Here is a 57,671-nt window from a genome sequence, read left to right as displayed (position 1 = left end):
TGAGGTTCGGGAAACCTTGCAGGGCGACCAGGCGATTGGTCGCCGTTTGGATTTCCTTATGCAAGAGTTGAATCGTGAGGCCAACACGCTCAGCAGCAAGAGTTTTGATGCCGCCGTTACACGTGCTGCTGTTGATCTGAAGGTGTTGATCGAACAGATGCGCGAGCAGGTGCAAAACCTGGAGTGATTTTGACGGCGGGGAGGCTGGCCCCGCACGCCTTTTGGGCCGGCTATTCTGCCGGCTTAACCGCTACCAAGTCCGTTCGTAGATGTGTGAGTACTTTTTCGGCAGTGTTGCCGATGACTCGTGCGGCGAGCCCTGTTTTTCCTGTTGTGCCCATCACCACCATGTCTGCTTTGATTTTGTTGGCGACGCTGGGGATGACTTTCTGCGTCGGCCCGGACACGATGTGAACCTGCTCTGGCGTCAGGTGCCAGGTGTGACGCAAATGCTCGATTTTTGGTTTGAGCGCTTCTCGGCGTTTCCGCTCGTGGGCGGCAGTGTCGATGATTTCCAGATCAGCTAACAATACCGATGTGTGCAGAGCGTGCACCAAGTGCAGTTCGCTGCCCATTGCTTTGGCTAAGTGCCATGCCTGATCGATGATTCGGTTGTTTAACGCCTTTTTAACGGGTTTCTCTGTGCCGAGATCCACCGCAGCAAGAATCGGGTGGGCCTTGTTCCATTTGAGTTCGGCCAGCAGCATGACGGGTACCGGGCATGCCCGGATCAATTGCCAATCGGTCGGGGTGTATAAAAGCGTTTCTGATCGGTTTTCGGTTTTGATCACAGCGCTTACGCGTTCTTGCTGGCAATAATCAATAATCCACTGATGGATTTGCTTCTCCCACACGACACGCACATTAACCTTCAGGTCGGTGCAATCGGTAAGAGCCAGCATTTGCTCCAGCCATTTTTCCCGCATCTCAATTAAGGCCTTCTTGGCTCTTTCCTGAACCACCGGGTCGTTGGGCAGGGCATCAAGGTATTCATGCACAAACGCCACGATGTCTACGCTGGCACCCGTTGCCCGCGCGAGTTCCACGCCTCGAGAGAGTGCAATCTGGTGTTTGTGCTGAGGGTCCATGACGATCAGGAGTTTATCCATGCGCTTTATCCATCGTTTGTAAGAGAATTGAATCCATAATATCAGCTGCCAATGGGGTGGGGTGCGGAGGTAAGTCAAACCTCGTATAATTGCGCGCTTTCTGGCCGCTTCAAGGGCCACCATTTGTTGTGCAGGAGAGGTTGAACCATGAGTCAGGCCGGTGGGCAGGGAACCCTGTTTGTGATTTCGGCGCCCTCGGGTGCAGGTAAAACCAGTCTGGTGGCGGAAATGCTCCGGGCAGATTCACTGTTGGGTGTCTCTGTGTCGCACACCACTCGCCCGATGCGGGACGGCGAGCAAGATGGCGTGAACTATCACTTTGTCAGCCGTGAACAGTTCGAGGAAATGATCAATCGCGGTGATTTTCTCGAGCATGCCGATGTGTTCGGGAATTATTACGGCACATCCCAGGTGTGGGTGCGGGACACTCTGGCGAAAGGCCGGGATGTTATTCTGGAAATTGATCAGCAGGGTGCCGAGCAGATTCGCCGGTTAGTACCAGAATGCGTGAGCATTTTTATCGTACCACCTTCCCCAGAAGTCCTGCGTCAGCGTTTGGTTGGCCGGGGTACCGATGCGCCCGAAGTGATCGAGCGCCGGTTGGCTGAAGCCAAAGCTGAGTGCAGTCATGCGGTCGAATTCGATTATCTGGTGGTGAACGACGATTTCGATGTGGCCTTGGCGGATTTGCTGGCGATCACTCGCAGTTGCCGGTTGAAGATGTCGGTTCAGCAGGAACGCTTTGACGATTTACTGAAAGGGCTTACCGGAGCAAGCGAATAGCTGCTGAAAGTTGCAGAGATAACGGTTTGCCGCTGTATACAAATTGAACCGGCAGCAGTAAACTACGCGGTCTAGTTAAAGTACTTGTTATTTTCGGGGAACATAATGGCACGAGTTACCGTTGAAGATTGTCTGGAACATGTAGATAACCGCTTCCAGCTGGTTATGCTGGCTAGCAAGCGCGCCCGCCAGATCGCCACCAAGGGTTCTGAGCCAATGGTGCCGGAAGAAAACGACAAGCCAACGGTTATCGCCTTGCGCGAAATCGCCGAAGGAAAAGTTTCTCGCAGTCTGCTGACTGAAACAGAAGAAGACTAAGCTCCAACCCATCAGGTATACGAAGAATTACCTGCTGGAGCGCGAGAAGCATTGAAATCTGTCTCTGCGGTTTTATAGTGTAACTATAGAAGCCAGCGGGAAAGACAAGGAAGAGCCCGGATGTTCGCATTCGGGCTTTTTTGTCCCTGGCATAAAGAACCAAGTGGAGGCGCGGTGTCGGTAGAGGCAACGGTTGAAGAACTGGCTACAGAACTCAGTTCATATCTAGATACCAGTCGCATTAATCAGGTGCGAAGGGCCTACTATTACGCCGAACAAGCCCATGAAGGGCAGATGCGCAAAAGTGGCGATCGCTACATTACTCATCCGCTGGCGGTCGCCCATATCCTTGCCGAACTGCGGCTGGACCATCAGAGCCTGATGGCGGCGATGCTGCACGATGTTATTGAAGACACAGGGATTCCCAAAGATGCCCTGGCTGATCAGTTTGGCGAAGATGTCGCCGAGTTGGTCGATGGCGTTTCCAAACTGACCCAAATCGAATTTCGTTCCCGGGCAGAGGCACAAGCCGAAAACTTCCAGAAAATGACGCTGGCGATGGCCAAAGACATTCGTGTCATATTGGTGAAACTGGCTGACCGACTGCACAACATGCGCACGCTCGGCCCCATGCCCTTCGAAAAACGCCAGCGCATCGCCACTGAAACACTTGATATCTACGCGCCGATTGCCAACCGCCTGGGTATGCACTCGATCTCCACCGAACTGGAAGATTTGGGTTTTTCCTCGTTGTATCCCATGCGCTCCAAGTACATTTCCAAGGCCATCCAAAAGCTGCGCGGCAATCACCGGGAAATCATTGAGGATATTCGCGGCAAATTGCAGGAAAAATTGGAGGAGCGCGGTCTGCCCGGGCGTATTATGGGCCGGGAAAAACATTTGAACTCCATCTACAGCAAGATGAAGCTCAAACAGAAATCGTTCCATGAAATCATGGACGTATATGCCTTCCGCATCATCACCGACAACGAAGACGACTGTTATCGCATTCTCGGTGCCGTACACAGCCTCTACAAACCGCTTCCCGGCCGATTCAAAGATTACATCGCCATGCCCAAGGCCAACGGCTACCAGTCGTTGCACACCACGCTGTTTGGCATGCACGTGAACATCGAGATTCAGATCCGTACCGAAGAGATGGAACACATCGCCAACAATGGCATTGCGGCCCATTGGATGTACAAAACCGAAGAGCCGGGCGTAGGCAAGGTCAATCAAACCCGCGTTGATCGCTGGGTGAAAGGGCTGATGGAAATGCGGGAGCGGGCCGATGACTCCATGGAATTCATCGAAAACGTGAAGGTGGATCTGTTCCCGGATGAAATCTACGTGTTCACGCCGAAAGGGCGGATCATGGAGTTACCCCAAGGTGCCACCCCGGTCGACTTCGCGTACGCCATCCATACCGATATTGGCAATGCCACCGTTGCCTGCCGCGTAAACCGCAATTTGGCATCACTGAGCCAACCGCTACAAAGTGGCCAGACGCTGGAAATTATCACCGCGCCCGGCGCCCGGCCGAACCCTGCGTGGCTGAGTTTTGTCACCACGGGCAAAGCGCGCAGCAGCATTCGCCATGCTTTGAAAACCCGTAAGCGGGCAGAATCTATGGCGCTTGGCCGAGCGCTACTGAAAAAGTCGCTGAATGGTTTTGATACCAAGCTGTCCGACATCACCGACGCCCAGAAGCAGGCCGTTGTGAATCACAACCAGGTGAACAGTTTTGACGATCTGATCAGTGATATTGGTTTGGGTAACCGAATGGCGTATCTGGTGGCGCGTCAACTGGTTGCAGGCTATGAAACACCGGAAGAAGAACCGAGCGCCGAAACCAAACAGATTGAAGCATCCGGCCCGGTGATGATCCGCGGTGCAGAGGGCATTTTGCTGAAATTTGCGTCGTGTTGTAAGCCAATTCCGGGTGATCCCGTGGTGGGCATTATGGATTCCGGTAATGGCATGATTATTCATACCGACACCTGTTCAAAGTTGCCGGAGGACGATGAAGGTAGGGCCCGATTGACCCATCTGAAGTGGGCGAAAGACATTACCGACGAGTTCTCTGTTGAGCTGCGGGTTGAGCTGGAGCGCCAGCGCGGCGTGATTGCCGAGATTGCCAATGCTGTTGCGATGGCTGACGGCAATATCGAGCGCATTAACGTTGAAGACCAAAATGCCCGGTTTGGCATTGTCAGCCTGGTTGTTCATGTAAACGGCCGGCGCCATCTGGCCAGGGTGATGCGGCGGGTGCGAAATATTCGGGCGGTGACCCATATCAGTCGGGTACGCTATTAAACGCGACCTTTGGCGTAGTTGACAGGCGCTACGCAGAAGGGTGACGATGGTCGTTTTTCTTCAGAGGAAACAGCAGGTCATGACGAATAAATCTGTCATTCAGACCGAGAACGCTCCGCAGGCGATCGGTACCTATTCTCAGGCAGTGAAAGCGGGCGACACCGTGTATCTGTCGGGCCAGATCCCGCTCGATCCGAAAACTATGGAAGTGGTTGCGGGTGACTTCGCGACTCAGACCCGTCAGGTGTTTGAAAACCTCAAAGCCGTGTGCGAAGCCGCCGGTGGCGAGTTAAAAGACATCGTTAAGCTGAACATCTATATGACGGACCTTGCCAACTTCGCGACCGTCAACGAAGTAATGGCCACTTACTTCCAGCAGCCCTATCCGGCGCGCGCCGCCGTGGGTGTCGCAGCGCTGCCGAAAGGCGTACCTGTAGAAATGGAAGCCGTGATGGTACTCAGCTAAGGCTGTTGATCATCTCCCGGTACCCTGCCCGAAAATCGGGGTACCGGAATTCAAATCCACTGGCCAGCAGTCGCTGGTTGCTGCAACGCTTACTTCCTGCTCTGCCGCCTTTGCGTGCACCTTCCACAGGCGCTTTACACGGTATTTGCTGCTGAACCCATTCTACGACTTCGTCTAACCGGACCGGCTCGCAATCGGTGACGATATAAACGTCTTCCAGACTTTTGCCAGATAATGCCAGTTCGCTCATGTGGGTCACGGCCCGCACGGCATCTTGTTCATGAATTCGGTTACTGTAGGGGGCTGGCGGCTGAGGATTCATCCGGCCTTCCAGCACCTCTTCCAGAAAACGCTGGCGAGTGGGGCCGTAGATGCCGCTGAAACGGATAACGGTGGCGGGGTGAATGCTGCCCAAAGCCGTTTGTTCGCCCTGCAGAATGTGTTTGCCGGTATAGCGGCTGGGCTCTGTGGGACTGGTTTCATCAACCCAGCTATCGTCGTCCTGTGCATAAACGCTGGTGCTACTGACAAAAAACAGACGGGTCAGGGGCTGGTCGCCAAGAGCGTTCAGCAAATTCTTCAAGCCGGCCACATAGGCATCCTGGTAGCCCTGTTCGTCGTAGGATGACGGTGTCAGGCAGTAAATAACAATGTCCAGGCCATCAGGGATCTTGCCTTCCAGCGTCTCGGGTTTGGTCAGGTCGGCGCCGATGCCGGTGATGCCAGCCGGAACCTTCTCGGGGCTTCGGCGCAGGCCGAAAACCTGTGCATTCTTGTCGGCTAATGCCACGGCTATGTCTCCGCCGAGCTTGCCGCAGCCAGCCACCAGAACTCGTGATAATTGCTGATGATTCGCCATTGCCATAGACAATTTCAATCCTTATCCTTTAGTTGATAAAGTACGTGCAACTTCGACCTGAACAATCCGACCGGAGCCGACGATGACCCTCACCGAGTTACGATACGTTGTTACGCTTGCCCGGGAAAGGCATTTTGGCCGTGCCGCAGAGCGCTGCCACGTAAGCCAGCCCACCTTGAGCGTGGCCGTGAAGAAACTGGAAGAAGAGCTCGGTATTTCGTTATTTGAGCGCAGCAAAAGCAGCATTCGAGTGACGGAAGTCGGGCAGCGGATTATTGATCAGGCGCAAACGGTTTTGGACCAGGTGGGCGTGATCAAGGATCTGGCCCAAGACGGCAAGAATCAGCTGAACTCGCCTTTGAAAGTGGGCGCGATCTACACCATCGGCCCCTACCTGTTCCCCCATCTGTTGCCGGAGCTGCGCCGGGCGGCACCAGAGATGCCGCTGTTCATCGAAGAAAACTACACCGCAAATCTGCGCCAGAAGCTTCGGCACTCCGAACTGGATGCCATTATCATCGCGCTGCCGTTTGATGAACCGGAGGTAGTGACTCTGCCGCTATACGACGAGCCCTTTGTGGTATTGCTGCCAGCCGATCATCCGCTGACCGAGAAAGACGAGATCACCGCCGAAGAAATGGCCGAAGAGCAACTGCTGTTACTGGGGCCGGGCCACTGTTTCCGGGATCAGGTGCTGGAATCCTGTCCTCCGCTGGTGGATGCCGTTACCCGCCGGGCGGGTGAGAGTCAGCCGGGTCTGGTGACCGAAGGCAGCTCTCTGGAAACCATTCGCCATATGGTGGCCTCGGGTTTGGGTATTACGGTGTTGCCGTTGTCCGCCGCCACAGCCATCAAATATCAGGAAGATATTCTGGCCGTGCGCCCGTTCGCCGCACCGGTGCCTTTCAGAACAGTGGCCTTGGCCTGGCGAGTAACCTTCCCGCGCCCCAAAGCCATCGACATGCTTTCGCTGGCGGCCAGCCAGTGTCGTGTTATTGAGCGGGCCAAGGAGGCAACCCCTGCAGCCGCAGCCCAAAAATGAGGTAAGCCATGGCGTCACTGGATGACATCTCTGTTACCGAGCTCAAGGGTGTAGGAAGCGCCCTGGCTGAGAAATTGGCCAAGTTGGGCATCCAGTCCATGCAAGACCTTCTGTTTCACCTGCCGCATCGCTACGAAGACCGCACGCGGGTTATCCCGATGGGCAGTCTGCGGGTGGGCGATGTGGCGGTGGTGGAAGGGGAGGTGATGAAAGCCGACCTTGTGATGGGCCGGCGCCGCAGCCTGCAGGTAACCCTGAAAGACGACAGCGGCTTTCTAGTACTGCGGTTTTTTCACTTTAATGCGGCTCAGAAAAACCAACTCAGCGAAGGCACCCGAGTGCGCTGTTTTGGTGAAGTGCGCCCGGGCCGCGCGGGTTACGAGTTTTACCACCCCGAATATCAGACCAACCCGCCACCGATGCCCGCGGCTAATGAAGCTACGCTTACGCCAGTTTATCCGTTAACCGAAGGCATTCAGCAACCTCGGATTCGAAGCTTGTGCCAACAAGCGCTGAAATACCTTGAACGCCATCCGATTAAAGATTGGTTGCCCCCGGAGTTGCTGGCGGATTATCAGCTGCCGTGCATTACAGAGGCGGTAAAGTTGGTGCATTCACCTCCGGCAGGCGCACCGGTGCCGCTATTGTTGGAAGGTCGTCATCCGGCGCAGCAGCGATTGGTGATGGAAGAGTTACTGGCGCACCAACTGAGCCTGTTGCAGGTAAGGGAACAGATACAAGCACGAGAAGCGTTACCGTTGTTACCGGCAGGTGATCTGACCGAACGCTTTCTGGAAGAGCTGCCGTTCCAGCTCACCGGCGCCCAACGCCAAGTCATGAGCGAAATCCGCCAAGACCTAAGCCAGCCGGTTCCGATGCTTCGGTTGGTGCAAGGGGATGTTGGCTCTGGTAAAACCGTTGTGGCGGCTCTGGCCGCCTTGCAGACACTCGGCGCGGGGGCTCAGGTTGCCTTGATGGCCCCCACCGAAATTCTCGCCGAACAGCACTTCACGAATTTCAAAAATTGGTTGGAGCCGCTAGGCATTCCCATTGCGTGGTTTTCCGGCAAAGTAAAAGGCAAAGCCCGCCAGCAGGCCCTGGAAGCGGTTGCGAGTGGAGAAGCCCAGGTCGCGATTGGCACCCATGCACTGTTTCAGGATGACGTTTTCTTCCACCGGTTGGCGTTGGTGATTGTCGATGAACAGCATCGTTTTGGTGTTCATCAGCGCTTAGCGTTAAGAGAAAAAGGCGTGGGCGGATCACTAGCCCCGCACCAGTTGATTATGACCGCAACCCCGATTCCGCGCACACTGGCCATGAGCGCCTATGCCGACTTAGACACTTCCATCATTGACGAACTGCCGCCGGGCCGAAAGCCGATTGAAACTATTGTGGTGCCAGATAGCCGGCGTGACGATATTATTGAGCGTGTGCGCAGCGCTTGTCGCGAGGGGCGGCAGGCCTATTGGGTCTGCACGTTGATTGAAGAATCCGAAGCCTTGCAGTGCCAGGCAGCAGAGGTGACCTCCCAGGAACTGACAGAGCGTTTGCCTGATCTCAAGGTTGGTCTTGTTCACGGCCGTCTGAAGGTGCAAGAGAAGGCCGATGTGATGACCCGTTTCAAAGAAGGGGAGCTGGATCTTTTGGTGGCGACCACGGTGATTGAGGTTGGGGTGGATGTGCCCAACGCGTCGTTAATCATCATCGAAAACCCCGAGCGTCTGGGCTTGGCGCAGCTGCATCAGCTTCGTGGCCGTGTAGGGCGTGGTGAACAGGCCAGTTTTTGTGTATTGATGTATCACCCACCACTGTCGATGAATGGCAAAGCACGCCTACAGGCGCTCAGAGACAGCCAGGACGGCTTTGTCATCGCCGAGAAAGACCTTGAAATACGTGGCCCCGGTGAAGTGCTGGGCACTCGTCAAACGGGCTTGATGCAGTTTCGTTTGGCCAATTTCGAACGGGATAAGGGCTGGATCGAGCCCATCAAGGAAATGGCGCCCGCGCTTATGAAACAACCAAGAGTAGTGGACGCGTTGATTCGTCGATGGTTGGGCGAAAAAATTCGTTATGGCGATGTTTGATAAATTTTTCCAAATGAGCAGCGGTTCTTACTGTTCATAATAAAGGCCTGTTATTGGAAACGTGTTAGTTGCAGAATGAATGCATACGGATTTGATGGGATCATAAGGAGGCATTGATGGAGCTCCCCGGAGTGGTTCAGCAGGCGTTAGGAGAGAGTGGGTCGGATGTGTCGTTACGCAGTGTCGGGCAAATCAAATCCAAGCACTTGCTGCGCATGGTTCTTCTGACGGATAGCGAAGGTAACCTGCAGGCCATTCTGCGCCGTGATGACCTGCTGGATCTGGAAACCCTGAACAAAACTCTGGGCCGCGACCTGAAGTTGATGCAGCGCACAGAGCAAGTGCGGGTTCGGCAGCGAGCCGGCCTGCAGGAGTTACCCGCGCTGCCATCACTGACCGGCTGGCCTACGCTCATTGACCGCAGGGTTGATGAACTGGAATCCATTGCCCTCGAGTTGGTGGAGCAGAATTTGGCGGTCACCATGCCCCTTGAGGACTTTCAGAAACTCACGGCCAAGGCCGATCGCAACAGTTTCGCGATCGATGCGCAATCGGTCGCCGTTAACCTCAATAACGGACAGGATGATCGGGATGAGCTGCATAATGCGCTGAAGAAATTCACAGGCCGCAGGATTCAGCAGCGGCTTGAGGATACCCTGGAGCTTCCGCCTCTCCCGGAAACCGCTCAGCGCATTATTCATTTGCGGGTGAACCCTAACGCCGTGATGGGCGATTTGGTGGATATTGTGGAAAGCGATCCCAGCCTTGCCGCACAAGTGGTGAGCTGGGCTTCATCGTCGTTCTATGCGGCCGCAGGGCAGGTGCGCTCGGTTCATGATGCCGTCTCGCGCGTATTGGGTTTCGATCTGGTGATGAACCTTGCCATGGGCTTGTCGCTTGGGCGCGCGCTTAATGAGCCGCGAGATCACCCCGATGGCTACGTAGACTATTGGCAGCAGGCCATCTGGCAAGCCCAGTCGGCGGGCATTCTGGCCAGCATGATGCCTCGTGGCCAACGCCCGTTGTTCGGTTTGGCCTATCTCTCCGGCTTGTTGCACAACTTTGGCCACCTGGTGTTGGCTCAGGTATTTCCCCCTCATTTCAAACTGGTGTGCCGGTCGCTGGAAGTTAACCCGAACATCGATTCCAGCGTCATTGAGCACCACCTGCTGGGCATTACCCGCGAACAGATTGCCGCAACCTTGATGGAAAACTGGGGTATGCCGGAAGAAGTGGTAAAAGCACTTCGTTACCAGAAAAATCCGGATTACCAAGGCGATCATCATGTTTATGCTCGCTTGCTTTGGCTGGGGCGCCAGCTCTTAACGGCGAGGGGCGTTGCCCTTGGGGCTGGCGAGCCGTTAGCAGATGAGGTGTTTGAAGAGCTGGGATTAGACCGTGAAAAAGTTGAAAGCCGCTTCGATGAGCTGGTCGAGAATAAAGACAGCGTGATGGCCATGGCCGGAATGATGTCGCCTAACTGAATAAAAAAGCCGGCCCGCAGGGGCCGGCAATGATGTCCGCAAATTGCAGAGTCCGTCTCACTAATCAGGAGAAAACAAGGACAGGGCCCCGAGCGAAGTGACAAATTCCCTAGCCCTGCTTTAAATCTAGCTAATGCTCCTCAAAAGGAAAGGCGCCGCCGCAGAAAATAAAGTGTGACGCAGTTCTCATTTTCTCGATCTGCTCGAAGGCACTGAAAAACTTGATTAAAGCCTACGAGTTTCTGCTTTTTCGGTTACAAAATATTACAAGCGCGTCTTGGCCTACTCGAAACGCTCATGTCGAAGAGCGCTCGCTGCCTGACGAATACGTTCCGCATATTCTTTCTCTACGGCAAAGCGTTCCACATCCATCTGTTGCACCATTTCCGTATCCGCCGCCTTCCGCGCCCGGTGGGTGGGCATGTGTTCCAATTTCTCATGCACCAACTGAAACACGTTATACGGTTCTTGCGACAGGAGTTCCGGCGCGACGTAATCCAACAGCCCTTTGAGGCGCAAGCAAGCTTCGGAATACTCCACCTGCTCCTCGCCCACGGCAGCAGCGATAATCCGGATGCTCTCTATCATTTCTTCTTTGCGCTTTGCCTGAAACTCCGCCGCTTTTTTCTGGCGCAGCCGCTCTTCATTGAGCAAGCGTGACTGTCGCCAGATATAAACCAGCAACAGCACGATAACCACCAAACCGATTGCAATAAACGCCAATTGAAGCCCTCTGGGCATTTCACATCTCCCCTAATCATAGGATGTTGCCTGAACTGATCAGGCCTACTCGCAATAGAGCCTAGTTTGCCAGAGATTGGGGCAGGGCGCTTGTGAGGGTTTTTTCAGCAGAAATAAAAAGGCCAGCCCGAAGGGCTGGCCTGAGTTGTAAAAGAACCTGTTAACTTACTGGGGAGCGGATTGCTGCTCGTATTCCCGAGGTAGATCTTTTACAGGGTTGGATATGAAATTCAGGTAAAGCCCGCGCTCTGGAATGATTAGTGGAATCTCTTTTTTCACCAATCCGGAAAGAACTTCGGATTTAACCATTATTTCCGGAATATTCAGGTTGTACTGCTCGATTTGCATACGACCGTCATCGAAGAAAGTCACATCGCCAACCAGATCCAGCGTGAACTCGTAATTAAACAAGTTGTGCTCTGCGGTCAGAGCTGACTCTAATCTCAGGTCAGGCGCATCGAGAAATACGTCCACTTTGGTTTTGAATACAGGTTGCCCATTGTCACCCTCTAGAATGTAGCCTGGGATTAATTGATCTCGTGGGCATTCAGAGCCGCTTGCCACACACTCGGGGTCTTTCGCATAACGCATCCGAAGCACCTGAGCGCCGGTTTTCGATACGATGCTAAACAGCTCAAGGTGAACATCCAGGGAAGACGTTGCTATTGTAGTGGGATACAAAAGCACTTTTAAGGCATCTTTTCCTTTATCAGGACCTTCCTCGATAACCGTTGTTCCGATTACCTCGGTGTTCAACGCGTACGTTTGATAGATGAACTTATTGCGCTCGCATTTGTCTGTGTCTGGGTCATCAACTGCACACCCAACCCGGGCTTCTTGCTTTTCCTCTCCGTAGTTGGTGAGCAGCTTCGCCGCGTTGGCAGAAGGCAGATAGCCACCATTGCCATCTGGCTCGTGAGCAAAGGGTTCATGCTCATCTTCGATCTTAAAGTTCGCGTTTACATCACGAACAGGCAAGTTACGAAGCGCTGTAAACACTGTGTTTTGTGCTTCTGCACCCTTGAAGTAGATTTTTAAAGACTGGACAGGTTCACGGCCAGCACCACCTCCCGCATTCAAACCTTCCAGCAGATCAGTTTTAAGCGGGTAGTTATTGATGCCACAAATGGAAGTTGGATCAGGGTTGCAGTACTGGGAGTATGCAGCGTCAGCGACTGTGTCCGAACCTCTCTTGGAAACCAGTGTGTACTGATAGAAGGCATCTTTCTCCCAAGCCTCGTCAGGGTAGAAGCGAATGCGTTGGCTATTCTTTTCAAGGCGACCTGTTACTTCCCCCTCGGGCCCATCAATGTCGCTTCCATCAGGGTTAACCTTTTTCACGATAAAGGTTTTGCCAAGCTGAATGGAGTCGATATTCATCGGCTGAGAAAAAACGACCATGATAGGACGATCTGCGGGCATTTCGCTTACAGGAAGGAAATCCCCACCGGTAGTCGTATCTTTGTCCGCCTCAGTTGAGTCCGCACCCCTTGTATAACACTCCCCTAGAACATTGTTCTCTAAGTCGAGCTTGGAGTGATTGGTTTCACAAGGAAAGCCCGGGTAAGTCGTTAAGGCAATCGGCGGAGCATCTGAAGCAACATCACGCTGGCCATCAAGGCTGAAAGAGAGGTCATCAGCCGTGCTTACGTAAACGTTTCCAGCCAAGTCCGTTAATCCCGAGGCCGAAACTTTGTACTGAACGCCAGCCTTTAACCCGCCTTCTGGGTTCAATGTTAGCGTTGTTCCATCAACAGCTGTGTTGAGCTTTCCGTTGGCTACGGTTAGTGCTTGACCGTCGGCTAACAGCGAAACACCGCCAGCGATTGATGCAGGATCCAGCGGCTCATCAAAGAACAGGATTACTGGATCGCCGGGGCGTTGTATCGACTGGCGTGTATTAGGAATAGCATTTTCCTTATCGCCAGGCATCCAACTCATCAATTTGGGCGGAGTGTTATCGATTTCGCGTAAAACCTCAGCGTCGAGTACCGAATCAACATCAGTCGCTGCTTGAAGGTGGAACGCGATGGTGGAATCGGTAACTTCTTGGCCCAGCAGGTTGGGTTCAACCATACCAATGGCATCAATTGTGAGAACGCCGTCCTTGACCAGGGCAATACCACGTAGCTCTACGCCCATCAGATCCTGAGACAGCGCCGCGTTTGGCATCTCCTCTTCAGTATTCATGGACACATCCATGAATAGGGTAATGTGGCGCGGTGCGTTGAGGTCGTCCGTATAAGGGTTAGGAGCCATGTAACCGGATGCATCAGAGAGCATGGTTACTTTGATCGTGCCGGTTTCCTGATTGCTGCCGTCTTTGGCGTTCAGTGCCTGGATCTTGCCGCCAACTTTGATGTTCAAGCTGGTGCTTTCCAACACGCTACCCTTCGGAATACGCAAGGGCAGAGCTTCAGTCGCCTTGAATGAAGGTGCGTATGCCAGCTCAGCGAACAGTGAGCCGGTTTGCTGGGAAGAGTCGGTCACGCCCTGAAGTACGGAATTCAGGACAACACCGTTAACGGGTTGTCCGTTCAATACCGAGGTAATATTTCCGCCGTTAGAATTTACCGCTTGCTGTTCCAGCAAAACAGTGGGGCCAGTCGCACGCGGTGTGAAACTGAATGATTTGCTCAAACGCGCGCCATCCGGGCCATTGGTCAGGCTGGCGAGGTTGTTCAGCTTCAGCGTGTACTCTTGGCCGGCATTCAGTATGTCGTCTTTGCTACCGCAGGCTTTCGGGTCTTCGGTGACGCACGGGTCAACGGTGACGCGGTTGCCTTTTACCAAGACGGTGGCGGGTACGGCAGTGCCGTTTTTGTCCAGAAGCTCAATCGAGCCGCCGAGCTTTTGCCATTCCGGGTGAACCGGGTGGGTCAAAGCGAGGCGGAAGGTAGAGAAGTTCGCGGCTTCGAAGGCAGTGCCGTTTGCTGGCACCTGCCAGGCAACGCCAAACTCGTCAGAGGTTTCTGCCAGCTCAGCCACACCGCTGAATTCGCCGCGAGTATCGAACTGAATGCCCGGCTCGCCTACCGCATTGGGAGTGTTGATCTCACGACCGCCTTCAGTCAGCAGAGGCTCGTTGAAGGTAATTGAGTAGCTTTCGCGGCTGGCAAGCGTTTGGCCTTCGGCGATTTCGAGTTTTAGGCTTTTTCCGCCATCAATCTTGGTAACCTTAAAGGCCGGGCTGCCAGTGCTGGATTCGACCTGAATCTTTTGGGCAAGCGTCGCCTCATCGTCGCCAATAGCATGGGAGAAGCGAAGCACGATATCCGCTTTCGGGCTGACATCGGCCTGGCCGTCCATTGGGTAGGAGTATACCAGCGACACAGATTGATTGGCATCCTTGACGCTCTGCTTGATGTCCTGCTCATCACTGCCGCCGCATGCTGCAAGCAGCATGGCGGGGATCAGTGCTAATGTTTTAAATTGTTTCATGACCTGCTTCTCCTCAGAACTTCAGGGTGATGGAGCCGCTGATTACATGGATATCACCGTCGGCCGTAACGTTGGTTTCGTTACCGTCAAAGTCGACCAGGGTGAAGTCCCGCTCTTGTAGTTGTTGGTACTGGTAGCCAAGATCCAAACGAACCGGGAAGGCCAGCAGTCGTGTCCGGTTGTAGGTAGCGCTCACGCCCAGGCCAACGATGATCTTGTCGGTGTCCAGGTAGTTGAGTTCCGGGTTCTTGGTGGTTTTCAGGGGAGATTCTTCGTAAGCGATACCACCGCGAAGGGCAAAGTTTTCGTTCAGCTGGTACTCAGCACCTACGCGAGGAACGAGGATGTCATCGAAACCGATGCGGTTACCCGCTGAGACAGACTCTTGGTCTTTGATGCTGTCTCGTGAAAACTCGTCCTCGAGCTCAGACCAGTTCTGCTGCTCGATGCTGCCGCCCACACGCCAGCCGTCTGCGACATATTGTGTGCCGAGAACGATGGTTTCAGGCTGGAACGAGTCGATGGTAGATACGGTCAGACTCAGGCCGGGATCCGGGATAGTCTGGGTAACAACGATATTGGAGCCCACAGAGGTTTTAGCGGAAGACTTGGTGCGATAAGTCAGTGCCGCTTCCCATCCATCGAGGAAACAATCTTCTTTTCCGCAGAAGGTGCTGCCAAAGTCGATGTTGGTGCCCAAAATGGTTTTCAGAGTGGGTTCGGCGTTGACGGCCAATCTCTCACGGCTGGTTTCGCCGCCCAGAGTGGATACCGCGTCCAGCTGGGCTGCTGCTTCCAGTGTGATTCGCACAGAGGCACCGGCGGAAATACCGCGCCAGATCGGGGTTGCACCGCCCACGTTAAGGAACAGCGGCTCTTTGCCGTTCTGCAGGTACTGGCCGGTTTCTGAGGTTTCAGATTTAAAGGCCAGCATTTCTTTTCCGTATTTTTCAACACCGGCAATAAAGCCAAGATAGATAGGGTGTTTGAATCGGGTCAGCGAGCCGAGGTTGGTCTTCATACCGATCAGTACGTGCTGACTAGGTGAGCTCGAGACCACATCGCCATCGGCATTGGGGTTGTCCGAACGGAGTTCCTGTTCGGCGTGCAGAATACCGGAGGTGAGTTCGCCACGGGTATCGCGAGTCAGAGAGGCCGGGTTGTAGTAAGTTGCTGAAACCTGGTCATTAAACATGGATAGCGATTGGGCGGTAGCAACGTCAACCGGCATGACGCCGTAGGTGGTACCGATGTTGCCCATGCTCGCGTTCGCTGACATGGAAAGGGTAGCGGATACAGCTGCAACAGCAAGGGTCGTTGCCCGTACAGAAAATCGGGAAGGAAGAACCATTAATACACTCCGTTCGCTCTTTGTTGTTGTGTACAGCCCCGGCGAGTGCGCAAGGAGACTGGTACGGTTGGTCAAGCTGCAGTGTAGGACACTTGTCACTTTAGGACGTTGGCATATTTGACAGTATGTTATGTCTGTAATACCACGTACGCACAGTATGCTTGGTAACCGCATGGCCTGTGTAGATAAGAAGGGCGAAAGTGTGTGGTGGTTTTGTTGCGGAATGTATCAGAGAGGGATTTCGGGGCTAGCCATTGCTAGCCCCGGATTTGCTATAGACCAACTGCCTTATCAAGTTCTGTCAGTTTGGCGGCACTGAAAAGATACATCGAAGCTACCTCAACAGAACCATCATCCAATGCGGTTAGCGGCGCCAGTGAAACCGAGCTGTTGGTAAGTTCGGTTGGGAATCCTTCGGGGCCTTCAACATTGATCGACCATAATACTTCAAATGTTTCAGGATCTCGCCGCTGCAATGCGCCAGCGGTTACAGCCAGCAACCGGCCCTGTGTATCCACTGCCAGGTCGTAAATATCAGAGCGTACATCACGGCCATAACGCCAGCGTTGATTAATAAGTGCGGTTACATTTCCGCTGTTGGTGTCTACGCGATATACGCTGTAACGGGTAATCGAATTAGATCCGTTGACAATATTATCGTGGATGCTGAAGTAAAGTTGGTCGCCAAGCTTACGGAAAAAACTCGACGCAACTATTTCATTGGTATCACGCAGAACGTCGATGGGTGTCGTCCAACTAACCGCACATGTTGGACTTATTTTGCTTACCAGCCCGGCATTGCCGCTGAAGGTGAAGGCGTAGATAAAACCATCATCCCCCACAATCACGGTTCCCTCTTCTTTGGGCGAGGCAATACGTGCCCACCAACTTGAACTCACGCCACTGTAGTTGAGTGCCATGTAGCGGTTTTGATTCGGCCCCATGGTTGCAGAGCATCGTTCAAAGCCTTGCCCATCTTGCAGCGACAGAGCTCCTGAGGTGGTTTTGAATATCGTATCGGCTGCGAGAAAGCTGGATGTCTTTCGCTCGAGGGTTCGCGCGGCTGCTTGTTGAAATCCGGATGAGTCTGCCGTGTACATAGCGACTGTTCCGTTGCTTCTAAAGCCCAGTCCGCCGCCACTGAGAGTATATTTTCCACTGGCTTGATCATGGCGGATTCGTTGCACTCCTTCTACAGCACTGTAGGGCTTTTGTGCCGAGCTGCTCCAGAGGTTTTTGGCGTCCGCGTTGTCTAACCCAGCCGATTGAAGGTCTGCATTATCGATCTTCACTTGGTCGACAGTCTCGCCCGCAGAATTGACCCGGCCTAAATAGATACCATCTTCGCCGTTTGACGCGCCTGTTACGCTGTACATGTAAAATTTCGGGTCTCCGGGTTGGGTGTCATAAAACCAATCAATGTTGGTATTGCTTGTGAACTGGTTGTTAAGAATTTGATTTTTATTCAGCTTGTCCGGGAATGCTGAAACGTTTGAATCAGATCCCGGCGTAATCATCGGGCCGTCACTCAGCGGCATGCCAATTATTTGGTAAGTGCCCGAGTTTCCTCCGCCGGAGCTCGTCGTGGCCGCATATGTACCTGAGTCGGCTGTCCGAGCTGTCAGTAGGAAGGTATCTGTGACGCCAGTGGCATAGTTAAGTGTAATCTCATACTGCGAGCTACCCTTAGGTTTCCAGCTATAGCTGTCAAAGTCGGAGCCGCTGAACCTCTGACGGTCACGGGTATTGAATCCGGCGGGTCCATAGCCTGAAGCCTCAGTGGATGACGGCGCCATAAACAGAACCATTTTGCCTACATTCGTTCCGGTGCTGGTGGAAGACTTAACCGTCATTTCGATTTGAAGGTTTTTGGGGTCATCTGGCCACTTGTATCCGTTGGCTCCAGTGCCTGAGCTCCCTCCGGAAGAATCTCCATTTCCGCCCCCGCCCCCGCCCCCGCCTCCGCAAGCGGCTAGAGTTAAAGCTAAAAACAGCAAGGCCAAGAGTGAGTGCGTCTTAAACAAGCGGGTAGGTGTCGTCATTGATTACAGCTCCAAGTGGAAATCCGTTAATTCAAAGGGCGGGCAATCAATAGCTTACGCAAGATGTCTTGGAGCAAACCACCCTCATATAAGGGTAATTAAACGTGACTCTAATGACTTTTTAGAGGGGCTTTATAGGGTTGATAAGAAGCGGAAGGGTGCTCTGTGCTTCAACGCAAGGTCGATAAAAGTATTGCGCTAATCAACTGACCTTGCCGGTTGTATCCTGTTTTTTGAAAGACTTGTTTCAAATAGCTGCGGACTGTTGTTTCACTTTTATGATGATGGTCGGCTATTTCTTTCAGGCTCAAGCCTGCCACCAGGCCTTCGCATAGTTTTCCTTCTGCTGGCGACAGCGGGTAGTACTTCACTATTTCTTCGGCACTTGGGAGTGCCCGGGCTTTGAGGTCAACGATGGTTACCAGTACGCCGCCAGAGAGTATCTCGTTGTGTTCGAGAGGGCGGATGGTCATGACTAATGGCGAAAGAACGTCTCGCTTGACGATCAGCGTTTCCGGCAGAGCTGTGTCTTCACTGCATACTGTTGCTGCTGCCCGGGCCATTGCTTTAAAAAATGATTTCCGGAGCTGATCGGTTCCAAAGTACAAACGCCCATGCCGAAGGTTGATGCAGGCTTCTTGGTCCAGAAGCTGCTCACCGCGCTGATTAGCAGTGACTATTGTTCCCCGGTTGTTCAGGATGAACGCAGGTTCGGTAATGAGATCAGCGATGCCGCAGAGGGTTTGAGCGGCCCTAGGGTGTTGGTGAATCTTTTTAGCCAAAACGACTGTTTGTTTAATGAACGGCACCAAGCGATTCATGGCCGCTATTTCTTCTGGCTGATAGGCGCCCTGTGCATACGTACGCTGAACAGTTAGTAAGGTAATGTGGGAATCATTGGATTCGACAACCAGCCAAGCCGAATCAAGCATGTCTTGGTCGGACTCCCAGCGATCGTATTCATCGCCGGGCGGGCCATCGTTGAGGAGCGGTAAAGCCGAGTTAAATTGGCCTGCTTCCTGAGTGACTGCGTAATTTGTAACGGCATCGTGCTCGATCATGTTGTTATCGAGATACCAGGTTAAGAATTCATCCGATAACCCGGCATGCCAAACATGATCAATAGCTCTTGGCGTTCGGCGGATAAACGAGAGCTGTGCAGCACACCCACCGACAGAATCAACGAGCATTGAAAGGAATCTGTGAAACCCGGCTTGGTGTTCTAACGAATCATAAAGGCATTGGATTAACTCTGTCTCGTTGTGAAGAAACGAATCAGAGTTAGTATTAGGGCGAACTGCCTTTGATGTCATCAGGTTATCCTAAGATGGCCGTGCACAACTTTGTCCAAGCACAAGCGAAACTATAGAAGAACATCAGCTTATTTGTAAGAGAAAATGGCCATTAAGGCTTGTTTCTGGCCGGTGTTATCAGCCGAATAGAGGGGAAGGTTAGTCGCGGGTTAGCGCTGCCGCAGTGCTTGAATTGCGTCCCTTATAAACAACAAAACCCGCAGCGAGGCGGGTTAAGTCATTGAATCTTATGGTGGGCCCACCTGGACTCGAACCAGGGACCAAAGGATTATGAGTCCTCTGCTCTAACCAACTGAGCTATAGGCCCGATAACAAAAGCGGGCGCCATTATACCCGTGAGGGTTGGCGCCCGCTACTGTGTTTTCGGATTTATGCGTTGCCTTGGTCGTCGATAAAGCCGCGCAGGTGATCGGAGCGGGAAGGATGGCGCAGCTTGCGCAGTGCCTTGGCTTCGATCTGACGGATACGCTCACGGGTTACATCGAACTGTTTGCCGACTTCCTCAAGGGTGTGGTCGGTGTTCATTTCGATACCGAAACGCATGCGCAGTACTTTCGATTCACGAGCCGTCAGGCCGGACAGCACAGAACGAGTGGCTTCACGCAGGCCTTCCGCGGTGGCGGAATCCACCGGCGACAGTGCCTGAATGTCTTCAATGAAGTCGCCCAGATGGCTGTCTTCATCATCGCCGATCGGTGTTTCCATGGAGATCGGCTCTTTGGCGATCTTCAATACCTTACGGATCTTCTCTTCCGGCATTTCCATGCGCTCGCCCAGCTCTTCAGGCGTAGGCTCGCGGCCCATTTCCTGCAGCATCTGGCGGGAAATACGGTTCAGCTTGTTGATGGTTTCGATCATGTGCACCGGAATACGGATGGTGCGAGCCTGGTCCGCGATAGAGCGGGTGATGGCCTGACGAATCCACCAGGTGGCGTAGGTCGAGAACTTGTAGCCACGACGGTATTCAAACTTATCAACCGCTTTCATCAAACCGATGTTGCCTTCCTGGATCAGGTCGAGGAACTGCAAGCCACGGTTGGTGTACTTCTTGGCGATGGAGATAACCAGTCGCAAGTTGGCTTCCACCATTTCTTTCTTGGCGCGGCGGGCTTTCGCTTCACCGATAGAAACGCGACGGTTGATTTCTTTGATGTCTACAACGTCCAGATCCACTTCGGTCTGAACGTTCTGGATGCGCTTCTGCAGACGAACGATCTCATCCAGGCGCTCAGCAATAGCCGCTGCGTAGGGCTTCTTGCTTTTTGCAATTTTCGGAGCCCAGTCCAGATTTACTTCGTTGCCCGGGAATTCTTTGATGAAGTCCTTGCGCGGCATTTTGCATTCGCGGATGCAGATTTGCATAATGGTCCGTTCGTTCTCGCGCACCATGTCATTGGTGGAGCGAACAACGTTGACCAGCTCATCAAAGGCTTTGTTGCCCAGTTTGAATGGAGCAAACACCGCACCCAATTCGTTCAGCGCGTCTTGGGTTTTCTTGTGGCCGCGGCCGTGCTTGGCCAGAGCTTCGTTTGCAGCTTCCAGCTTTTCTTTCAGCAGCTCAAAGCGCAGGCGGGTCTCTTCGGGATCCGGACCGCTTTCCTTTTCCTCTTCTTCGCCGTCGTCCTCGTCTTCAGCTTCGTTGCTGTCAGCCGCGGTTTCTTCGACGACTTCTTCGCCCATGAACGGTTCAGCGTCGTCAGGATCAAGGAAGCCGGTGACGATGTCGCTGATACGGCCTTCGTTTTCGATGATGCGGTCGTAGGCCTGAATGACGGTGCCGGCAGTGCCCGGGAAGTGAGCAACAGCGGCCATTACGTCACGGATGCCTTCTTCGATTCGCTTGGCGATAACGATTTCGCCTTCGCGGGTCAGCAGCTCAACGGTACCCATTTCGCGCATGTACATGCGTACCGGGTCGGTGGTGCGGCCCGCGTCGGTTTCTACGGCAGCCAGAGCTGCAGCGGCTTCGGCGGCGGCTGCTTCATCGGCTGTGGAGTCACCTTCGGTCATCAACAGGGTATCGGCATCGGGTGTTTCTTCGCACACCTGGATACCCATGTCGTTAATCATCCGGATAATATCTTCAACCTGATCCGGATCTGCAATGTCTTCCGGCAGGTGATCGTTTACCTCGGCGTAAGTCAGGTAACCTTGTTCTTTGCCTCGAGCGATGAGGTCTTTTAAACGTGATTTCTGCGAATTGCCTGACATAGACACCCTGTGAACTCGCTTTTAAAGAGGAAAAAAGTTAAACAGCCATTATAGCTGTCGCTTATCTGGTCTGCCAATGAACGGTTAGATGGTGATCAATGGCATTAGTTTCAAGTGCTCAATGCTCGGCTTTCGGGTTTAACGTACCTGCGCTGAGCGTTCGCAGCTCTTCCCGTTGTTCGGGAGTGAGCTTGGCCAGGTTCCGGAGCAGTGTTGCCAGTCTTTGCTGGCGCGCGGCTTCTTCGTTCGGGCTTAATAGCTCTCTGGCTGCTGCCAGTGTGCTTTCCCGTGCCGGGATGTGCTCCAGTCCGTCGAACAGGTTGTAGAACCGGTCGCGGGCCAGTTTATCGGTTGCTAACTCCGCAATTAGTGCTTTGCGGGTTTGAATGTTTTTTTCCAGAAGCCAGCGGGCAAACCGCCCCGCTTGCTCCAGCTGCCGGGTGCTGTCGGCTTGCGCCTTGATTTCAGTGGCCAGCTCCGGCGCTTCCAGCAATGCCAAGCATAATGTGCTGTCTTTGCTGAGTTTTACGTCCACCCGTTCTTCGGTCGGGCGGGGTTGCCGTTCTCCACGCCAGCCTTTGGCTTTGAAGTTTTTGCCGCTTTGCTGGCGGCCCTGCCACTGATTACGGCCGCCGCATAACCGCAGCATTTCGTGCCACATAGCGTCCCGCAGTGTGCAGCGGGGCATTTTGTTCAGCAGCTGTTCGGCTCTGGCTCTGAGCTCACCCCGGTGTTCCGGCAGTTCGAGGTCCAGGCCTTCACTCTGGCGGTCAAACAAAAAACGCGAGAGCGGTGTGGCGCCTTCAATGCGTTTTTGGAAGGCTTCCGAGCCTTCCTTGCGGACGAGTGTGTCCGGGTCTTCGCCTTCGGGCAGCATCAGGAACTGTAGATGCAGACCATCTGCGATCAGTTCCAATGCGTTTTCCATGGCTCGGTCGGCAGCACGGAAACCTGCCTGGTCGCCATCAAAGCAAAAAACAATATGCCGCACCTGCCGAAGCAGGGCGGTCAAGCTGTCTTGATTCGTCGCCGTACCCAGCGTTGCAACGGCGTAATCGATGCCGTGTTGGGCCAGCGCAATGACATCCATGTAGCCTTCCACGACCAGCAGTTTGTCCAGCTGACGTGTGGCTTGCCGGGCTTCGTACAGGCCGTAAATCTCGCGGCTTTTATGGAATACGTCCGATTCCGGCGAGTTGATGTACTTGGCTTTGTCGTCACCCAGTGTGCGGCCGCCAAATGCGATGGTTTTGCCGCGCGTGTTCCGGATCGGGAACATAACCCGATTGCGGAACAAGTCCCTTGGTTTGCCGAACTTGTCGGAAACCGTTTTGGTTTCCAGCAAAGGCTTTTTCAGGTCTCTCGGTGCTGCGTCATACAGGGCGGTGCCGGTACCCGGTGCAAAGCCGATCTGGTAACGTGCGATGATGCCATCGTCCAGACCGCGCTGTTTCAGGTAATCCTGTGCGTAAGCGCCTTGTTGGCTGGTGAGCGCCGAGTGATAAAATTTGCTTGCGAAATCCAGTGCGTCGGTCAAAGTCCGGGCTTGCTGCATTTCTTGTTTGGCGACTTTGTCGTACGGCACTTCCATGCCGGCACGTTTCGCCAGTTCTTCTACCGCTTCGGTAAAGCCAAGGCCTTCGAATTCGCGGATAAAGCTGATGGCATCGCCATGAGCGCCGCAGCCAAAGCAGTGGTAGAAGCCTTTGTCAGGCCGAACGTTGAACGAGGGCGTTTTCTCGTCATGAAATGGGCAGCAGGCTTTATAGTTACCGCCGGCTTTTTTGAGAGTGATGCGTGATCCAATCAGCTCTCCCAGATCAATTCGATCCAGAAGGTCTTCAACAAAGCGTTGAGGGATCAGTCCGCTCATGGTGGCTCCACTTCATCCGGGGCGCCGGATACAAACGTTAATCACCACAGCCAAAAATGCCGCCGAAGCCAGGCCTCGGCGGCATTTTCAGTTTGCCAGATAAGGCGAAAAGCCGTTCCGGCAATCAGTCTTGCTGTCGAAGCGGTCTGAACTCAGTACAGACGCTCGAACTTACGCTGTTCACGCTGAAGCTTCTTGAGATGACGCTTAACGGCAGCAGCAGCTTTGCGCTTACGAACAGCCGTCGGCTTTTCGTAGTGCTCACGACGACGTACTTCAGAAAGTACACCGGCTTTTTCGCATGAACGCTTGAAGCGACGCAGTGCTACGTCAAACGGTTCGTTCTCTTTCAGTTTAACAGCTGGCATTCGACAATCACCTACCTGATAGATTCGGTTTCAAATTGTTCCGCTGGAATAGATTCTCGCGGCTCGATCCCTGGTCAGATTGGTTATAACTCGACCAGTGCATAATTAAGGGCGGCAATGATAACGGCTCGGACACTTCAGGTCAATCATTGTTCAACGAAAGTGACGGGAGCCGCTGGCTTTCTGATAAAATCATGGCCGACCGATCCAACCCCGCAGACACGGCCCTGATTTATGCTGATTCTTGGTATTGAAACTTCTTGTGATGAGACTGGCGTTGCCTTGCTGGATGATGAGCGGGGCCTGCTGGCCCATGCGCTGTTTAGCCAGGTGGAGGTACACGCAGACTATGGCGGTGTGGTGCCGGAACTGGCGTCTCGTGACCACGTGCGCAAATTGCTGCCCTTGTGTGACCAGGTGTTGGCAGAGGCGGGCAAGACCCGGTCGGACATAGAGGGAATTGCTTACACCGCGGGGCCCGGTCTTGTCGGCGCGTTGATGGTGGGTGGCTCGGTGGCTCATGCGCTGGGATACGCGTTGGATATTCCGGTACTCGGGGTGCATCACATGGAGGGGCATTTGCTGGCCCCCATGCTGGAAGACAACCCGCCGGCGTTTCCTTTTGTGGCTCTGCTTGTATCCGGTGGCCACACCCAATTGGTTCGGGTAGATGCCATTGGTGAGTATGAAATGTTGGGTGAATCGGTGGATGATGCGGCTGGCGAAGCCTTCGATAAAGCCGCCAAAATGCTGGGTCTGGATTACCCCGGTGGTCCCCGAGTGGCGTCTTTGGCGGAGAATGGCCGGGACGGGCGGTATCGTTTCCCGCGTCCGATGACGGATCGACCGGGTTTGGATTTCAGCTTCAGCGGCTTGAAGACGTTCACTCTGAATACCGTGAATGCCGCCAAGGACGCGGGTGAGTTTGACGAGCAGGTAAAGGCGGATATCGCGTTGGCTTTTGAGGCCGCGGTGGTCGATACCCTGACCATAAAATGTCGCAGAGCGCTCGAACAGACCGGATGCAAACGTCTGGTGATTGCCGGCGGTGTCAGTGCGAATAAGCGCTTGCGCGCCGGCCTTGAGAAAATGACGGCAAAACTGGGCGGTTCGGTGTTCTATGCCCGCCCCGAATTTTGTACCGACAACGGCGCCATGATCGCCTATGCCGGTGCTCAGCGTTTGCGACAAGGGCAAAAAGACGGAGAACGCATTGTCTCGGTGCCGCGCTGGCCTATGGATACCTTGCCGTCAGTGAAAGAAGCTCGCGCTAACGGTCTGGTGGACTGAAAGCGCTAAAGCCCCGTTTCCCGGCCCTGGGCCAGCCGGATCAGGTTGTTGCGGTGGCGAACCACGATAAGCAAGGTCAGCAGGCCGAACAGCGGTAAGGTTTCCGGTTCCAGAATTGCACTGATGATGGGGCCGGAGCCGATGGCTATGATTGATGCCAGAGCGCTGATCCGCGAACGCCAAATCACCAACAGCCAAATGGCGGCCATCAGCAATGTGGTGAGCGGTGCGAGGGCCAAACCCGCACCGAGTGCCGTGGCAACACCTTTCCCGCCTTTGAATCGGAAAAAAACAGGAATCATGTGGCCGGTCACGGCGCTCAGGGCGACGATGGCCTGCACCATAATCGACATGCCAGCCTGATGGGCCAACCAAACCGGTAACCAGCCTTTGAGTGCATCCAGGGCAAGCGTCGTCAGCGCCGGCTGCCAGCCTCCCGCCCGAAACACGTTTGTGGCGCCCGGGTTACTGGAGCCTTGTGCTCGGGGGTCCGGGAGTCGCCAGGCCCGGCAAACCGGGATGGCAAACAGCACCGATCCGGCGAGATAAGCCCCAAAACAGAGCAGAACAATTAAGATCGGTTGGCTAGCGGTTTCCATAGGTGTTTCACAAGGTGCGCAGACGGCATCAGGTATTCTGTGAGAAAATAGCTGGCCCAAATTCAGGCGAGCAGGCGAACGGCCACAGTATCGCTTGTCTGTTTAATATTCAATCAGCCAAGAGTGTAAGCCTAGGGAGTCTGGTTTGGCAGATGTGGTGTTAGTGGAAGGTTTGGCGGTCGAAACGGTTATCGGTGTTTACGACTGGGAGAGGGAAATTACCCAGCGGTTGCTGGTGGACCTGGAAATGGCCTGGGACAACCGGGTGCCGGCAGCGAGTGATGATGTCGCTGATGCCCTCAATTACGCTGCGGTTAGTGAGCGGGTTGTTCAGTGCATTCATGCTTTGCAGCCTCAATTGATTGAAACTGCCGCAGAGGCGGTTGCTTCCATGCTGCAGCAGGACTTCGGGGTAAGTTGGTTGCGTTTAACGATCAGGAAGCCCGGAGCGGTTCCGGCGGCCACGTCTGTGGGTGTTCGCATCGAACGAGGTCTGCGCTGATGGCGAGGGTGCTCCTGGGTATCGGCAGTAATGTTGAACGCTATCGGCATGTGGGACTCGCGCTGGACGCTTTGCAGGAAATGTTTGGTGAGTTGTCGGTGTCGCCGGTATACGAGAGCGAGCCTGTCGGCTTTTCCGGTTCCAACTTTTTGAATTTGGCCGTAGGTTTTCACACGGAGTTAGTCGTGCCCGAGTTGTCGCGGCGCATGAAGCAGATGGAACTGGATTTTGGTCGCCGCCCGGATTCCCCTCGCTTCAGTCCGCGCACTCTGGATCTGGACATTCTCACCTACGATCAGGAGATCGGTGTTGTTGCCGGCGTCGAGCTGCCCCGGGGAGAAATTCTGAAGAATGCCTTCGTGCTAAAGCCGTTGGCGGATATTGCGCCGGGCGAGATACATCCAGTGAGCGGCCGGTGCTATCGAGAGCTGTGGCAGGGCTACCGCACCGACCAGAAGCTCTGGCCGGTGGATTTCAACTGGCAGGGCCAGCAGATTTCAACGGCGGTTGGCTGAGCGGAACAACGTCACCAGATTGTCGGTTGCACTATCTCCTGCGCTACCAACCTCGCCATCTTTAATCAGACGCGGCAGAATTTCGTTGCCCATTTGCTTGCCAAGCTCCACCCCCCATTGATCAAAGCAATCGATATCCCAGATCACGCTTTGTACAAAGGTGCGGTGCTCGTAAAGTGCTACCAGAGCACCTAATGTTTCAGGCGTTACCTTCTCCATCATCAGAATGTTGCTGGGTTTATTGCCTGGAATGGCTTTATGCGGTGCCAGCGCCTTCGCGGCGTTAAGATCCAGCCCGCTGTGAGTTAATTCCTCCATGGCCTCCGCTTCTGTTTTGCCTGCCATCATGGCGCGCGCCTGACTCAGGCAGTTGGCAAACAGCGTGGCGTGATGATGCCCGATCGGATTGTGAGAAGTCAGCGGTATTACGAAGTCGGCGGGTACCAGGCGGGTACCTTGGTGAATCAATTGGTGATATGCGTGCTGGCCGTTCGCACCGACACCGCCCCAGAGAATCGGGCCGGTTTCGCATGCTACCGGATCACCGTTTTGGGTGACTTTCTTGCCGTTACTTTCCATATCCAGCTGCTGCAGGTGCTCGGGCAGGTGCTTCAGATATTCATCGTAAGGCAGCACCGCATGGCTTTGAGCGCCCCAGAAATTGTTATACCAAATACTCAGCAGTGCCATCACGACCGGCAAATTCTGCTCGGTTGGCGCGTCTTTGAAATGGCAGTCCATCGCATGGGCACCGGCCAGCAATGCGCGGAAGTTTTCCATGCCGACCATCAGTGCGATGGGCAGACCAATAGCCGACCAGAGTGAGTAGCGGCCACCCACCCAATCCCACATCGGGAAGATGTTGTCCGGGTGAATGCCAAACCGCACCGCCTCATCGGTGTTGGCCGTCACGGCTATAAAATGTTGGGCAACGGCATCTTGGTTGCCTCCGTTAGTGAAGAACCACTCTCGGGCAATCAGGCTGTTATCGAGGGTTTCCTGGGTGCGAAAGGATTTTGATTGCACCAAAAACAAGGTGGTTTCGGGATTGAGCGGCTTGAGGGTTTCGGCAATGTCGGTGCCATCGATGTTGGCGATAAAATGGCATCTCAGGTCACCCTGCCAATAGGGCTTGAGCGCCTCTACCGCGAGTTTGGGGCCAAGGAAGGAGCCGCCTATTCCGATGCTGACAATGTCGGTAAAAGCACGACCGGTGTGGCCGGTTTGGGTGCCGTTCTGAATCGCTTGGTCGAGCTGTTCCATGCGGGCTTGCGTGGCATGGATTTCGGGAATGATGTCTTTGCCATCAACCCAGACTGAGTCATCGGCCGGCTGGCGCAGTGCGGTATGCAGCGCGGGCCGGTTTTCGGTGCGGTTAACCTTGGCGCCAGTAAATAGGTCTGCAATGCGTTTTGGCAGGTTGCACGCGCTCGCCAGGTCGGTAAGAGCCGAAAGCGTCTCGTCGGTCAGGCGATTGCGGGAAAAGTCCAGTGTTAATCCTGCGCCGTTAATCAGGTATCGGTCAGCGCGTTGTGGGTCGGTTTGAAACAGATCGCGCATCAGTACGTGTTCCAGCTGTTGTTTGTGCTGGAGAAGCGCGCGCCATTCGGATTTTTGGGTCAGCGGTACCGAAGCGGGTGGCATCAGAGTGTCCTTTCTGTTCGCTGCCCCGAGCAACGAGGCAGCGAGTCCGGGGTTTAGCGAGTTACAGAGATATTGTCGATCAGCCGAGTGGTTCCCAGGAAGGCGGCCACCAGCAGGGTTAACTCTTTGTCGGTATCGACCGCGGGCTTCAGTGTCAGGCTGTTCACAATGTTGAAGTAATCCGGGCGCAGGCCAGCTTCTGACAAGGTGTCCCGAGCTTCCTGTTCAAGCCCGGCAAAGTCATTGCTGCCCGCTTCGAGTTGCCGGGCGGCCTGGGTCAGCGTCTTATATACGACGGGCGCTATGCCGCGCTCTTCGTCTGACAGATAGCCGTTGCGGGAGCTCTTTGCCAAACCGTCGTCTTCCCGGACGGTGGGCGCCCCGATAATTTCGATCGGCATCATCAGGTCGCGGGTCATCTTGCGAATCACTGCAAGTTGCTGAAAGTCTTTTTCACCAAAAAACGCCATGTCCGGCTGGATCATGTTAAACAACATGGTGACGACGGTGGCCACGCCTTCGAAATGACCGGGGCGACTCGCACCGCAGTGGCCTTCGCTGACTTCCGGCACCACCACTTTGGTTTGATTGGCCAGTCCTTCCGGATAAATTTCTGACACCGGCGGTGCAAAGATCAGGGTGTTACCGGCTGGCGCCAGTTTATCCTGATCTTCTGCAAGAGTGCGCGGGTAGGAGTCCAGGTCTTCGTTGGCACCAAACTGCATAGGGTTCACGAATATGCTGGTAACAACGATGTCTGCTGCTTCCGAGGCTTTGCGCACCAAGGAGATGTGGCCCTCATGAAGGTTGCCCATGGTAGGCACCAGCGCGATGGTCTTTTCCTGTTGGCGGTAGGCCCTCAGGATGCTGCGCAGTTCTTTGAGTGAATGTACGGTTCTCATGCCTTGAACGTATGCTCCTCGGCGGGGAAAGTGCGTGCTTTAACAGCCTGGGCATAGGCCTCGATGGCTTCCGGAATAGACGACGTTTCGGCCAGGAAGTTTTTGACGAACCGGGGCTTGCGGCCCGGTGTCACGCCCAGCATGTCGTGCAACACCAGCACCTGGCCGTCTGTGTCCGCACCGGCGCCAATGCCGATAACCGGCGCTTTGACGGCTTGTGTGATACGGGCGGCAAGCGGTGCAGGAACGCATTCCAGCAAGATGATGTCGGCACCGGCTGCTTCAAGCTGACAAGCGTGTTCGATCATCGCTTCCGCGGCTTTGTCGTCACGGCCCTGAACTTTATAACCGCCGAATTTGTTGACGAATTGTGGGGTCAGGCCCAAATGAGCACACACCGGCACGCCCCGTTCACTCAAGGCTTCGATGGTGTCTCTCATCCAGCCGGTGCCTTCCAGTTTGACCATGTGGGCACCTGCACGCATCAACTCGGCCGCGTTGTCGAGCGCATCCGCGACGGTGCCATACGACATAAAGGGCATGTCGGCCATGATCAGCGAGCCTTTATTGCCCTTGGCCACGCAGCTGGTGTGGTAGACCATGTGTTCCATGGTTACGGGCAGCGTGCTGTCGTTGCCTTGCAGCACCATGCCAAGAGAGTCACCAATGAGGATTACATCCACGCCTGCTTCGCTGACCACCTGTGCAAAGGTCGAGTCGTAGGAGGTTAACGCCGAAAAGGCTTCGCCTTTCTGCTTGAGTTCCCGCAGGGTATTAATGGTAACTGCCATAAGATCCTTGCCTTTTGGGTGGATGGGCCAGTAGTTATCCGGGGTCTTCCGGTGTTCAGAGAAGTATAAGATTAATGCCGAGGTGTGTCAGGCACAAGGGTAGCATGGAGTTCCTGCCCTTGGATTAGTCTGATCCGGCCATCGGCGGTAGTTTGCGTAGTTGATTGTCCGGGCATTGGGCGCGTAACTGATCAATGCGTCGTCCATCCGGTAATTTAAGTTCGGGGTTCAGGTCCAGCAATGGCTGAAGTGCAAAATCCCGGTTTGCCAGCTCTGCATGGGGAACGGTCAGGCGTGAGTCGTTGATGACGTGGGAGCCAAAAAGAAGTACATCCAGGTCCAGTGTACGTGGCCCCCAGTGCCTGAGTCGCTCCCGCCCATGGGCTTGCTCGATGGCTTGCAGATGGTCCAGCAGTTGGTGTGGCGACAAGCCCGTGCTCAGCTGTACCGCGCCGTTAACGAAATCGGGCTGATCTTGCGGGCCAACCGGCCGACTGGCGTAGAACGGCGACTGAGCCAGCAGTGTGGTTCGCGGCAAACGCGACAGCTCCATGACGGCTCGTGCCAACTGGGCGGCCGGGTCTTTCAGGTTGCTGCCCAGCCCTACATAAACGATGCTGTTCACGATTGAGCCGGTTTCTTGCGGGGGCTGCGTTTGCGACCACGTTTGCGGGGCCCCGCTGCAGCCCCGAGCTGAGACAGCATGTGTTCCTGATTACGATCATCGGCTTTTTGGAAATCGGTCCACCAAGAGCCAAGGCCCGGTTCCAGTTCGCCGGCGGATTCGCGCACCAGCAAGAAATCGTACGCGGCCCGGAAGCGCGGGTGGCTGAGTGTGGCAAAGGCTCGTTTACCCTGGCGCCGGGGCAGGCGGATCTGAAGCTCCCAGATTTCCTTCATCGGCCCTGAGAACCGTTTTGGAATTGAAGTGGCCTGCACCTGACGTCCAATCACTTTGCCGATGGCACCGTGCAGCGCGGGTTGAACCGGGTCGCCGTTATCCTGACGCACGCGCCACTCGGCCTGCAGTGCCGGCCATAGCATGGCGGCGAACAGGAAGTAAGGTGTGACCGACTTGCCCTGCGCGATGCGGGCATCGGTATTACGCAGTGCTTGGCGAATGAGTTCGTCGGATTCACCGTTATTGATCGCTCGCACGGTTTCCGGGAACAGCATTTCCAGCAGGCCGTAATCTTTCAGAAGCTCGTAAGTGGCTTCGCCATATCCGGCTGAAAACAGCTTAAGCACTTCATCGAACAAACGAGCCGGAGGTATGTGGCCCAAAAGAGGGGCGAGTTCACGAATGGGGGCTTCGGTTTCCGGCTCGATATCAAAACCCAGCTTCGCGGCAAAGCGGATAGCGCGCAGCATGCGCACCGGGTCTTCACGGTAGCGGGTTGCCGGGTCGCCAATCAGGCGGATCTGCCGGTTTTCGAGATCCCGCATGCCGTTGGCAAAGTCGATAATGGTGAAATCACGAATGCAGTAGTAGAGCGCATTGATGGTGAAATCTCGGCGCAGGGCATCGTCTTCCAGATTCCCGTAAACGTTGTCCCGCAACAGCAACCCGTGCTCGCTGGTTTTGTGCTCGTGGTCAGAATGGTCTTCATTAGAAGCTTCTGCGTTGCCGCGGAAGGTGGTTACCTCGATGATCTCGCGGCCAAAGACCACGTGCACGATACGAAAACGGCGGCCAATCAGCCGGGAGTTGCGAAACAGATCGTGCACTTCTTCCGGCGTAGCGTTGGTGGCGATATCGAAGTCTTTGGGGCGGCCACCGAGAACGATGTCTCGCACGCCGCCGCCCACCAAGTAGGCTTCGTAGCCGGACTTGTTCAGCCGGTTCAGGACTTTTTTGGCAGGTTCGCTGATCATCGAGCGAGACACATTGTGCTGGTCTCTCGGAATCTCTTGGCGCTGGTAATGTTTGGCTTTCTTTTTCCCGGTACTGGGCATGAAAGAACGCAGCTTTTCTACAAGTCTTTTAGGCATGGAAGTCCGTGTTTGCGCAGAGCAAAAACGTGGATTTTAACGGTTTGCGCAGGAATTGCACATGTTTGGCGGATATTAGGCAGGAAATGCGGATTTTTTGATGGCTTGAGAGGCAGTAAAGGCCATTTGGCGGTGACCAATAATCAAAAGGCGGATCCGTTTTCACGAATCCGCCCTGAAAGCTTCGACGATCTGCAATTGTTTTTGTTTTTGAGTCGGGATTCTTTTTAATGTTTTGCCCCACTGTGTGCCCAACATTCGGGCATCAATATTATGCAAGCGGAAAGCTTTGAATACACGGTGCGATCAATAGCATGGAGCGGGTTATCAAGGCAGGTGTAGCGTCGTCTGCTAGACGATTCTTATCCACATCTACAACTCGCGCATGCTGAGGGATCACAAAAAAACCTAGCACCCAAAACACTCAGTTCGCTTACGTCCTATTTTTGTTTTTGTTACCGGACGTTTTCTTGCAGCTTTTTGTTTTTGTTGTTGCCGCTGCGTTGTCACTTATTGTTTTTGTTGTTGTGCGCTCTTAATAGTGCAGAGGCCGTGCCAGAATTTAAAATATCTTTATTAACAGTTGGTTACGAATTCGGTCGAGATAAGTGTTACCCCGTATCCGAGAAAAGTGTTACCTGCGTCACATAAAGGGGCGGGGAAGTGTTACCGAGAGGAACGCTCGGTAACAAATGATTCTGGGTTCATTTGTTACCGGCGCGGATTTAGCTGCCGCTGGTCTTTTTTCGAGGAATACCTAAACGTTGTCTGCGTTCCCAGAGGGATTTGCGGCTGATGCCCAGTTTTTGTGCCAGCTCGGTTTCGCTCATGCGGTCCTGATTTTCGATAACGAAATGCTGGAAATAGTCTTCCAGAGACAAATCGTTGGCTGAGTCGGAATCCCGGGGTGGGGTGCTTTCGTTGTTGCCTTCTACCAGGGTTTCAGGGATGTATTCGTCGCCCGAGTCGCTGTCGAGGTCCAGAACGGACGGTGTAATGGTGTCGCCATCTGCCAGAATAGAGGCACGTTCAATCGCGTTCTCTAATTCCCGCACGTTACCCGGCCAGCGGTAGCGCTGCAGAGCTTGCATGGCTTCCGGGCTCAGGTGCAGGTCCGGCCGGTCAAGTTTCTGCGCCTGTTGCTTCAGGAACCGTCCGGCCAGGCCCAGGATGTCTGAACGGCGCTCTCGTAGAGGCGGCAGGCGGATCTGCATGACGTTCAGACGGTAGTAAAGATCTTCCCGGAACTCGCCTGTGCGCGTCATGGCTTTGAGATTTCGGTGGGTGGCCGCAATCATGCGCACGTCCACTTTCCGGCTTTGGGTGGCACCCACCTTACGAATTTCGCTTTCCTGAAGCACTCGCAGGAGTCGGGCCTGCGCTTCGGCGGGTAGCTCACCAATTTCGTCCAGAAACAAACTGCCGCCGTCAGCCGCTTCGATCAGACCGGTGCGGGCCGACACCGCGCCGGTAAACGAACCTTTCTCATGACCGAACAGTTCGGACTCAATCAGACTCTCGGGAATCGCCGCGCAGTTAACGGAAATCAGGGGCTTGGAGGCCCGGGGGCTCAACAGGTGCAGCGCTCGGGCAGCCAGTTCTTTACCGGTACCGGATTCACCGTTGATCAGCACTGTAGTTTGGGTTGGCGCCACTTTCCGAATAAGGGTGAACACCTTTTCCATGGGCTCGCACTGGCCAAACATGATGTTGGATGGATCGGGCGCTTCTGCTGCGGAATCGGCCGCGTCTTCGTTGCCAGCAGGTAATGCGTCTTTGCGTGCCAAGATGCCTTCGACGGCCGCCAGCATTTCATCGTGATCAAACGGTTTGGCAATGTAATCCACCGCGCCCATTTTCATGGAGTCTACGGCGGAGCGCAGGCTGGCGTAGCTGGTCATAATCAGAACGGGGGTGTTGGGGGCCCGGTTGATCATCTCGGTGCCCGCGGCGCCGGGTAAGCGGAGGTCGGTAATGACGAGGTCGAAGGTATCGGGTTCCAGCTCTTCCGCAGCCTCTACCGAAATGGCATCGGCTACCTCGTAGCCGGCATGCTGGAGCAGTTTCCGAACTGCAGAGCGGATAATGTCTTCGTCTTCAACAATCAGTATGCGGGGCATAGTACGTTCACGACCTTTCGTTCGGGCGACTGTCAGCATCGGTGTCGGGTTCGTAAGCTGGCAGGCGAAGCCTCATGCAAGTGCCTTTGCCGCTCATGGAGAGGGCGGGGCTCTCTACCTGGATGTTGCCATAGTGTTCTTCAACAATACTGTACACAAGAGAGAGGCCAAGCCCTGTGCCTTTGTTCGATGCCTTTGTCGTAAAAAAGGGCTCAAAAACATGATCCTGTTGGTCCGCAGGTATTCCTGTGCCTTCATCAATGACCTCGATGATAGCCGAGTAGCTGTCGCGCTTGCCAGTCACCCGGATTTGCCCCTTCTCCGGAGACGCATCTCGTGCATTTGCGAGCAGGTTGACGAACACCTGCACCAGGCGCTGTTCGTCGCCGAGAATTTGCAGATCCTGCGGGCAGTGGTTTTCGTATTGGATGCCCTTGCTGTTATCGCCTAATGACAGCAGGTTGATCGACTCCTCCACACAACGGTGAAGGCTAACCGGTTCATAGCGAGTGGCTTGGGCGTGGTTGCCGGTGCGGGAGAAATTCATCAGCGATTGCAAGATGGTCGAAATGCGCCGGGTTTGCTGCTGGATCTGGTTGGCCGTATCTAGAATCTCCGGGTTGTCCGTTTCCAGCTTGAGGTTTTGTGCCAACGATGAAATTCCCGTGACCGGATTGCCGATTTCATGGGCGACGCCGGCTGCCAGCCGGCCCACTGAAGCCAAACGCTCACTGTGCATCAGCTCATCTTCAAGCAGACGGGTTTCGGTTTGGTCCTCTACCAGAATGATAGAACCGTCTTCCGGGTGCTCCGGGCCATTCAAGGCCGCTTTGTGCAAATTCAACCAGTGGGGTTTGCCCCGTAAATCCAGCCGATGCTTGTACCGGTGAGGCTCGCTGCCCTTGTTGAAGTCATCGAGCAGCATGTGCCAGTGCTCTGGCAGCGCCAGGAGCTTGGCGCCGACCACTTCATCGGCGGAAATGCTGGTCAGTGCTTCCATGGCGTGGTTCCACATCAGAATTTCGCCATCGTCACCAATGGAGCAGGCCGGAATCGGCAAGTTCTGCAGGGTTTGACGATAATGTCGGCGGAGGTTGTCCAGCTCACCCGCCAGCCCCGTGAGCTGGCTCTGGTAGTCACCGAGGGCTCGTTCCACGTAGCGGATGTCTTGCCCGGTGCTTCCGCGAGCCATGGGTTTGAAGCCCAAATGCCTTTTGACGATATCGCTGGCGATAGACGGACCCAGCAGGCCGGACAGGTTGGCTTCAACCTGATCCCTCAGGCGCCGCAGTTGGTATGGGCGAAATTCTGAGGGCGGCAGCTTCAGCTGGGAAAGTGCTTGTTGCACCTCTCGGCGCGCAACGTTCATGCCCAAGGGTTCGGCCAGATGATGTATGAAATCCGCGGAGGAAGAGGCGAAGAGTTCGCGACGCTGGGGTCGCGAAAGGGCGCCCATGGAGCAGGCCTGAGCGGCACTGATTTCTTCCGGCTTGGCGGGGCTCAGGATAGACACCACGGCAAATACGGCAAGGTTAGCCGTCAGGCTGGTAAAGGTGACCACGTGCCAGTTGCCGAAGCCGTCAGTCACCGGCATGCCGATTAGCGACAGCAGGTCAAAGGGGTAAGAAAACGGCAAGACGAGAGTAAGCACCCAGATCGATAGGCCTGTAACCAGGCCCGCGATCAAACCACGACGGTTACCTTCGGGCCAGTAAATAACCCCAAGCACTCCCGGCAGCAGCTGCAGCGTGCCGGTCAGCGATATAGCGCCGAGAATGGCGAGATCGAGGTGTTGGCCGACAATCTCGTGAAACAGCAAAGCCAGAATAAGAATCGCGGCGATCAACAGCCGCTTTACCCATTGCAGCCAATAGTAAATGTCGCCCTGTTCGTTCGGGGTTTTAAGAGGCAGAACAATGTGGTTAAGAACCATGCCGGCAAGGGCCAGCGTACTGACAATCATGAGCCCGCTGGCCGCCGACAAGCCAGCGATATACATCAGCAGCGTAAGCATCGGGCTGTCCAGAGCCTGGGCGATGCCGATACTGAAGAAGGCTGGTGGCCCGGCCACATCGAGAGCCTGACCGCCCCACACAATCAGTGGCACCGGCAGGGCTAGCAGAAACAGATAAAGCGGAAGGCCCCAGCTGGCTTTGCCGAGGGCTCTCGGCGATGGGCTTTCGCTGAAGGTCATATGGTACATATGCGGCAAAACCAGCGCGCCGGCAAACGACATCAAAAGCAGTGCCCGCCAGGTGCCGTCGTTCACGTTCATGGCCATCGGGGATTCGGGGCGTGATGTGCTGGCCAGCCAGGATTCCAGCCCGGCATTCCCGCCGAAGACGGTAAACAGAATCACGCCACCCAATACCAGCAACGCCGCCAGCTTCACCAGTGAGTCGAACGCGATGGCAAGAACCAAGCCTTGATGGTGCCCGGTTGTCTGCTGTCGGCGAGCGCCGAACAGCACGGCAAACAGCACGACAATCAGGCAGAAAAGTGTGCTGATAAATGTCGGAGATGTGTCGGGTGCAAGTATGCTTGCTGAGGCCGAAACCGCCTGAATCTGCATGCTGAGCAGAGACATGATCGCGGCAGCGGAGCAGAGCGTGACCAGTGTACCCGCCCACTGGCTTCGGTACCGGTAAGCGAACAGGTCGGCCAGCGAGGTAAGCTGATACGCTCGGCTAATCCGCAGAATCGGGTTCAGTAATACGGGGGCCAGCAAGAAGGCGCCGCTGATACCGACGTAATAGGCCAGGTAACCGAAACCGGATTCGGCGGCGAATCCGGCGGCACCGTAAACTGCCCAGATGCCCGCATACACTCCGAGGCTGAGTGTGTAGGTCAGCGGGTGGCGCACCCAGCGGCGCAGCAACGTGCCACGTTCAGTTGCCCAGGCAATTCCAAATAGAAGGCTCAGATAAAGCAGGCTGGCCAGTAGCAGCGAAGGGGCGCTAAAACTCATTGGGGTCTCGTCGCCATTCCAGCCAGAAACCGATCACAATCAGGCACCCCCAAAAGATAAACGGGCTGTACCAGGCATTGCCCGGGCCGGTCCACCAACTAAGAATATTGGGTGAAAAGATATAAATGGCCAGCACCAGAAGAAAAACCAGGCGGTAGATATACATCGGGTTAGTGGTCCAAGTGCGATTGTGTACTTGGGGTTATACCACGGGCTTGTCGGGATGTCAGGGGAATGGCCGCCCGCCGCCAGTGTGCCCGGGCCCAGCTCAGTACATCGGCTACCGATGCCCAAGCCAGTTCAGAGGGTGGTTGTTGACCAAGTGCGGCGAGAGCATGCACCAGATTCATTGCCGGTTTTGTGTCATCGAGTGCGGGCGCGTGATTTTGTTTGCTCAGCTTCTGGCCCTGCTCGTTGAGGATAACCGGAATATGCAACCATTGAGGCGGGGAAGAGCCCAGTGCCCGGAATATTTGCTGTTGCTGGGCGGTCATGTCGAGCAGGTCGGAACCCCGCACTACATGGCTGATGCCTTGGTCAATGTCGTCAACGGCTACGGCCAATTGGTAGGCGTAAAAGCCTTCTTTTCGCTGCAGAACCGGGTCATCCAGTTCCGCTCGAACGGTTTGCTGCTGCGGACCCAGTAACAAGTCCTGCCAGTGGCTATGCTCATCAGTGAGAGCAAAGCGAATGGCTTGAGGCGCCTGATCAGACAGAGAGTCGCGCTCTCTGCATTTGGCTGGGTGCCGCCCGCCATGGGCTTGCAATTGCTTCCGCGAACAGCTGCAGCGGTAAGCTTTGCCGCTTTCCAGAAGATTGATGATGGCTTTCTGGTAGGCTGCCTGGCGCTGGGACTGGAAGCGGACGGGTTCGTCCGGGTGCAATCCGTGGGCGTCAAGAGAGTGAAGAATCTGGTGGCTGGCTTCCGGGGGTTCCCTGAGCGGGTCAAGGTCTTCAATTCTGACCAGCCAATCACCGCCCGCTGCCCGGGCTTCCAGCCATGTGGCAACAGCCGTGACCAGGGAGCCGAAATGCAATGGGCCTGTCGGGGAAGGCGCAAAGCGCCCGCGGTATCGGGTGTGCTCCATAGGATCTCTGCAAGCTGGCGGTCAGACCACCAGCTTGCCGGTAGGGGCAGATCAGATGCCGGTCTGGCGTTCGCGAATTTCAGCCAACGTTTTGCAATCGATGCAAAGGGTTGCCGTGGGGCGAGCTTCCAGTCGACGAATGCCGATTTCTACGCCGCATTGATCACAAAAACCATAATCGTCTTTGTCGATACGATCGATGGTCTTGTCGATCTTCTTGATCAGTTTGCGTTCACGATCCCGGGTGCGCAGTTCCAGGCTGAACTCCTCTTCCTGGGTTGCACGGTCGCTGGGATCCGCGTAGTTTGCAGCGTCTTCCTGCATGTGGTGCATGGTGCGGTCGACTTCTTCCATCAGTTCCTGCTTCCAATCCAATAGCAGGTCCTTGAAGTGCTGCAGCATGTCTGCACTCATGTAGTCTTCACCCTTTTTAATTTCGTAAGGGGTGAAGCCGGTAAACGTTTCGCTTGGTGCTTGCGCAGTCTTCTTTGCCATTGAGCCCTGGCCTCTTGTTTGTACTTCTACTCGGGCGCTTTGTCATCCGTACCAGCACCGGTGCCGTACGGTTTTACCCAAACGCCCTGTCTTGGGAATTTGCGGAAAATAGCAGATAAGTCTCAGGGGTGCCAGCTCTGTGACCTCGGCTTATAGTGGAGAGCATATGAAGTTTTCAGAACCATTGATAGAGGGGCGCTTGATTAGGCGCTATAAACGCTTCCTGGCCGATGTACGCTTGCCCAATGGCGAAGAGGTGGTCGCTCACTGTCCGAACACCGGTTCCATGCGCAATTGCCAACCGGAGAACGCGCGGGTGTGGTTGAGTGAAAGCAACAATCCCAAGCGCAAACTGCGGTACACGTGGGAGCTGGTGGAAGCCAGTCCCGGTGCGATTGCGTGTGTGAATACGGCGCGCCCCAATGCTCAGGCCAAGCATGCGATTGAAGCCGGCGTAATCTCTGAATTGCGAGGCTATCGTCAGTGCCGGAACGAGGTGCGGTATGGAGCAGAAAAAAGCCGTATTGATTTGCTGCTCAGCGGTCACGACCGCGAACCCGATGCCTGGGTCGAGGTGAAAAACGTGACGCTCGCAGAGGGCGCGCAAGGGTATTTCCCCGATGCAGTTACCGAGCGCGGGCAAAAACACCTGCGGGAGTTGATGGCGCAAGTCATCAATGGCGACCGTGCCGTATTGTTGTTCGTGGTGAATCATACGGCCATTGAAGAAGTGCAGCCGGCGGACCACATTGACCCGCGCTATGGCCAACTACTGCGCCAAGCGGTTGAGGCCGGTGTTGAAGTGTTGGCCTATCGGGCGGCCTTGATGGGGGTGGATGGAAACCCCAGTGCACGGCTTGAGCTGATTGATCCGGTTCCGGTTAATTGCGAACCCTGACTTCGATCAGGTCGTTTTGCTCACGCACATCCAGCTCGGTTAGCGCATCGCCCTGACAAGGCCCGGCAATGCATTCCCCGGTTCCGGGTTTAAACAGCGCGCCGTGAGTGGCGCACTGAATGAACAGGTTGTCGGCATCCATAAATCGCCCGGGCATCCAGTTCAGTTCAATACCCAGATGCGGGCACAGGTTCAGGTAAGCCCGGGGCGTGCCGTGATCCAGAAATACAAAACCGGTTAGCGGCATGCCTTCCGGTTCAACGGCTTTTTCTTTCAGGCGGAACTCCACGAACTTGCCCGGCACAAGCTCGGTTGCCGGGCAAGCGATTTGCCATTGGGATCGATGCATTTTCATCAGCTGGTAGATCGGGAGCTGAGGCCAAGGTGCTGGCGGATTCTGTCTGCCACCGCTTCGGCTACGTGCTCCTGATCGGTATGCAAATGGATGGTGTGGCTTTTTTCTTCCGCGGTCAGGGGTTCAAACCACGTCTGCTGGGCGTCGAGCATTTCCTCGGTGGCTTCCGAGGCATCGCCTTTGCGCTTGCGTACCCAGTCTCGTCGCAGCTCTTCAGGGGCTTCGGTGTGAAGCAGGGCAAAGGGCACGCCCTGGTTTTCTGCGACTTCTGCAAACAATGAGCGCTCGCTTTCCTTCAGGCTGGCGGCATCCACTATGACGGACAATCCAGAGGCCAACAGCCGGCCTGCCAATGCCGCCAGATGTGTGTAAGTTTGCTCGGTGGCTTCCGGGCTGTATAGATCGGTGCCCAGGCCGGATTTACTGTCATCCAGAGGCGCCAGCCCGTGCAGGCGTTTGCGTTCGACATCAGAGCGTAAACGAATCAGCCCCAATTCGGCGGACATGGCAGCACTCACGCAGGTTTTTCCCGAGGCTGACAATCCCGTGGTTGCCAGCAAGTAATGGTTCGGGATAGCGCCATAGTCTTCAGCAAGCTGGGCGTAGCTGCGATAGCTTTGCATCAATCCTTCGCGTTCGCTTTCCGACAGGCTCGGGTTGCCTAGGGTGAACAGTGCGATCTTGGCCCGAACCATGGCGCGATACGCTTTGTACAGTGGCAACAACGCCAAGGCTTCAAAGTCACCTCGGTACTCAAGATAGGTGTTCAGTACCAGATTGGCGAGCGCGGATTCCTGTCGTGATTCCAGGTCCATCAGCAGGAAGGCGAGATCGTTGATCACGTCGATCCAGCGGAAGGGTTCATTGAACTCGATGCAATCGAATACGGTGACCTGGTCATGGAATACAGTAATGTTGGCGAGATGAAGGTCGCCGTGACATTCGCGCACCAAGCCGTTCGCCCGGCGCTCGGCAATCAAATCACGGTTTCGTTCGAACGTGGTGCGGGTCCAATCTTCCAGTGCGTCCAGCTGAATGAGCAAGGATTTGTCATCCAGCAGCGGCCGAATCTGGTCAAAGTTTTCCTGCATGGCCGCGTATACGGCCTCCGGGGTGCCCAGCGGTTTTTCATCCGGAACCGGCGGCAAGCTGTCGTGGAACAGAGCCGTTTGGCGGGCAACGCTGGTGAGGAGTTCGGGAGTCAGTTTGCCTTGCTCTTGGCGCAGGTCAAACAGTTCGCTTTGGTCAAACTGGCGCATACGAATCGCGTATTCGAACGGTTCGCCCTCGCCGCCGAGAACCGGCTGTTCTGGGCTGCCAGTAATAGGAAGAACGTCAAGGTAGAGCTCGGAGGCTAATCGGCGGTTCAGGCGAAGTTCTTCTTCGCAGAAATGCTTGCGACGTTCCAGGGTCGAGAAATTGAGAAAGCCGAAATCCATGGGCTTTTTGATTTTGTAGGCGTAGTCGCCGGTTAGCAGGACCTGTGAGATATGGGTTTCGATCACCCGGAAATCGCTAACCGGATGATCGTATAACTCTGGATTCTGCAGTGCTTTAACCAGTGTGTCGGGCGCGCGTTCGCTCACATTTTGCTCCTGGGTTCCCTGAACTCGTTGATTTTGTTTGATCAATGATAGACGGCAGATTACAGAAATAACACATAACAGGCCTGCCAGTCGCCTCCTTGGCTTCGTTATAATCGCGGTATGAGTAAATCTACGAAATCCCGTAAAAAATCGCCTAAAAGTCAGCCAACTCAACAGCGCTCGGGTTTTGGGCGTTTCCTGTTTCGATTCGCACTGGTGGGGCTGGTGGTGCTGGCCGGCTGGATGGTGTATCTCGATGCAGTGGTCACTTCCCGCTTTGAAGGCCGCCGTTTCGAAGTGCCGTCCCGTGTGTATGCCCGGCCACTGGAGCTTTATGACGGCGCCAGCGTCAGCGCATCAGGGTTGGCTCGAGAACTTGAGCTGGCGGGTTACCGGGCTGGCGATGGTGTAAAGCCGGGAACCTATCGGCGCAATGGTGGCCGCTTTGTGATCAGTGCCCGAGGTTTTTTGTTCCCCGATGGAGAGGAGCCCCGTCGGCGCATTTCGCTGGTGGTCAGTGGTGACAAGGTTCGATCGTTCTCGGTTGTAGCAGGGCCAAAATCGCCGATCGTTCGGCTTGAGCCTGCGCAAATTGGCGGTATCTACCCCGCCCACCGCGAAGACCGCGTTCTGGTTCAGCTTGAAGAAGTGCCGGAACTTTTGCCCAACACTTTGATGGCGGTAGAAGACCGCGAATTCTACAACCACTTCGGCCTGGCGCCGTTGTCGATTGCCCGGGCGATGTTGGCGAATATCAAAGCGGGCAGGGTGGTGCAGGGCGGCAGTACGCTGACCCAGCAGTTGGTGAAGAACTTCTTCCTGACTCGTGAACAGACCTTATTGCGCAAAGGCAACGAAGCCTTGATGTCGATCCTGCTCGAACTGCATTACGAGAAAGATGACATTCTGGAAACCTATTTGAACGAGGTATATCTCGGCCAAGCCGGTGTGCGCAGCATTCATGGCTTTGGCTTGGCCAGCCAGTTCTACTTTGGCGAACGACTGAACGATCTGGCCCCGCACCAAATGGCACTGTTGGTTGGCCTGGTGAAAGGCCCCAGTTACTACAACCCAAGACGCCATCCGCATCGGGCGACCGCGCGCCGCAACCTGGTGCTGGATGAAATGGCGGAAGCCGGTTTGCTGACTGAGCGGGAGGCGGCCGATGCGAAGGCCAAACCGCTGGGGGTCAGTGGCAAACCGTCGTTCACCGACAACCGATACCCGGCCTATATTGATCTGGTGCGCCGGCACCTGGCGCGGGATTATCAGGAGGAAGATCTGCAAAGCGAAGGCTTGCGCATCTTCACAACGTTGGACCCAGCGGTTCAGCACGCCTCGGAGGTGGCGGTCAGCAAAACCCTGCCCAAGCTCCCGGGCGCGGATGCTCTTGAGGCAGCCTTGGTGGTGACAGCGAAAGACACCGGTGAAGTGCTTGCTTTGGTGGGCGGTAAAGATCCGAGTTTTGCCGGCTTCAACCGGGCCGTGGATGCCAGGCGCCCAATGGGTTCTCTGATTAAGCCGTTTGTGTACCTGGCCGCGCTCGAGCAAGCTGACCGCTATACGTTGATCACACCGGTTAAAGATCAGGCGTTCACACTGGAGTTCGATGACGGCAAGTTGTGGCAGCCAAAGAACTTCGACAAGCAGGAGCGAGGGGACGTACCTTTGCACCGCGCTTTGTCGAAATCGTACAACTTGCCGGCGGTTCGCGTGGGTCTGGATGTTGGTATTCCCGAAGTTCAGGAGAAGCTTCGGGCGTTTGGTATCACCAGCCCGATATCGGATTACCCTGCGATGTTGCTGGGGTCTGTGAATCTGGCACCGGTGGATGTGGCCCAGTTGTATCAAGGCTTGGCCACCTCCGGTTTCAATACGCCCCTGCGTACCATTCGCGAGGTTACCGATGCCGACAACGAGCCTCTGTCTCGCTATAACCTGAAAGTGGATCAAGTAGCTGACCCGGCCGCCGTGCATCTGGTGCAGTACGCCATGCAGGAAACCATGCAGGAAGGCACCGGTCGCTCGGCTTATTACACGCTGCCGGATCAGTTAACGCTGGCCGGAAAAACCGGTACCACCGACGATGGCCGCGACGCCTGGTTTGCCGGTTTCAGCGGCGATTTGCTGGCGGTAGCGTGGGTCGGTCGCGACGACAATGGCCCAACGTCGCTTACCGGGGCATCGGGAGCCCTACCGATTTGGTCTACCATGATGGCGCAGATTCCCCAGCACGGGTTTTCACCCGTCATGCCGGATGGCGTGCAATACCATTGGGTAGACACTGAAGCCAACGCCTTGACGGGAGAGGGGTGCCGTAATGCACGCCTGATACCCTTTGTGGCCGGCAGTGAACCCGACACGCACACCGGTTGTAACGGCGATATTGGCGGACAAATACGCAGTTGGTTTGAAGGATTGTTTCGATGAGAAAAGTAACGATAACGCACGCGGCCAGCTTGGCGCTGATGCTTGGTCTAGCCGGGTGTTCGGCACCGGGCGGAGGCTCGATTTATGTGCCGATGGGCGGTGGTGATCAGTCTAAAGCGCCTGAGCCGCCAAGAACGTCTGAGCCGGAAAGATCTGAGCCCCAAGTGTGGCGCAAGAGTGAACAGCCCGAAGTCAGCGAGCCTGCTCCTGAGCCTGAGCAACCTACGCGTTCGCCCAGCTATCGCGAATCCGGTGATGAACTGCCTGCGGCAGCCGTCGCTCTCATTCGCGATGCTGATCAGCGGTTACAACAAGGTGACTCAGCAGGCGCGATTGCACGCTTGGAAAGAGCCCAGCGGGTAGCGCCACGTTCGGCGGAGGTGTACTTCAAGTTGGCGGAAGCTTATGTGGCCGGGAACAACCTGGGAGCGGCGGAACAGTTCACCCTGAAGGGCTTGTCGCTGGCGGGTAATGATTACCGCATGCAGCGGTCAGGCTGGTTGCTGCTGGCGGATATTCGCCGAGCGAGAGGTAATGTTGCGGGGGCTTCTCAGGCGGAAGATCGAGCAAGAGCTCTGTAATGCATAGAGGCCATCCTTGGCCTCTGGATACTTCCCGTATCGGGGGGCGGGATTACTGGGAGATCATTGTCGCTTCTGTGGTTTCGCCGGATATCACCTCTACGTTTTGCGTGCCATAGAAGGTTAATCCTTCGTCCATTTCATTATCGTCCAGCTGGCAGCTGTAGCTCACGGTGTAAGTGCCTTCTGTTAGGAACGCTGCGGTCCACTCATGGAAACCGTCAGCATCGTCATCGTTGACTGGAACAACCATTAACGGATTGTTTCCGTCTCGGTTCACGTTTAGGTCGATGGGCTCGACATCTGCGCCTTCATAAACGTAAACCGAACCTTCGTAGTTGGCGCTGCAGTTGGCTTCGGTTGACTGGTTTATATCAGCGTAGTTCACCTCACCGGTTATCTTGCCAACTTCCAGGTTGTTTACCAGCCTCAAAACTGGCTTAAGCATGAAGTCGCCCTGAGCATTTCCTTGGGGATCGATAATGGACTTGCGTACGTCAAAATCGATAGTGAAATCGGTGCTGGCGTCTGCCGCTACTATGAAGCTGCCCTTCAGTTTTAGGCCACTTTGTTCGCCGGATGGCACGCCTAAGGTATAGCGCGCATCGCCTTCAGACGATTTAGTCACCCATGAATTGTCGGTATCAACAATCAGGCGAATTTCTTTGTATTCACCAGCAGGCACTTCTTCGTCTGTGATCAAAGGCTCGGTCACGCCGCCCTGCAGTGTTAACAGGTCTACCGTTCCGGTTTCCTCAAGGCTGTATTCCAACCACTCGCCATCAGCGTGCTTAAGACGGATGGTGTTAAATGCAATGTGAACGCTGCTTAGGTCGGTCGTTGGCGCATCGGTCAGGCCCACAGATAACGAACCGGTTTGTCCTGACGAGGAGCCACCGCCGCTACCACCACAGGCAGCCAGGGCGCCGGTGAGGGCGGAAATTGCGAATAATTTGGTCGAGGACTTCATAAAACCTCCTGATAGAAATCTTGTTGGTTCGACTACGAGGTAAAACGACTTCACGGCCAAGCGCGATGAAGGGTTCCTGACTAAACCTTAGCAAAAGCATCTAAATACGCGTAATACGAAATGGTAAGAGAATCGGGCTGGCAGGCGTGGATTAAAGGATAGAAGGGGGAGGAGGTAGCATGCGGTGACTCAGTCGAACCTGAGTCACCGGGCGGTTTGGCTTAAAGCGTCGCCATTACCTTACGGGCAGCAGCCAACGTGAACTCAATGTCATCGTCTGAGAGCGCATCGCACACAAAGCTTGCTTCGAATGCCGATGGCGCCAGGTATACGCCTTCGGCCAGCATGCCTTGGAAAAACTTCTTGAAGCGCTCTACATCGCACTCCATCACCTGATCAAAGCGGGCTACGGACGGTGCGTCGGTAAAGAAGAAACCGAACATGGCACCGGCAGATTGCACGGCAAGCGGGATGCCCGCTTCGTCGGCCGCGGCTTTGATACCGTCACGCACTTTGTTGGTTTTCTCGATCAACCGGTCGTGGAAGCCGGACTCCGAAATAGCATTCAGAGTGGTCAGGCCTGCGGCCATGGCCAGCGGGTTACCGCTCAAGGTGCCAGCCTGGTAAACCGGGCCCAGCGGGGAGATGTGTTCCATGATTTCACGCTTGCCACCAAAGGCGCCGACAGGCAAACCGCCGCCGATGACCTTACCCAAAGCGGTCAGGTCCGGAGTTACGCCAAACAAGCCTTGAGCACCGCCCAGTGAAACCCGGAAACCCGTCATCACTTCATCAAAGATCAGAACCGTACCGTGCTCGTCGCACACTTCCCGCAGACCTTCGAGGAACCCCGGAACGGGCGGAATGCAGTTCATGTTGCCGGCTACCGGCTCCACGATGATGGCGGCAATTTGATCGCCCATTTCTGCGAAGGTTTTGCGCACGCCGTCGATGTCGTTGAAATCGAGGGTGAGAGTGTGTTCGGCCAGGCTGGCGGGAATACCCGGCGAGTTAGGTTCGCCCAGGGTCAGTGCGCCGGAGCCAGCTTTCACCAGCAGCGAGTCCACGTGGCCGTGGTAGCAGCCTTCAAATTTCACGATTTTGTCCCGGCCGGTGAAACCGCGGGCCAGGCGAATGGCGCTCATGGTGGCTTCGGTACCGGAGTTGACCATACGCACCATGTCGATGGAGGGCACCAGTTCGCACACTTTCTTCGCCATGTCAGTTTCGATGGCGGTCGGAGCGCCGTAGCCTACACCCAGATCAACCTGTGCGTGCAGAGCGTCTTTGATGCGCGGGTCGGAATGGCCCAGAATCATCGGGCCCCAAGAGCCAATGAAGTCGATGTAGCGTTTGTCGTCTTCATCGTACAGATAAGCGCCTTCGGCATGCTTGAAGAACACCGGGGTGCCGCCCACGCCGCGAAATGCCCGAACCGGAGAATTAACACCACCGGGGATGTATTTTTGTGCCTGTTCGAACAGTTCTTCAGAGTGACTCATGGATTACTCCTGTTAGTTGGAATGTGTCGATAATGGATGATGCAAAGCCACCAGTTGCCTGAACTGTCTGGCTTTGGCTTCAATGTCTGCGGGGCTACCCCCGAACAATCCGCCCACTACCGCAATAAGGTCGGCGCCGGCCCGAATCAGTGGTTCTGCATTCTCGGTCGTGATGCCGCCAATGGCTGTCACGGGAAGCGCCAGACGACGTGCGTCGCTCAGCACGTTAACGTCCGCACGGGGTGCGCCGGGCTTTGTGCCGGATTGATAAAAACGGCCAAAGGCTAAATAGTCTGCACCTCCGGCTTTGGCAATTTCGGCCAGCTCCATGTGCTGGTGGCAGGTAATACCAATAATGGCATTTTGCCCCAGCAGCTTTCGGGCATCGGCCAAAGCCCAGTCCTCTTGCCCCAAGTGAACGCCTTGCGCACCCACGCGGTGCGCCAGTTCGGGGTCATCGTTGATGAGAAGCGGTACCCCGGCGTTCTGGCAAAGACTGACCAGATCCGTCGCCTGGTTCAGGCGCTCGGTGGTCGTTGAAAACTTGTCTCGATATTGGACCAACACAGCGCCGCCCGCTAGCGCGGCTTCTACGGACTGCAGTAGGCGGTCCGGGGGCGTAAGACGGTTGTCGGTGATGGCGTACAGACCGGGGCGAAGGCGTGGTTTTAACGTTCCCACGGAATGCCCCTGTTGGGTACCCGTTGCCCTTGACCAATGCTCAAGGCGCTTGAAAGGGTGCGGCTTACGTAATTTTGGGCCTGCGAAATGGCCGCTCGGGAGGACAGCCCGCTGGCGATGCCGGCCGAAATGGCTGCCGCCAGCGTACAACCGGTGCCGTGGTACTCGTTGGCTCCAATCCGCTCTAACTGCCAGTTCATGGGTTCCTGCCCGGTACTGTACAAGGTATTGATGATGCGTGGTCCGGTGCCGTGACCGCCGGTGGCGAGAACCGATTTACAGCCGGCGGAAAGTAATTTGTCGGCGGCTTGGCTTTCACTGTCGCAGTCGCCCAGTTGCAGGAGCTCAACCCCGTTTGGTGTGATCATTTCGGCACGGGCAAACAGCGATCCCTTCATCGCCTTGACCAGTTCGTCGTCCGCCAGGTCTCCGCCGCCAGCAGCTTTGATCACAGGGTCCACGATCAGCGGTAGCTCCGGGTGGCGGTCAAGAAACTCCATGAGCACCTTGACCACGGCAGCGTTGCCCATAGCCCCGGTTTTTACCGCGTGGATGGGGATGTCGTTGTCCAGACATTCAAGTTGTTGTTTGATGATTGCCGGGTCAATGGCTTCGGCGCCGTACACATTCTTGGTGTCTTGTACGGTCAGGCACGTCAGCACAGGCAAGGGGTGGCCGCCCAGAGATGTAATGGCCTGTATGTCTGCCTGAATGCCAGCGCCGCCGGAAGGGTCGAGCCCGGACAGCACCAGAACGTGGGGGCGAGAGTAACTGTTAATGATGAACCTCCTTAAAAAGGCTTAACAACAGCAAGAATGACAACGGCGATCAGTATGAACACCGGCAGTTCGTTGAACCAGCGGTAGAACACGTGGCTGCGGGTATTGTTGTCGTCTCGAAATACTTTTACCAAGTGGCCGCAGTAAAAGTGGTACACGATCAACAGGGCGACCAGCAACAGTTTGGCGTGCAACCAGCCCTGGCTGAAGTAGCCCGACACGTTGTAGCTGAGCAGCCACACACCAAAGATGACGGTCGCTATCATCGAAGGCGTGGTGATGCCACGGTACAGTTTGCGCTCCATGATCTTGAAGCGTTCTTGCCCCGGTTTGTCTTCGCACGCAGCGTGGTAAACAAACAGGCGGGGTAAGTAGAAAATGCCGGCAAACCAGCACACCAGTGAAATGATATGAAACGCTTTAACCCATAGCATGTGTCAGCTCCGGCGGTATTGGTAATAACTTTCGATATCGGATGGCAGCACAACGCCATAAATCCGTTGGATCATTGGGGCGACATGGCGCTGCACGTAGAGCGCTTCTGCCTTGGTTTGGTCAAATTCGTTGAGGGCTTGCTCCAGCGTGGCTTGATACTGCACGGGCGCAACGTCTCGCCGGTTGGCCGGGATTTGCATTAAATCCAGGCTCTCGGGCGGTTCGGATGCATCTTCGGAGTTTACCTCGTTTAGCTCCTCAAGGTATCGAGCCAGGTCAACGGCAGGTAGCAATGAGGTGGGGCCGCTATTGCCATCCACCAATAACCACTTCGGTTGTGAAGAAAGCGCTTCGCGTGCTTCCTCGAGGGTGAGCTGGCGTTCAGTGCGTAGAATGTTCCGATCCATGATGGCGCCAACGGATACACGCCTCAACGCTTGTGCGACCGGTGAGTTCTGGTAGCTGAGCCCTTGGCTTTTCAAAACGGTGATGAATAATGACTTCTTGCCGAACGCTTCGCTCGTGATCAGGGTCGCGGTGGTAATAATCAGCATGCCCGGCAGAATGATGTTGGGGTTATGAGTGAGTTCCAGTAGAGCCATCAAGGCCGCTAAAGGAGCCTGCAATACCGCTCCCATCATGGCGCCCATGCCGAGCATCGCGTAAAAGCCGACAGACGATGCGATGTCCGGGGCAAAGGCCGCACCGATCAGCCCCATGGCGCCGCCCAGAGTTGCACCAATAAACAACGTGGGACCGATCACTCCGCTTGGCATGCCAAGGCCGATAGAGGTGCCAGTGATCAGCAGCTTGGCACAGCCGACCCCTAACAATAACCAGAAGCCGAGTACTCCGTTGATTGTGTGGCCAACGGTGTCGTAGCCAATGCCCATGGTTTCGGGCACGAAGATAGCAAACGGAACCATCAAAAGGCCGGCCACGAATATGCGCAAAAACACCGGACGATGATGATAACGTCCGAGGCTGTCCACCAAGTGGATGAAGCCGGCGGCTGCAATGCCGATGATCACCGCTATGGCCAGTATCCAGGGGATTTCCAGCAAGGAATTCATGGTCAGCGCCGGAACGCTAAAGGCCGGTTCGGTACCGTAGACCACTTGGGTGACGATGGCGGCGCTCACTGCCGACAGGATGATGGGGGTAAAGCCGGCGATGGTGTATTCCATCATCACCACTTCCATAGCGAAGATAACACCTGAGATCGGGGTGTTGAATGACGCCGAGATAGCTGCTGCGCAGCCGCAGGCAACCAAGGTCCGGATACTGTTATTGGGCAGCCGCATCCATTGCCCTAGAATACTCGAGAAGGCTGCGCCAAGATGCACCGCGGGCCCCTCTCGGCCCGCGGACTGACCGCTGACTACTGTGGTAACGCCCGCGATGAACTGAACGATGGCACTTTTGAGAGAGATATACCCCTGATGGTAATTCAGGCGCTCCATGACATGGGCAATCCCCACTTTGCGGTCATGAATGTTTAGCTTGTGTAAAAACAACCCCAGTGCCACGGCACCGGCAAGAGGTAAAATGCCCCGGGTAAGAATGTCCAGATCTTCAAAGTTTTCCGAGCCATTGCCGGGGAAGAAGTAATCCAGAGGCCATTCAATGGCAAACCGGAACAATAGGATCACGGCTCCGGTTACAATGCCGGAAAGCAAACCAAGGACTGCCAGCTGAGGAAGGGCATCCACACCGGCGAGTCTGCCTCGGAAAACGTGTATCAGGTTTTCCGTAACCTGTTGCCTGATGTTGCGCATGCGGGCTGAGTTCCGGTTGTTCGAACAAGTCGTTCAGAAAGATTGGGGCCCCATTGTAGCTTTGGGTGTGCAAGCTGCAATAAGTCCTTGGTTTATCATGTTAGACTAACGCCAAATTCTGACCAGAATACGTTGGAGAAGAGAGTGATTAAAGTAGGCATCGTTGGTGGTACCGGGTACACAGGTGTAGAGCTGTTGAGGATTCTTGCGGTTCATCCCGAGGTTGAAGTGCAATGCATCACTTCGCGTTCCGAGGCAGGTATGCCGGTAGCGGATATGTACCCTAACCTGCGAGGTCACTTTGACTTGGCCTTCTCCGAGCCTGATCCTGCGCAGCTGGCGGAGTGTGATCTGGTGTTTTTTGCAACGCCTCATGGTGTGGCGGCCCGCATGGTGCCTGAATTGATGAAGGCTGACACGCGCGTGGTGGATCTCTCCGCCGATTTCCGTCTGAAAGATCTGGACGTCTGGGAAAAGTGGTACGGGATGCCACACGCAAGCCCCGAGTGGGCCGAGAAAGCGGTTTATGGTCTGCCGGAAGTGGCTCGTGAAGAGATTCGCAAGGCGCAACTGGTGGCGAATCCCGGGTGTTACCCAACGGCCGTTCAGCTCGGCTTTCTACCGCTGCTTGAAAATGGCCTGGTGGATCCATCACGGTTGATTGCGGATGCCAAGTCGGGCGCCAGTGGCGCAGGGCGCCAGGCCAACGCCGGCATGCTGCACGGTGAGATCGGTGAAAGCTTCAAAACCTACGGTGCTTCGGGCCACCGCCATTTACCAGAGATTCGTCAGGGTCTGGGCGAAGCCGCCGGAGCGAATGTGGGCGTGACCTTTGTTCCCCATTTGTTGCCGATGATCCGTGGTATCGAAGCGACGCTGTATGCCGAACTCAATGATCCGGCCGATTTCGATCGGCTGCAGGCACTGTTCGAAGAGCGCTATCAGGATGAGCCGTTCGTGGACGTTATGCCGTTCGGCAGTCATCCGGAAACCCGTAGCGTGCGCGGGGCGAACCATTGTCGTATGGCGCTGCATCGCCAAGAACAAAGCAATGTGGTGATTGTCACGTCCGTGATCGATAACCTGGTGAAAGGCGCGGCCGGGCAGGCGGTCCAGAACATGAACATCATGTTTGGGTTGGACGAGCGGCTGGGGCTGAATGCGCCAGCCATGTTGCCCTGAGGCGGATTTGTGAGCGAGACGCCAAAGCCCTCAGAAGAGTACGTTGTTATCCGCCACCGGCGCGGCTATCGGCTGCGCCGAACGCTGATCCTGCTCGGATTCACGGTTGTAGCAGCCATCGCAGGATACATGGCCGGAATGGCGCAGGGTGGCTTCCGTTTCTCCTCGGCAGAAGAGACCACAGACATCCTGGTCCATGAAATGGAGGGCCTGCGTGAGCAGTACCATTCTGCGCGCCAGAGGCTGGTGAATCTGGAGCGAGGCCGGGCCATCGATGAGCAGGCCCTGCGTGACGCCAGGAATGCGATCGTCGAGTTGGAAACGAAGATATCGGAACTCAACGCTGATCTGACCTTTTACCGCAATATCATGGCACCGACGGAAGTCAGTAAAGGGTTGCAGGTGGATAGCTTTACGCTTTCGCCGACTCGTGGTGAAGGCCGCTACAGCTTTAAAATGGTGCTGACTCAGGTCGGAAATAATAACCGTTACGTGTCCGGATTGGTGGCGGTTAATGTCATCGGCAGGGTCGATGGTGAAAAGCAGGTGATTGCGCTGCGGGATTTGTCAGAGGACATTGACGACTTGGGGGTTAAGTTCAAGTTTCGCTATTTTCAGGATATTGAAGGCAGTTTAAGTCTGCCGGAAGAGTTTGAACCATTGGAAATTCAGGTTGTTGCCCAGGCAGGAGGCCGAAAAGCGGCGCAGGCAGAAAGTACATTTGACTGGGAACAATTAACAGGAAACTGAAATGTTTAATAAGAAAAAACAGGTGCGGCATCGTTCGTCCAACCGTTTTGACACTTTGATTTCGGCACGCACCACCATTGAAGGGGATGTTCACTTTTCAGGCGGGTTGCACGTGGATGGTAAAATCAAGGGCCGTGTGATCGCCGAAGACGGCACCGACGCGGTCATCCGTCTGTCCGAGGTAGGGCAAATTACCGGAGACGTGATCGCGCCGCACATCATTATTAACGGGACGGTTCACGGCGATGTGCATTCTTCCAGTCATTTGGAACTGGCTGAAAAATCCAGTGTCAATGGAAGTGTCTATTACCAGTTGATCGAAATGGCCATGGGGGCCGCCGTGAACGGCAACCTAATTCGTCAGACAGAGACAACTGGGCTCCTTGCTCACGAACGGGCAGAAACGTCCGAACCAGAGTTCGAGAGTGAGGGAAAGTTCGAATAGTTGACTGTTTTAGTCGGGAATACCATAATCGTGCAAATATCTATTAGTGCCGGAGGCAACCCTTGAGTGTAGTTCAGCAACAAATGGCCACACCGCTGTTTTTCAGTGATAGTGCCGTTGCCAAGGTGCGCGAATTGATCGAAGAAGAGGAAAATCCGGAGCTGAAGCTGCGGGTTTTCGTCACTGGTGGTGGCTGCTCAGGCTTCCAGTATGGATTTTCTTTTGATGAGAATCAGGAGGAAGACGATACCGTCATTGAACGTGATGGCATCAAGCTGCTGGTAGATTCAATGAGCTATCAGTATCTGGTAGGCGCAACCGTGGTGTATGAAGAAGGGCTGCAAGGTTCGCAGTTTGTGGTTCAGAACCCGAATGCCAGCTCAACCTGTGGTTGTGGAAGTTCCTTCTCTATCTGACGTTCAAGCGGGGTAAATTGCCCCGAGTATTCTCTCTCCCGATGCGCCGGTTACTTCCGGTATATTGCCTGGCAGGCCTTGCAAGGTCTGCCGTGCAAGCCAGGCGAACGCTACCGGTTCCACCCATTGTGAATCCAGGCCAAGCTCTGCGGTCGTCGCCAGTGCTACCGATCCAAGCCCCATTCTCAATTCGTTCATCAGCAAGGTGTTGAACGTCCCGCCGCCACAGGCGTAGACGGCCATGTTCGCCGTTTCTTGCGGCAGTTGTTGCAGGATGGTTGTAACCGTCAATTGTAGAAGCGTGCGCTGAATGTCTTCCGGAGTCAGATCTGGAAAGCGTTTGATGTGGGTGCGAATCCAGTCGAGGTTAAAACGTTCTTTGCCGGTGCTCTTCGGAGCCGCTTTGCTGAAATACGCATCCGACAGCATGCTGGCTAAAAGTTCTTGATGGGTGGTCCCTTCGCTGGCCAAGTGCCCGTCTTCGTCATAATGGCGTCCGGTTTGGTCCAGGCACCAGGCATCGAGCAGCGCGTTGGCTGGGCCGGTGTCAAATCCAACGATGGGTTTTCGGTTGCCGGCTGGCAACCAGGTGATATTGGCGATACCCCCCAGGTTCAGAATACAACGATCCTGCTCCTGCGACCCAAACAGCCATTTGTGAAACGCCGGTACCAAAGGGGCGCCTTGCCCGCCGGCTGCAATGTCTCTGCTGCGAAAATCCGATACCGTGGTTACCCCGGTTGCTTCAGCTATAAAGGCTGAGCAGCCTATTTGCATAGAAAAAGGAGCCGAGCCGGAGGGTTGGTGCCGGATTGTTTGTCCGTGGCTGCCAATCCCGGAAATATTGCTGGGCGCTATGCCTGACTGTGCAATCAGTTCCGAGGCGGTACGGGCAAAGTACTGCCCTACCAGGGTGTTCAGCTCACCCATTTCGTCGGGGGTGCCGTGATCTTTGGTGGCTGATACCAGTCTTTGTCGCAGGCTGTCCGGGTAGGCGAGAGAGTGCGTGGCGTGGATGGTCAGGCTTTGGGATTCGAAAGACACCAGCACCGCATCGACTGCATCCATGCTGGTGCCTGACATAAGGCCAAGCCAGTAGCTCATTATTAGTTGTCCGTCGCAAGAGCCAGCTGATTTTGGCTCTCGAGGAAAACGTTGAGTTGCGCCAGGCTTTGGCTGGTCACTCGCTTGAAGCGTGCCATTTCAGATTTTGGAATGGGCTGTGCATCCGGCAGCTTGATCGTGCGAGAGTTTTTCGCCACACCGTTCACCCGGAATTCGTAGTGCAGGTGGGGGCCGGTAACCATGCCAGACGAGCCCACGTGGCCGATGGTCTGTCCTTGCTTGACGCGAGTGCCATTTTTGATGCCTTTGCCGAGGCGGCTCATATGGGCGTAAAGCGTGCTGATGTTGTCGCCATGCTGGAGAACCACGGTGCGGCCGTAGCCACCTTTCCAGCCGGCAAACTTGACCCGGCCGTTGCCCGCAGCTTTGATCGGGGTGCCTGGAGGTGCTGCGTAGTCGGTGCCTTCGTGTGGGCGAACGATATCCAGCACCGGATGGCGGCGCTGCAGATTAAATGGTGACGAAACCCGGGCATTAATCGGAACGCGCAAGAACGCCTTACGCATGCTCTGCCCTTCAGGGGTGTAGTAGTCACTTTCGCCGTTCGAGTCGGTGTACAGAAGAGCTATGTTCTCTTCGCCACGGTTAGTGAATTTTGCGGACAGAATACGGCCGGTGCTGAATTCTTCACCGTCGATGTAAAGCTGCTCATAAACCACTTCGAAGCGGTCGCCTTTGCGCACGTCGTACACAAAATCGATGTCCCAACCGAAGATGCCGGCCAGCTCCATGGTGAGGCGGTCATCCATACCCGCTTCCCGTGCGGCTAGATAGAGAGAACCATCTATGGCACCTGCCGCAAATGCCGGGCGGATCTCGGGTTCCCGAACTTCGGTTTCGCCAGTGTAACCGCTTTCCGTTTTTTCGATTTTGAGAGACTCCAGGCGGCTGCGTTGCAGTTCAATGGCTACCAAGTCGCCTTCGTCATTAAGTCCAAACCGAATGTCTTCGCCGGCATAGAGGCGTTGGAGTTTGTCGGCCTCGCCCTCACCGTGAATAACCGACAGCATAACGCCGTCATTGAAGCCCGCTTTCTTGAACAGCGACGACAGGGTGTCACCGGACTTAATGCGAAATTCCTGCCACTGAATGTTCGGTGCTTCCGGGGCGGCGATCGTTGCAGGCGGAGCTTGGGTGGCGGCAAGAGCCTGCTCAACGGCATTGTCCGAATGGGAGGTTTCGGGAGCCTGTTCGATAACGTTCTGGTCTGCTGATGAGGCAGCAACAGGGGCGCCAGCGCCGGAAACCGTGCCCTGGTTCAGGTCAACCGGGTAGGACATGCGCTTTGCTTCAACGTCGGAGCTGGGGCTCATAAGAATGGCTGCTGTAACAACAACCGTAGCTGCTGCGGCGAGCGTTAAATGTGATTTGGGGAAAGTTTTAAGCACGGTGCTCACCCATTATGATCGAAATTCCGGGTAGTTGTGTCGGCTAATTAAAGCGCCTGACCAAGTATAGACCAACAGATTACCGCATATAAAAGCATCAGGACAGTGGCGAACATTACGGTTGCCGCTTAGGGCGGGCGTACAAAATGCGCGGCCACTGATATAATGCCGCCCCTGTTATGTGGGGTTTGGTCAAAAACTGATCATGCACACTTTACCAAGTAGCGCCTGTTAACCGCAGCATTCTTTTTGTAGAGCTGTGTAACCGGGTGCTATTACCGTTTTGCAGTCAACGCTGGGGAAACTAGGTTCATGGCATCACTAGATGAAGCATTAGCCATCATTAAGCGCGGAATAGATGAGCTGATTCCAGAAGAAGATCTGATCGCAAAGTTGAAAGAAGATCGTCCTTTAAGGGTGAAGGCAGGTTTTGATCCCACTGCTCCGGATTTGCACTTGGGTCATACGGTTCTTATTAACAAGCTGCGGCAGTTTCAGGATCTCGGTCACGAGGTCATCTTTCTGATCGGCGACTTTACCGGAATGATCGGCGACCCCAGCGGGAAAAGCGCAACCCGTCCTCCGCTTAGTGAAGAGCAAGTGATGCAAAACGCCATCACGTATAAGGAGCAGGTCTTCAAGATTCTGGATCCGGCTAAAACTCGGGTGGTGTTCAACTCCGAGTGGATGGGTAAATTAAGTGCCTCTGAGATGATCAAGCTGGCGGGGCAGTATACGGTTGCCCGGATGCTTGAGCGCGATGACTTTACCAAGCGCTTCCGTGCCGAGCAGTCCATCGCTATTCATGAGTTCTTGTATCCCTTGATACAGGGATACGATTCAGTGGCGCTGGAAGCCGATATTGAGTTGGGTGGCACGGATCAGAAGTTCAACCTGCTGATGGGTCGTGTGCTGCAGAAACACTATGGCCAGAAGCCGCAGGCGGTGATAACGGTTCCGATTCTTGAAGGTCTGGACGGTGTTCAGAAAATGTCCAAGTCGTTGGGCAACTATGTGGGTGTGAACGACTCGCCAGGAGAAATGTACACCAAGCTGTTGTCCGTGCCCGATGAATTGTTGTGGCGTTATTTTGAATTGCTTAGTTTCCGTCCTATGGCAGAGGTAGAGGAATACCGTGCTGCTGTACAGGCGGGTGCGAACCCTCAAGACTATAAAAAGATACTGGCTGAGGAGCTGATTACCCGCTTCCATAATGAGGAGGCAGCAAAGTCCGCTCATAAGTCGGCAGGAAATCGCGTCGCCTTGGGTGAAATTCCGGAAAATGTGCCAACAGTAGAGGTGTCTCTGGAAGGGCAGGCGGAAATGCCGATGGCTTCAGTGCTTCGGTTGGCTGGTCTGGTGAAGAATGGTGCGGCGGCTCGTGATGTGCTGGGGCGCGGCGCGGTCTATCTGGATGGCCAGAAGTTTGAAGGTGATCGCACGTTCGTTGAAGGTGATGACTGCGTTATCCAGGCAGGTAAGAAGAAGATCGCCCGGGTGGTGGTGACCGCGTAATCTGCTTCCGGAAGACCAATTTGAACTTTTTTCAAATTGGTCGTTGACACCCTCAGTGATGTCTGTAGAATGCGCATCTCGCTTGAGGGGCTAGCCACTAAACACGGCCAGCAACGAAGTGATAACTGCTTGAAAGTGTTGAAGAAAA

Annotated in this window: 50 protein-coding genes and 1 tRNA gene (1 of these 51 running past the window's edge); 19 read left to right on the top strand and 32 right to left on the bottom strand. The window is 55.1% G+C overall.

The features are described 5' to 3' along the window. A protein-coding gene (locus JAO79_RS00255; protein ID WP_199005175.1) for a YicC/YloC family endoribonuclease crosses the window boundary here: on the top strand, positions 1 to 187 show its 3' portion. 680 nt of this gene lie to the left of the window's left edge; the window shows 187 of its 867 coding nt (coding positions 681-867); the start codon falls outside the window, past its left edge; it ends in the stop codon at positions 185 to 187. 43 nt (positions 188 to 230) lie between these two features. On the opposite strand, the gene JAO79_RS00250 is transcribed toward JAO79_RS00255, so the two are convergent. Continuing rightward, positions 231 to 1,109, bottom strand: coding sequence for a universal stress protein (locus JAO79_RS00250; RefSeq protein ID WP_199005174.1), 879 nt, complete (start codon positions 1,107 to 1,109; stop codon positions 231 to 233). 147 nt (positions 1,110 to 1,256) lie between these two features. Between JAO79_RS00250 and gmk the strand changes: the two genes are divergently transcribed. From gmk to JAO79_RS00230, 4 genes are all read left to right on the top strand, one after another. After that, entirely contained in the window at positions 1,257 to 1,892 is a 636-nt protein-coding gene (gene gmk, locus JAO79_RS00245) for a guanylate kinase (RefSeq protein WP_199005173.1), read from the top strand. A 105-nt stretch (positions 1,893 to 1,997) separates the two neighbouring features. Further along, positions 1,998 to 2,210, top strand: a complete 213-nt coding sequence (gene rpoZ, locus JAO79_RS00240) for a DNA-directed RNA polymerase subunit omega (RefSeq protein WP_114334795.1) — start codon at positions 1,998 to 2,000, stop codon at positions 2,208 to 2,210. Between the two features lie 174 nt (positions 2,211 to 2,384). Then, complete coding sequence (locus JAO79_RS00235; protein ID WP_320158915.1) at positions 2,385 to 4,526, top strand: RelA/SpoT family protein; 2,142 nt, start codon at positions 2,385 to 2,387, stop codon at positions 4,524 to 4,526. A 79-nt stretch (positions 4,527 to 4,605) separates the two neighbouring features. Beyond that, entirely contained in the window at positions 4,606 to 4,992 is a 387-nt protein-coding gene (locus JAO79_RS00230; protein ID WP_133006601.1) for a RidA family protein, read from the top strand. Here JAO79_RS00230 and JAO79_RS00225 read toward each other — a convergent pair. Next, on the bottom strand, positions 4,985 to 5,857 hold the full coding sequence (locus JAO79_RS00225; RefSeq protein WP_199005171.1) for an SDR family oxidoreductase: 873 nt from the start codon (positions 5,855 to 5,857) through the stop codon (positions 4,985 to 4,987). The two genes, JAO79_RS00230 and JAO79_RS00225, sit on opposite strands and share 8 nt — an antisense overlap. Before the next feature lie 76 nt (positions 5,858 to 5,933). Here JAO79_RS00225 and JAO79_RS00220 point away from each other — a divergent pair, with 76 nt between their 5' ends. From JAO79_RS00220 to JAO79_RS00210, 3 genes are all read left to right on the top strand, one after another. After that, the gene (locus JAO79_RS00220) at positions 5,934 to 6,893 is read left to right on the top strand and encodes a hydrogen peroxide-inducible genes activator (protein WP_199005170.1); all 960 of its coding nucleotides are present in this window, start codon (positions 5,934 to 5,936) and stop codon (positions 6,891 to 6,893) included. An 8-nt stretch (positions 6,894 to 6,901) separates the two neighbouring features. After that, on the top strand, positions 6,902 to 8,977 hold the full coding sequence (gene recG, locus JAO79_RS00215) for an ATP-dependent DNA helicase RecG (RefSeq protein ID WP_199005169.1): 2,076 nt from the start codon (positions 6,902 to 6,904) through the stop codon (positions 8,975 to 8,977). A 116-nt stretch (positions 8,978 to 9,093) separates the two neighbouring features. Further along, positions 9,094 to 10,461, top strand: a complete 1,368-nt coding sequence (locus tag JAO79_RS00210) for an HDOD domain-containing protein (RefSeq protein WP_199005168.1) — start codon at positions 9,094 to 9,096, stop codon at positions 10,459 to 10,461. A 282-nt stretch (positions 10,462 to 10,743) separates the two neighbouring features. On the opposite strand, the gene JAO79_RS00205 is transcribed toward JAO79_RS00210, so the two are convergent. The 9 genes from JAO79_RS00205 to rpsU all read right to left on the bottom strand — a co-directional run bounded on the left by JAO79_RS00205 (position 10,744) and on the right by rpsU (position 23,801). Continuing rightward, positions 10,744 to 11,202, bottom strand: a complete 459-nt coding sequence (locus tag JAO79_RS00205; RefSeq protein ID WP_199005167.1) for a DUF2489 domain-containing protein — start codon at positions 11,200 to 11,202, stop codon at positions 10,744 to 10,746. Between the two features lie 165 nt (positions 11,203 to 11,367). Further along, complete coding sequence (locus JAO79_RS00200) at positions 11,368 to 14,643, bottom strand: Ig-like domain-containing protein (protein ID WP_199005166.1); 3,276 nt, start codon at positions 14,641 to 14,643, stop codon at positions 11,368 to 11,370. A gap of 13 nt (positions 14,644 to 14,656) precedes the next feature. Continuing rightward, the gene (gene aupA / locus JAO79_RS00195; RefSeq protein ID WP_199005165.1) at positions 14,657 to 15,994 is read right to left on the bottom strand and encodes an alkane uptake protein AupA; all 1,338 of its coding nucleotides are present in this window, start codon (positions 15,992 to 15,994) and stop codon (positions 14,657 to 14,659) included. A 272-nt stretch (positions 15,995 to 16,266) separates the two neighbouring features. Further along, complete coding sequence (locus JAO79_RS00190; RefSeq protein ID WP_199005164.1) at positions 16,267 to 18,036, bottom strand: hypothetical protein; 1,770 nt, start codon at positions 18,034 to 18,036, stop codon at positions 16,267 to 16,269. 170 nt (positions 18,037 to 18,206) lie between these two features. Further along, positions 18,207 to 19,349 (bottom strand): helix-turn-helix transcriptional regulator, encoded by a 1,143-nt coding sequence (locus JAO79_RS00185; protein ID WP_199005163.1) that lies wholly within the window; start codon positions 19,347 to 19,349, stop codon positions 18,207 to 18,209. A gap of 230 nt (positions 19,350 to 19,579) precedes the next feature. After that, positions 19,580 to 19,656: transfer RNA gene (locus JAO79_RS00180), tRNA-Ile, on the bottom strand. A gap of 62 nt (positions 19,657 to 19,718) precedes the next feature. Next, positions 19,719 to 21,560: an RNA polymerase sigma factor RpoD gene (gene rpoD, locus JAO79_RS00175; RefSeq protein ID WP_199005162.1), complete on the bottom strand. Its 1,842-nt coding sequence runs from the start codon at positions 21,558 to 21,560 to the stop codon at positions 19,719 to 19,721. A 118-nt stretch (positions 21,561 to 21,678) separates the two neighbouring features. Further along, entirely contained in the window at positions 21,679 to 23,433 is a 1,755-nt protein-coding gene (gene dnaG, locus JAO79_RS00170; protein ID WP_199005161.1) for a DNA primase, read from the bottom strand. Positions 23,434 to 23,585: 152 nt separating this feature from the next. Then, entirely contained in the window at positions 23,586 to 23,801 is a 216-nt protein-coding gene (gene rpsU, locus JAO79_RS00165) for a 30S ribosomal protein S21 (RefSeq protein WP_096278179.1), read from the bottom strand. A 234-nt stretch (positions 23,802 to 24,035) separates the two neighbouring features. Between rpsU and tsaD the strand changes: the two genes are divergently transcribed. Next, a complete protein-coding gene (gene tsaD, locus JAO79_RS00160) occupies positions 24,036 to 25,091 on the top strand; it encodes a tRNA (adenosine(37)-N6)-threonylcarbamoyltransferase complex transferase subunit TsaD (protein WP_199005160.1) in 1,056 nt (351 codons plus the stop codon). A 5-nt stretch (positions 25,092 to 25,096) separates the two neighbouring features. On the opposite strand, the gene plsY is transcribed toward tsaD, so the two are convergent. Beyond that, positions 25,097 to 25,690 (bottom strand): glycerol-3-phosphate 1-O-acyltransferase PlsY, encoded by a 594-nt coding sequence (gene plsY / locus JAO79_RS00155; protein WP_199005159.1) that lies wholly within the window; start codon positions 25,688 to 25,690, stop codon positions 25,097 to 25,099. Positions 25,691 to 25,835: 145 nt separating this feature from the next. Here plsY and folB point away from each other — a divergent pair, with 145 nt between their 5' ends. Together folB and folK (JAO79_RS00145) are read left to right on the top strand one after the other, a co-directional pair. Further along, entirely contained in the window at positions 25,836 to 26,192 is a 357-nt protein-coding gene (folB, locus tag JAO79_RS00150; RefSeq protein WP_199005158.1) for a dihydroneopterin aldolase, read from the top strand. Further along, positions 26,192 to 26,707 (top strand): 2-amino-4-hydroxy-6-hydroxymethyldihydropteridine diphosphokinase, encoded by a 516-nt coding sequence (gene folK, locus JAO79_RS00145; RefSeq protein WP_199005157.1) that lies wholly within the window; start codon positions 26,192 to 26,194, stop codon positions 26,705 to 26,707. Before folB ends, folK (JAO79_RS00145) begins: the two co-directional genes overlap by 1 nt. On the opposite strand, the gene pgi is transcribed toward folK (JAO79_RS00145), so the two are convergent. The 10 genes from pgi to dksA all read right to left on the bottom strand — a co-directional run bounded on the left by pgi (position 26,690) and on the right by dksA (position 38,707). Beyond that, entirely contained in the window at positions 26,690 to 28,351 is a 1,662-nt protein-coding gene (gene pgi / locus JAO79_RS00140) for a glucose-6-phosphate isomerase (protein ID WP_199005156.1), read from the bottom strand. The genes folK (JAO79_RS00145) and pgi overlap by 18 nt on opposite strands. 53 nt (positions 28,352 to 28,404) lie before the next feature. Continuing rightward, positions 28,405 to 29,253, bottom strand: coding sequence for a pantoate--beta-alanine ligase (gene panC, locus JAO79_RS00135; RefSeq protein WP_199005155.1), 849 nt, complete (start codon positions 29,251 to 29,253; stop codon positions 28,405 to 28,407). Then, the gene (gene panB / locus JAO79_RS00130; protein WP_199005154.1) at positions 29,250 to 30,044 is read right to left on the bottom strand and encodes a 3-methyl-2-oxobutanoate hydroxymethyltransferase; all 795 of its coding nucleotides are present in this window, start codon (positions 30,042 to 30,044) and stop codon (positions 29,250 to 29,252) included. The genes panC and panB overlap by 4 nt, the downstream gene beginning before the upstream one ends. Positions 30,045 to 30,168: 124 nt before the next feature. Beyond that, entirely contained in the window at positions 30,169 to 30,669 is a 501-nt protein-coding gene (gene folK / locus JAO79_RS00125) for a 2-amino-4-hydroxy-6-hydroxymethyldihydropteridine diphosphokinase (RefSeq protein ID WP_199005153.1), read from the bottom strand. Then, entirely contained in the window at positions 30,666 to 32,036 is a 1,371-nt protein-coding gene (gene pcnB / locus JAO79_RS00120; RefSeq protein WP_227664273.1) for a polynucleotide adenylyltransferase PcnB, read from the bottom strand. The genes folK (JAO79_RS00125) and pcnB overlap by 4 nt, the downstream gene beginning before the upstream one ends. 725 nt (positions 32,037 to 32,761) lie before the next feature. After that, positions 32,762 to 34,156: a sigma-54-dependent transcriptional regulator gene (locus JAO79_RS00115; RefSeq protein WP_199005152.1), complete on the bottom strand. Its 1,395-nt coding sequence runs from the start codon at positions 34,154 to 34,156 to the stop codon at positions 32,762 to 32,764. Positions 34,157 to 34,163: 7 nt separating this feature from the next. Further along, positions 34,164 to 37,124, bottom strand: a complete 2,961-nt coding sequence (locus JAO79_RS00110) for an ATP-binding protein (RefSeq protein WP_199005151.1) — start codon at positions 37,122 to 37,124, stop codon at positions 34,164 to 34,166. Next, positions 37,114 to 37,290 carry a hypothetical protein gene (locus JAO79_RS00105; protein ID WP_199005150.1) on the bottom strand — a complete coding sequence of 59 codons (177 nt, stop codon included), beginning with the start codon at positions 37,288 to 37,290 and terminating at the stop codon, positions 37,114 to 37,116. The genes JAO79_RS00110 and JAO79_RS00105 overlap by 11 nt, the downstream gene beginning before the upstream one ends. A 4-nt stretch (positions 37,291 to 37,294) precedes the next feature. Beyond that, positions 37,295 to 38,212, bottom strand: coding sequence for a tRNA glutamyl-Q(34) synthetase GluQRS (gene gluQRS / locus JAO79_RS00100; RefSeq protein WP_199005149.1), 918 nt, complete (start codon positions 38,210 to 38,212; stop codon positions 37,295 to 37,297). Positions 38,213 to 38,263: 51 nt separating this feature from the next. Further along, complete coding sequence (gene dksA, locus JAO79_RS00095) at positions 38,264 to 38,707, bottom strand: RNA polymerase-binding protein DksA (protein WP_199005148.1); 444 nt, start codon at positions 38,705 to 38,707, stop codon at positions 38,264 to 38,266. Between the two features lie 166 nt (positions 38,708 to 38,873). Here dksA and sfsA point away from each other — a divergent pair, with 166 nt between their 5' ends. Beyond that, the gene (gene sfsA / locus JAO79_RS00090) at positions 38,874 to 39,605 is read left to right on the top strand and encodes a DNA/RNA nuclease SfsA (RefSeq protein WP_199005147.1); all 732 of its coding nucleotides are present in this window, start codon (positions 38,874 to 38,876) and stop codon (positions 39,603 to 39,605) included. On the opposite strand, the gene JAO79_RS00085 is transcribed toward sfsA, so the two are convergent. Together JAO79_RS00085 and JAO79_RS00080 are read right to left on the bottom strand one after the other, a co-directional pair. Continuing rightward, positions 39,589 to 39,960 (bottom strand): Rieske 2Fe-2S domain-containing protein, encoded by a 372-nt coding sequence (locus JAO79_RS00085; protein ID WP_199005146.1) that lies wholly within the window; start codon positions 39,958 to 39,960, stop codon positions 39,589 to 39,591. The genes sfsA and JAO79_RS00085 overlap by 17 nt on opposite strands. Continuing rightward, entirely contained in the window at positions 39,960 to 41,546 is a 1,587-nt protein-coding gene (locus tag JAO79_RS00080; protein ID WP_199005145.1) for an AAA family ATPase, read from the bottom strand. The genes JAO79_RS00085 and JAO79_RS00080 overlap by 1 nt, the downstream gene beginning before the upstream one ends. 120 nt (positions 41,547 to 41,666) lie before the next feature. On the opposite strand from JAO79_RS00080, the gene mrcB reads away from it, so the two are divergent. Beyond that, positions 41,667 to 43,976, top strand: a complete 2,310-nt coding sequence (gene mrcB, locus JAO79_RS00075; RefSeq protein WP_199005144.1) for a penicillin-binding protein 1B — start codon at positions 41,667 to 41,669, stop codon at positions 43,974 to 43,976. Next, entirely contained in the window at positions 43,973 to 44,557 is a 585-nt protein-coding gene (locus JAO79_RS00070; protein WP_199005143.1) for a tetratricopeptide repeat protein, read from the top strand. The genes mrcB and JAO79_RS00070 overlap by 4 nt, the downstream gene beginning before the upstream one ends. 52 nt (positions 44,558 to 44,609) lie before the next feature. Here the strand turns inward: JAO79_RS00070 and JAO79_RS00065 are convergent, their stop codons facing one another. The 6 genes from JAO79_RS00065 to JAO79_RS00040 all read right to left on the bottom strand — a co-directional run bounded on the left by JAO79_RS00065 (position 44,610) and on the right by JAO79_RS00040 (position 50,702). Then, complete coding sequence (locus JAO79_RS00065) at positions 44,610 to 45,527, bottom strand: DUF4382 domain-containing protein (protein ID WP_199005142.1); 918 nt, start codon at positions 45,525 to 45,527, stop codon at positions 44,610 to 44,612. A 221-nt stretch (positions 45,528 to 45,748) separates the two neighbouring features. Next, positions 45,749 to 47,029, bottom strand: coding sequence for a glutamate-1-semialdehyde 2,1-aminomutase (gene hemL / locus JAO79_RS00060; RefSeq protein WP_199005141.1), 1,281 nt, complete (start codon positions 47,027 to 47,029; stop codon positions 45,749 to 45,751). Positions 47,030 to 47,041: 12 nt separating this feature from the next. Then, positions 47,042 to 47,710 (bottom strand): thiamine phosphate synthase, encoded by a 669-nt coding sequence (gene thiE / locus JAO79_RS00055; protein ID WP_199005140.1) that lies wholly within the window; start codon positions 47,708 to 47,710, stop codon positions 47,042 to 47,044. Continuing rightward, positions 47,698 to 48,459 carry a bifunctional hydroxymethylpyrimidine kinase/phosphomethylpyrimidine kinase gene (gene thiD / locus JAO79_RS00050; protein ID WP_199005139.1) on the bottom strand — a complete coding sequence of 254 codons (762 nt, stop codon included), beginning with the start codon at positions 48,457 to 48,459 and terminating at the stop codon, positions 47,698 to 47,700. Before thiD ends, thiE begins: the two co-directional genes overlap by 13 nt. 41 nt (positions 48,460 to 48,500) lie before the next feature. Next, positions 48,501 to 48,923 (bottom strand): protoporphyrinogen oxidase HemJ, encoded by a 423-nt coding sequence (gene hemJ, locus JAO79_RS00045; RefSeq protein ID WP_199005138.1) that lies wholly within the window; start codon positions 48,921 to 48,923, stop codon positions 48,501 to 48,503. A 3-nt stretch (positions 48,924 to 48,926) separates the two neighbouring features. Further along, positions 48,927 to 50,702 (bottom strand): chloride channel protein, encoded by a 1,776-nt coding sequence (locus JAO79_RS00040; protein ID WP_199005137.1) that lies wholly within the window; start codon positions 50,700 to 50,702, stop codon positions 48,927 to 48,929. A gap of 144 nt (positions 50,703 to 50,846) precedes the next feature. Here JAO79_RS00040 and argC point away from each other — a divergent pair, with 144 nt between their 5' ends. From argC to erpA, 4 genes are all read left to right on the top strand, one after another. After that, positions 50,847 to 51,884: an N-acetyl-gamma-glutamyl-phosphate reductase gene (gene argC, locus JAO79_RS00035; protein ID WP_199005136.1), complete on the top strand. Its 1,038-nt coding sequence runs from the start codon at positions 50,847 to 50,849 to the stop codon at positions 51,882 to 51,884. Between the two features lie 9 nt (positions 51,885 to 51,893). Then, positions 51,894 to 52,634 carry a DUF6776 family protein gene (locus JAO79_RS00030; RefSeq protein WP_199005135.1) on the top strand — a complete coding sequence of 247 codons (741 nt, stop codon included), beginning with the start codon at positions 51,894 to 51,896 and terminating at the stop codon, positions 52,632 to 52,634. Between the two features lies 1 nt (position 52,635). Then, positions 52,636 to 53,079 (top strand): bactofilin family protein, encoded by a 444-nt coding sequence (locus JAO79_RS00025; RefSeq protein ID WP_199005134.1) that lies wholly within the window; start codon positions 52,636 to 52,638, stop codon positions 53,077 to 53,079. 83 nt (positions 53,080 to 53,162) lie between these two features. Then, complete coding sequence (erpA, locus tag JAO79_RS00020; protein WP_227664349.1) at positions 53,163 to 53,495, top strand: iron-sulfur cluster insertion protein ErpA; 333 nt, start codon at positions 53,163 to 53,165, stop codon at positions 53,493 to 53,495. 3 nt (positions 53,496 to 53,498) lie between these two features. On the opposite strand, the gene JAO79_RS00015 is transcribed toward erpA, so the two are convergent. Continuing rightward, positions 53,499 to 54,599 (bottom strand): anhydro-N-acetylmuramic acid kinase, encoded by a 1,101-nt coding sequence (locus tag JAO79_RS00015; RefSeq protein WP_199005132.1) that lies wholly within the window; start codon positions 54,597 to 54,599, stop codon positions 53,499 to 53,501. A gap of 2 nt (positions 54,600 to 54,601) precedes the next feature. Then, on the bottom strand, positions 54,602 to 56,008 hold the full coding sequence (locus JAO79_RS00010) for an OapA family protein (RefSeq protein ID WP_199005131.1): 1,407 nt from the start codon (positions 56,006 to 56,008) through the stop codon (positions 54,602 to 54,604). Between the two features lie 312 nt (positions 56,009 to 56,320). Between JAO79_RS00010 and tyrS the strand changes: the two genes are divergently transcribed. Further along, positions 56,321 to 57,523, top strand: a complete 1,203-nt coding sequence (tyrS, locus tag JAO79_RS00005; protein ID WP_199005130.1) for a tyrosine--tRNA ligase — start codon at positions 56,321 to 56,323, stop codon at positions 57,521 to 57,523. Positions 57,524 to 57,671: the final 148 nt, after the last annotated feature.

Source organism: Marinobacter litoralis (genome assembly GCF_016427555.1).
In the GTDB taxonomy this organism is placed as follows: Bacteria; Pseudomonadota; Gammaproteobacteria; order Pseudomonadales; family Oleiphilaceae; genus Marinobacter; species Marinobacter litoralis_A.
Note: the sequence above shows the minus strand (reverse complement) of the source record. Positions and strands in the feature narration are given on the sequence as shown.

Coding starts and splice junctions, on each gene's coding strand:
- JAO79_RS00250 (WP_199005174.1), bottom strand. CDS start 1,109: ATGGATAAACTCCTGATCGTCATGGACCCTCAGCACAAACACCAGATT.
- gmk (WP_199005173.1), top strand. CDS start 1,257: ATGAGTCAGGCCGGTGGGCAGGGAACCCTGTTTGTGATTTCGGCGCCC.
- rpoZ (WP_114334795.1), top strand. CDS start 1,998: ATGGCACGAGTTACCGTTGAAGATTGTCTGGAACATGTAGATAACCGC.
- JAO79_RS00230 (WP_133006601.1), top strand. CDS start 4,606: ATGACGAATAAATCTGTCATTCAGACCGAGAACGCTCCGCAGGCGATC.
- JAO79_RS00225 (WP_199005171.1), bottom strand. CDS start 5,857: ATGGCAATGGCGAATCATCAGCAATTATCACGAGTTCTGGTGGCTGGC.
- JAO79_RS00220 (WP_199005170.1), top strand. CDS start 5,934: ATGACCCTCACCGAGTTACGATACGTTGTTACGCTTGCCCGGGAAAGG.
- recG (WP_199005169.1), top strand. CDS start 6,902: ATGGCGTCACTGGATGACATCTCTGTTACCGAGCTCAAGGGTGTAGGA.
- JAO79_RS00210 (WP_199005168.1), top strand. CDS start 9,094: ATGGAGCTCCCCGGAGTGGTTCAGCAGGCGTTAGGAGAGAGTGGGTCG.
- JAO79_RS00205 (WP_199005167.1), bottom strand. CDS start 11,202: ATGCCCAGAGGGCTTCAATTGGCGTTTATTGCAATCGGTTTGGTGGTT.
- JAO79_RS00200 (WP_199005166.1), bottom strand. CDS start 14,643: ATGAAACAATTTAAAACATTAGCACTGATCCCCGCCATGCTGCTTGCA.
- aupA (WP_199005165.1), bottom strand. CDS start 15,994: ATGGTTCTTCCTTCCCGATTTTCTGTACGGGCAACGACCCTTGCTGTT.
- JAO79_RS00190 (WP_199005164.1), bottom strand. CDS start 18,036: ATGACGACACCTACCCGCTTGTTTAAGACGCACTCACTCTTGGCCTTG.
- JAO79_RS00185 (WP_199005163.1), bottom strand. CDS start 19,349: ATGACATCAAAGGCAGTTCGCCCTAATACTAACTCTGATTCGTTTCTT.
- rpoD (WP_199005162.1), bottom strand. CDS start 21,560: ATGTCAGGCAATTCGCAGAAATCACGTTTAAAAGACCTCATCGCTCGA.
- dnaG (WP_199005161.1), bottom strand. CDS start 23,433: ATGAGCGGACTGATCCCTCAACGCTTTGTTGAAGACCTTCTGGATCGA.
- rpsU (WP_096278179.1), bottom strand. CDS start 23,801: ATGCCAGCTGTTAAACTGAAAGAGAACGAACCGTTTGACGTAGCACTG.
- tsaD (WP_199005160.1), top strand. CDS start 24,036: ATGCTGATTCTTGGTATTGAAACTTCTTGTGATGAGACTGGCGTTGCC.
- plsY (WP_199005159.1), bottom strand. CDS start 25,690: ATGGAAACCGCTAGCCAACCGATCTTAATTGTTCTGCTCTGTTTTGGG.
- folK (WP_199005157.1), top strand. CDS start 26,192: ATGGCGAGGGTGCTCCTGGGTATCGGCAGTAATGTTGAACGCTATCGG.
- pgi (WP_199005156.1), bottom strand. CDS start 28,351: ATGCCACCCGCTTCGGTACCGCTGACCCAAAAATCCGAATGGCGCGCG.
- panC (WP_199005155.1), bottom strand. CDS start 29,253: ATGAGAACCGTACATTCACTCAAAGAACTGCGCAGCATCCTGAGGGCC.
- panB (WP_199005154.1), bottom strand. CDS start 30,044: ATGGCAGTTACCATTAATACCCTGCGGGAACTCAAGCAGAAAGGCGAA.
- pcnB (WP_227664273.1), bottom strand. CDS start 32,036: ATGCCTAAAAGACTTGTAGAAAAGCTGCGTTCTTTCATGCCCAGTACC.
- JAO79_RS00115 (WP_199005152.1), bottom strand. CDS start 34,156: ATGCCCCGCATACTGATTGTTGAAGACGAAGACATTATCCGCTCTGCA.
- JAO79_RS00110 (WP_199005151.1), bottom strand. CDS start 37,124: ATGAGTTTTAGCGCCCCTTCGCTGCTACTGGCCAGCCTGCTTTATCTG.
- JAO79_RS00105 (WP_199005150.1), bottom strand. CDS start 37,290: ATGTATATCTACCGCCTGGTTTTTCTTCTGGTGCTGGCCATTTATATC.
- gluQRS (WP_199005149.1), bottom strand. CDS start 38,212: ATGGAGCACACCCGATACCGCGGGCGCTTTGCGCCTTCCCCGACAGGC.
- dksA (WP_199005148.1), bottom strand. CDS start 38,707: ATGGCAAAGAAGACTGCGCAAGCACCAAGCGAAACGTTTACCGGCTTC.
- sfsA (WP_199005147.1), top strand. CDS start 38,874: ATGAAGTTTTCAGAACCATTGATAGAGGGGCGCTTGATTAGGCGCTAT.
- JAO79_RS00085 (WP_199005146.1), bottom strand. CDS start 39,960: ATGAAAATGCATCGATCCCAATGGCAAATCGCTTGCCCGGCAACCGAG.
- mrcB (WP_199005144.1), top strand. CDS start 41,667: ATGAGTAAATCTACGAAATCCCGTAAAAAATCGCCTAAAAGTCAGCCA.
- JAO79_RS00070 (WP_199005143.1), top strand. CDS start 43,973: ATGAGAAAAGTAACGATAACGCACGCGGCCAGCTTGGCGCTGATGCTT.
- JAO79_RS00065 (WP_199005142.1), bottom strand. CDS start 45,527: ATGAAGTCCTCGACCAAATTATTCGCAATTTCCGCCCTCACCGGCGCC.
- hemL (WP_199005141.1), bottom strand. CDS start 47,029: ATGAGTCACTCTGAAGAACTGTTCGAACAGGCACAAAAATACATCCCC.
- hemJ (WP_199005138.1), bottom strand. CDS start 48,923: ATGCTATGGGTTAAAGCGTTTCATATCATTTCACTGGTGTGCTGGTTT.
- JAO79_RS00040 (WP_199005137.1), bottom strand. CDS start 50,702: ATGCGCAACATCAGGCAACAGGTTACGGAAAACCTGATACACGTTTTC.
- JAO79_RS00025 (WP_199005134.1), top strand. CDS start 52,636: ATGTTTAATAAGAAAAAACAGGTGCGGCATCGTTCGTCCAACCGTTTT.
- erpA (WP_227664349.1), top strand. CDS start 53,163: ATGGCCACACCGCTGTTTTTCAGTGATAGTGCCGTTGCCAAGGTGCGC.
- JAO79_RS00015 (WP_199005132.1), bottom strand. CDS start 54,599: ATGAGCTACTGGCTTGGCCTTATGTCAGGCACCAGCATGGATGCAGTC.
- tyrS (WP_199005130.1), top strand. CDS start 56,321: ATGGCATCACTAGATGAAGCATTAGCCATCATTAAGCGCGGAATAGAT.